The organism is Agromyces aurantiacus, assembly GCF_016907355.1.
Taxonomy (GTDB): domain Bacteria; phylum Actinomycetota; class Actinomycetes; order Actinomycetales; family Microbacteriaceae; genus Agromyces; species Agromyces aurantiacus.
On the sequence record NZ_JAFBBW010000001.1, the window covers coordinates 3778170 to 3832919 of the forward strand.

Sequence of the window (54750 nt, forward strand, 5' to 3'; positions counted from 1 at the left end):
CCGGCCACGGCGACCACGTGGCGCAGTTCCGCCGCCTCTTCTGGATCATGCTCGTCATCGCGATCCCGACGATCGGGTTCAGCACGATGTTCGCCGACCTCCTCGGCTACGAACTGCCCGACAACCCGATCGTGATGTGGATCCCGCCGGTGCTCGGCTCGGTCCTGTACTTCTGGGGCGGCTCGCCCTTCCTCACGGGCGCCTGGTCGGAGCTGAAGGCGCGCAAGCCCGGCATGATGCTCCTCATCGGCCTCGCGATCACGGTCGCGTACGTCGCCTCGCTGGGCGCGAGCCTCGGGTTCTTCCCGCACCACCTCGACTTCTGGTGGGAGCTCGCGCTCCTGATCGTCATCATGCTGCTCGGCCACTGGCTCGAGATGCGCTCGCTCGCGGCGACCTCCTCGGCGCTCGATGCGCTCGCGGCGCTGCTGCCCGACGAGGCCGAGCGCGTGACCGAGGCCCCGGACGGCACGACCACCGTCGTCACGGTCTCCCCGTCCGAGCTCGTCGTGGGCGACGTCGTGATCGTGCGGCCCGGCGGCCGCGTCCCGGCCGACGGCGACGTGATCGAGGGCACCGCGGCGATGGACGAATCGATGATCACGGGCGAGTCGACCACCGTGAGCCGCGGCCCCGGCGACCACGTGGTCGCCGGCACCGTCGCGACCGACACCGCGATCCGCGTGCGCGTCGGCGCCGTCGGCGACGACACCGCGCTCGCGGGCATCCAGCGGCTCGTCGCCGACGCGCAGGCCTCGAGCTCGCGCGCGCAGCGGCTCGCCGACCGCGCCGCGGGCTGGCTGTTCTGGTTCGCGCTCGGCGCCGCGGCGATCACCGCGGTCGCCTGGTGGGCCGTCGGCCTCCCCGACGAGGGCGTCATCCACACCGTGACCGTGCTCGTGATCGCCTGCCCCCACGCGCTCGGCCTCGCCATCCCGCTCGTCGTGCAGATCGCGACCGAGCGCGCGGCCAGGGGCGGCGTGCTCGTGACCGACCGGCTGGCACTCGAGACGATGCGCACCGTGCAGGCGGTCCTCTTCGACAAGACCGGCACGCTGACCAGGGGCGAGCCCGCGGTGACGGATGCCGCGGCCGCGGAGGGACACGACCTCGCCGAGGTGCTCGGGCTCGCGGCGTCGGCCGAGCACGACTCCGAGCACCCGCTCGCGAAGGCCATCGTCGCCGAGTCGGCGCGCCGCGGGATCGCGCTGCAGGCGGCATCCGGCTTCGAGGCCTCGCCCGCGGTCGGCGTGACGGCGACCGTCGGCGGACGCGAGGTGCACGTGGGCGGGCCGGGCCTGCTCGCGCGCGAGGGTCTCGCCGCGCTGCCCGCGTCGGCGGCCTGGGCCGAGCGCGGCTCGACCGTGCTGCATGTCGTCGTCGGCGGCGAGGTCGCGGGCGCGCTCGCGCTCGCCGACGAGATCCGGCCCGAGTCGCGCGAGGCGGTCGACGCGCTGCACGCCGCGGGCGTGCAGGTCGTGATGATCACCGGCGACGCCGAACCCGTCGCCCGAACGGTCGCGGCCGAGCTCGGGATCGACCGCGTGTTCGCCAACGTGCGCCCCGAGGACAAGTCGGCCAAGGTGCAGGAGCTCCAGCGCGAGGGCCTCTCGGTCGCGATGGTCGGCGACGGCGTCAACGACGCACCAGCGCTCGCGCAGGCCGACGTCGGCATCGCGATCGGTGCGGGCACGGATGTCGCGATCGCCTCGGCCGGCGTCATCCTCGCCTCGAGCGACCCGCGTTCGGTGCTCTCGGTGATCGAGCTGTCGAGGGCCTCCTACCGAAAGATGCAGCAGAACCTCTGGTGGGCCGCCGGGTACAACATGATCTCGGTGCCGCTCGCGGCGGGCGTGCTCGCCCCGATCGGGTTCGTCCTGCCGATGTCGGTCGGCGCGCTGCTCATGTCGCTGTCGACCATCATCGTCGCGGCGAACGCGCAGCTGCTGCGCCGCCTCGACCTCCGGCCCGAGGCGTCGGCGCGAGCGGTGCTCGAGCGGGCCTGACCCCGCGGCAGCTCGAGTGGGCGATCTTGGCGCTCCGCGGCGCGCGGAGACCGCCAGGATCGCCCACTCGAGGTGGGTGCGGTCGGTCGGGCGGCCGGCGTCAGCGCGCGGGCGCCGCGGGCACGGCGAGGGCGATGAGGTCGTTCACGTCGGAGAGGATCGCGTCGTGCGGGCCGCCCTCGAGTTCGGGGCGGCGCGCCGCGCCGCTCAGCACGCCGATCACCCACCCGGCGCCGGCCGCGCGGCCCGCCTCGAGCAGCGCGAGCGAGTCGCCCGCCACGAGCACCTGGCGCACGTCGAGGGTGCCGGTCGACTCCATGGCGTGGTGCACCGCGAAGGGCGCGGGCGGCGGGGCGAGCACCTCGTCGGCCGCGACGACGGCGTCGAACAGGACCGGCCCGGCCGCAGCCCCGGCCGACGCCGCCCAGCCCATCGCCGCGAGCGCACGCGCGACGTCGTGGGCCCCGCCCTCGCCGACCAGCGCGACCCGCACGCCCCGGCGGCGCAGCTCGGCGAGCGTCGCCGCGACGCCGCGCAGCGCGATCGGCGCGCTCGTGGCATCCGCCGCTCGTCGCACCACGGCGCCCTCGAACCCCAGTACGGCGAGGGTGATCATCGGGCGCTCCCGTCGACGGTGGGATCGGAACGGGTCAGCGGCGACCGCCGATCGACCTCGTTCTCGATCGTGAAGGTGGCCAGCTCGGGGCGGTAGCGGTCGTCGGCGTACGAGAGCGGGCGACGCGCGGCGTCGAACGCGATCCGGCGCTCGCGCAGCAGGGGGCTGCCCGACGCGACCTCGAGCGCCTCGGCGTCGAGCGGATTCGCCGCGACGGCGTCGATCGTGTGCCGCGCCCGCCGGAACTCGACGCCCCGCGCGATGAGGTGGGCGTGCAGCGAGCCGCGGTCGGCGTCGAGGTCGGCGAGCAGCGCGCCGACCTCCGGCGGGAACGACGTGCGCTCGACCATCGTTGGCACGTCGTCGAGCAGCCGGACGCGCACGACCTGCACGACCGCGGCGCCCTCGTCGAGGCCGAGCAGCCCGGCGACCGTCGACGGGGCGGGGCGGCTCGCGGCCTCGATCGTCCGTTGGCCGGGCACGCGCCCGATCGACCGGGCCCACTCGGTGAAGGACGAGAACGTCGAGAACGGCTGGGTCGGCACGACGCGGCCCACGACCGGGGCGCGACCCCGGCCGCCGACGATCACGCCCTCCTCGCGCAGCACCGAGAGGGCCCGGCGGATCGGGCCGCGGGACGTGCCGAACTCGCGGCACAGCGCGGCCTCGCTCGGCAGCCGCATGCCGGCGGCCCACTCGCCGCGGGCGACGCGCTCGCGCAGCACGCCGCTCACTCGCTCGTGCAGCGGGGCCTCGGTCGACATGCCTCGACCGTACGGACTCGCCGCCCGGCGGGGGTGGGCGCGACGCGACGTTCCGGTGAAGGTTCGGTGAACCCCGTGCGACGGGTCAGCCCGCGGGGGTCGGCTCGGCCGGCTCGGCCGCCGCGGCCGCCTCGCGCTCGGCCCGCTTGGCCGCCCGCTTCGCCTTGCGGCGCTCGCGGCCGCCCTCGACGAGGTCGTAGAGCGCCGGCAGCACGAGCAGCGTGAGCAGCGTCGACGAGAGCAGCCCGCCGATCACGACGAGCGCGAGCGGCTGCGAGATGAAGCCGCCGCTGCCCGTGATGCCGAGCGCGAGCGGCAGCAGCGCGAAGATCGTCGCGAGCGCGGTCATCAGGATGGGCCGGAGCCGTCGGGAGGCGCCGTGCATGAGCGCGTCGCGCACGCTCATGCCGCGGTCGCGGTACTGGTTCACGAGGTCGATGAGCACGATCGCATTCGTCACGACGATGCCCACGAGCATGAGCACGCCCACGAGCGAGGCGACGCCGAGCGGGATGCCGGTGATGACCTGCAGCAGGATGGCGCCGGTCGCCGCGAACGGCACCGAGACGAGCAGGAGCAGGGGCTGCAGCAGCGAGCGGAACGTCGCGACCATGACGACGTAGACGATGAGGATCGCCGCGAGCAGCGCGAGCCCCAGCTGCGAGAACGACTCCTGCTGGTCGGCCGTGACACCGCCGATCGACGCCGACGTGCCCGCCGGCAGGTCGACGCTCGCGACCGCCTGCTGCACCTGCCCGCTCGCCGTTCCGAGGTCATCGCCGGCCGGCGTCGCCGAGACCGTCGCGCTGCGCAGGCCCTTCACCGTGGTGATGGTGGCCGGGCCGTCGACCTGCTCGACCACGGCGAGCGTGTCGAGCCGGACCGGTCCGGTCGGGGTCGGCACCTCGAGCGCCTGCAGGGCCTCGACCGACGCGGGTGGCTCCTCCGAGGCGAGGTAGATCGTCAGCGTCTGCTCGTCGATCACGATCGAACCGGCCGCCTGCGGCTGCATGGCCGCGGAGACCACGCTCGCGAGCGCGACCTCGGAGTACCCGGCGTCGGCCGCCTTGGCGCGATCCACCTCGACGGCGATATAGGGGCGCGACTCCTCGAGGTTCGAGGTGACCTGGCTGAGCGAGTCGAGCCCGGAGAGCTCCTCGACCACGGCGTCGGTCGCGGCCCGCAGGTCCTCCGCGTTCGACGCGGTGATGTCGACCTCGATGTCGCTCGACGCGCCGAAGCCGCTCTGCGCCGACACCGTGACCTCGCCGACGTCCTCGAGGTCGGCGAGCTCCGAGCGGACCTCGGCCTGGAGGGCGTCCTGGTCGGCGTCCTCGTCGGTCGTCACGTTGTAGGTGACCGTGGAGCCGCTGCCGCCGAAGGCGGCGAGCGCGCCACCGCCCGTCGAGGTGCCGATCGAGGTCTGCACGGTCTCGACGCCGTCGACGCCCCGGATCGCCTCCTCGACGGGCAGCGACGCCTCGGCGAGGTACTCCAGGCTCGACGAGACGGGCAGCTCCTGGGTGACGCGGAACGTGTTCTGGCCGCTCGAGCCGAGGAAGTTGGTCTTCATGAGCGGCGCGAGCGCGACCGTGCCGGCGAGCACGAGCACCGCCACGATGATGGTGATCGCGGAGTGCCGCAGGGTCCAGCCGAGGATCGGGAGGAAGCCCTTCTGCAGCCGTGACGGGTGCTCGAGCTCGTCGACGCGCGGCGCGCCGGTGGTCGTGGCCGGCGCCGCGACGGCCGCGGGGGCCGCGCCACCGCGGGCGGCGGGCTCGGGCCGGAGCCCCGTGGCGCCGTCGGCGCCGCGCAGCTCGGGCGCGAGCCACACCTCGTCGACGAAGGCGGCCGCCGCCGCGGCATCCTGCTCGCTCTGCCCCTTGGCCGGCTTCGCGGGCTTGAGGAACCAGTACGCGAGCACGGGAACGATGGTGAGCGACACGAGCAACGAGGCGAGCAGCGCGATCGTGACCGTGAGCGAGAACGGACGGAACAGCTCGCCGGTCACGCCCTCGACGAGCGCGATCGGCAGGAAGACCGCGACCGTGGTGATGGTCGACGCCGTGATCGCGCCCGCGACCTCGCGCACGGCGTGCACGATCGTCGAGGCCTTGTCGACGCCCGCGACGAGGTGCCGCTTGATGTTCTCGATCACGACGATCGAGTCGTCGACGACGCGCCCGATCGAGATCGTCAGCGCGCCGAGCGTGAGGATGTTCAGCGTGTAGTCGGCCGCCTGCAGTCCGATGAACGTGATGAACACCGAGGTCGGGATCGAGATCGCTGTGACCAGCGTCGCGCGCACCGACATCAGGAACGCGAGGATGACGAGCACCGCGAACAGCAGGCCGAGCAGGCCCTCGACCGCGAGCGACTCGATCGACTTCTCGATGTAGGGCGCCTGGTCGAACACGACCGTGAACTCGGCGCCGGGGTTGGTCGTGTCGAGCGCGGACTGGAGGTCGGGCAGCGCGTCGCGCACCGCGTTCGAGACCTCGACCGTGTTCGCGGCGGGGAGCTTGGTGACCGAGATCGCGAGCGCCGGCTCGCCGTTCACACGCGAGATGCTCGTCTGCGGGTTCTCGGTGAGTTCGACCGAGGCCACGTCGCCGATCGTGAGCGCGACGGGCACCGCGACCGTGCCGACGTCGGTGCCGAGACCGGCCCCCGGCTGCGCGCCGGCGCCGGTCTCCGTGCCGGTGCCGGTCTCGGTGCCGGTGCCGGTCTCGGTGCCGGTGCCGGGCACGGCGGGGATCCCGCCCGTCTCGGTGCCGGGTGCCGGCTGCTGCTCGGTCGCGCCGAGCAGCGGCAGCGCGGCGATGTCGTCGACGCTGCCGAGCCGCGTGCCCGCCTGGACGGCGAAGGTGGAATCGCCCTCGGTGATCTCGCCGGCCGGGAGCAGCACGCCGTTCTGCTGGAGGGCGTCGCGGATCGCCTGGGCGGTCAGCCCGTAGGTCGCGAGCTGGGCGGGATCGGGCGTGATCACCACGCGGCGTCCGCGATCGCCGACGAGGGCGGCGTCGCGGACGCCGTCGATGTCGCGGATCTCGGGCAGCGTGGTGCGGGTCAGCTCGTCGGAGAGGGTCGACGGGTCGTCGGCGCCCGTGACGGCGACCGCGAGCACCGGGAGGTCGTCGAAGCTGAACGCGACGACCTGCGGCTCGACGTCCTCGGGGAGGTCGGGTGCGATGCGGTTGACCGCGGAGAGCAGCTTCTGCTCGGCGAAGGCCAGGTCGGTGCCGAACGTGAAGCTCGCGACGACGCGCGAGACGCCCGTCGAGCTCGTCGTCGAGGTCGACTCGAGCCCCGTGATGCCCTGGATCGCGGTTTCGATCGGCGTCGACACGTCGGTGTTCACGACATCGGGCGAGGCGCCCGGGTACGCCGTGATGATCGAGAGCTGCGGGAGCTGGATCGACGGCGCGAGCTCCTGCTTGAGCCCGTTCAGCGCGATGCCGCCGAAGATCGCGACCACGATCGTCACGAGCGCGATGAGGGCGCGATTGCGCATGCTGAGCTTCGCGAGCAGGGACATGGTGTCGATTCTCGCAGTGACGCGCACCGACCCGAGTCCTCCGAAAGTGTGAACATCCCGTCGAGGGGATGGATTCCAAACCGATTCCCCGATATGTTCCGAACCACGTGCGAAGGGGGTGAGCGGATGCGAGCGGCCGTGGCGGAACGCCGGATGCCCCTCGTCCGCGCTGCCCTCGTCGGCTCCGGCCTCGCGGCCGCGTGGGTCGTCGTCAGCCTCCTCGCCTCGCCATCGAGCGCCTCGGCCGAGGAGCGGCCCGACGGGCTGCTCGGCACGGTCGGCAGCGTCGTGGGCGTCGTCGACGGAACGCTCGACGCCGTCGTCGACGAGGTGGTCGAGCCCGTGGCCGAGGTCGTCGTCCCGTCCACCGCCGAGGTGGTCGAGGTCGTCGACGAGGCCGCTCCCGCACCCGCGCAGCCGGTCATCGATGCCGTGCCGGTGACCATCGACGAGGCGACGGATGCCGCGGGCGGCACGCTCGACGACGCCGACGGCACGCTCACCGGGGTCGTCTCCGAGCTCGGCTCGGCGGTCGCCGACCTCGCGGGCGGCGCGCCGGTGGGCGAGCTCGCCGACCCCGTCATCGACGGCCTCGACGGCCTCGTCGGCGGAGTGCCGGTCGTCGGCGCGATCCTCGGCGACGAGACCCTCGGCGGGCTCCTCGGTCCCGTGGTCGACCTCGCCGACGACACGCTCGGCGCCGTCGTCGGCCGGCTCGGACCGCTTCCGTCCGACGGCGTGCTGCCGTCGCTGCCCGATCTCGGCGTCGTGCCCGAGGTGCCCGGCTCGGTGGTCCCGGTCGACTGGGCCGGCCCGACTGGAGCCACGGCCGGCCCGGGCGATTCGACGTCAGGCGTCTCTCCGGCCGCGCCATCCGGGCTGCTCGTGCGCACTGGCACCGGACCCTCGCTCGACGGTCCGCCCGGCGCCGCGGATCCCGTCGGCACGCTCGTGCCGACCTCGCCCTCGCCCGCCGACGGCGCCCCGCTCGGCTCGGGCGCGCCCGCCGGCGGCTCCGCCTCGGCAGGCTCGGGCTCCGGGGCCGCCGGCGGCTCCGACGCGGCCTTCGCCGCCCATTCGCTCGACGCGCTCGCGTCGCTCGTGCTCGGTTCGGTCGACGACGCGCTGCCGTCGTCACCGGTCTTCGAGACCGACACCACCCCTGACTGACGGGTGCCGATCCGCCTGCGCGCAGGCGGAACACGGTCATCGCTCCCTGCCCGGGAGCGTCATCACCCATTCAGTCAGGAGTACACATCATGAAGCGATTCGCCACGAGGGCGCTGTACGCGACCCTCTTCACCGGGGGGCTCATGCTCCTCGGCGCCGGCGTCGCGCACGCCTCGGAGACGAGCGGCGACGACGGCCTCCTCTCGGGCTCGCAGCTCGGGATCGCGATCGAGCTGCCCGTGACGATCAGCGGCAACTCGCTGTCGGTCATCGGCGACTCGTCGTCGAGCGACGCGACCACCGAGGTCGCCACGACCGAGGTCGCCACCGGCGACCAGGGCGGTGCGGATGCCACCACCACCGGCGAGGACTCCATCCTCGGCGGCACACAGGGCATCGTCGACGTCGACGCCCCGATCACCATCAGCGGCGACGCCGTGTCGGTCATCGGCGACTCGTCGTCGAGCGACGCGACCACCGAGGTCGCCACCGGCGACCAGGGCGGTGCGGATGCCGCGACCACCGGCGAGGACTCGATCCTCGGCGGCACGCAGGGCATCGTCGACGTCGACGCCCCGATCACGATCAGCGGCAACGCCGTGTCGGTCATCGGCGACTCGTCGTCGAGCGACGCGACCACCGAGGTCGCCACCGGCGACCAGGACGGTGCGGATGCCTCCACCTCCGGCGAGGACTCGATCCTCGGCGGCACGCAGGGCATCGTCGACGTCGACGCCCCGATCACGATCAGCGGCAACGCCGTGTCGGTCATCGGCGACTCGTCGTCGAGCGACGCGACCACCGAGGTCGCCACCGGCGACCAGGGCGGTGCGGATGCCACCACCTCCGGCGAGGACTCCATCCTCGGCGGCACGCAGCTGCTCGGCGGCATCCAGGCACCGGTCACGATCGGCGGCAACGCCGTCTCGGTCATCGGCGACTCGACCAGCGAGGACGCGACCACGGTCGTGCACACGGGCTCCGGTGCCGGCGACGGCACCGACGCGTGGACCTCGGGCGAGGACTCCATCCTCGGCGGCACGCAGCTGCTCGGCGGCATCCAGGCCCCGATCACGATCGGCGGCAACGCCGTCTCGGTCATCGGCGACTCGACCAGCGAGGACGCGACCACGGTCGTGCACACGGGCTCCGGTGCCGGCAACGGCAACGGAGCGTGGACCTCGGGCGAGGACTCGATCCTCGGCGGCACGCAGATCCTGCCCGGCCTGTCGCTGCCCGTCACGATCGGCGGCAACGCCGTGTCGCTCATCGGCGACTCGACGACCGACGGCTCGACGACGGTCGTGGACCCCGTCGACCCGACCGACCCCGTCGACCCGACCGACCCGGTCGACCCGACCGACCCGGTCGACCCGACCGACCCGACCGACCCGGTCGACCCGTCGACGCCCGGCACCCCCGGTGACGGCGGCGCGGACTCCGGCTCGGACACCTCGACCGGCTCGTCGGTCGCCGCGTCGGCGCCGCTGACGTCGGCCGCGGGCGGGCTCGCCTCGACCGGCGTCGACGCGGGGTTCTGGCAGCGACTCGCGCTGTTCCTCCTCCTGACGGGCGGCCTGCTCGTCGGGGTCCGGCGGTTCGCACTGCGCCGCTGACCGGATGAGGGCCCGGCGCCGCCCTGCCGGCGCCGGGTCCCGTCCCAGGGCGGCCCGTGCCGCCCCACGATCCCCCCTGCCGCGTATCGGGTCGCGGCACGGGCCGGTCGCGCCCTCCTGGAGCGCGACCAGGCGGGGCGGTGGGTATCGGGTCCCACCGCCCCGCTCTCCCGTGTCCGCGCCGCGCCGGGTCAGAACAGGTCGGCCGCCGACCCGAGCCGGAGGAACACCGTCTCGCCCGTGGCATCCTTGAGCCCGTCGTTGTCGGTCACGGCGTACACGGCGCCGTCGGCCGCGATCGTGAGGCCCTCGAGCTTCTCCTGCGTCCAGCCGTTCGTGGCCCGCAGCGCGGGGAGCACGTCGACCGCGTCCGCCTTCTCGAGCACCGGGAGCTGGCCAAGCGCGCCCAAGCCCGTGACGCCCTCGACGCCGCCGAGCTCGACCGTGGTCACGCGCTTGACCGCCGCGGCCGGGCCGTTGAGCTTGTCGCGCTCGATGAGCGCGAGCGTGTCGGCGTCGACCGCCACGATCTCGGAGAGGCCGAGCCAGTCGCCCGCGACATCCGTCGACTCGAGCCGGTAGCCGAACCAGGTCCATGCGCCGGTGGCGACGTCGTACCGGCCGATGCGCGTCACGCCCTCGCCGTCGATCGGGCCGGTCGCCGCCGCCGGGTCGGTCCAGAGCGGCCGCTGGAGCGCGACGTACACGATCTCGGCGCCGGACTCGCCGGTGACGGCGGTGACGCCCTCGAGCCCCCACTTGCCGACGTGCGCGGTGATCTCGAACGGCAGCGACACGGACTGCACGATCGCGCCCGCGGCATCCGTTCGCACGAGCGCGTTGCCGGCGCCGGTCGATCCCTCGACGGCGAGCCAGTAGCCGCCCTGCGGGCGCGCGAACAGGCCCTCGATGTCGAGGCTCGCGGGCGAGCCGGCCTTCGTCACGACGAGTGCGTCGGTGATCCGTGCGGGCGTCGAGGCGACGTGGACCGTGTAGACGGTGCTCCGCTTGAGCGCCGAGTCGCTCGCCGCGTAGATCGTCGACGCGTCCACCGGGTCGGCGGACAGCGCGCCGAGCGCCTGCCAGCCGATGGCGCGCCCGTCGACCGAGTCGGCGACGATGCTCGGCCGGCCGGCCTCCCCGTCGCCGACGCCGTAGACGTTCACGCTCGCGCGCACGCCGGCCGACGCGTCATCCACCTCGCTCGACACCGCGAGCAGGTCGCGGCCCGGGATCGGCAGGATGCCCTCGGGGCCGTTCGTCGCGAAGAGCGTCTGGACGTACGCCGGCTCGGTCGGCTCGCTCAGGTCGTAGACGACCACGATGTTGCTGCGCTCGCTCGCGACGAACGCGTAGGGCGTCCCGCCGAACTCGGCGATCGCGAGCCCCTCGGGCTCGGGCCCCTTCTTCGCCGCGCGGTCGTCGTTGTAGACGCCGTGCGCGATCGCGAGCTGCTCGAAGGTGTTCCCGGCGTCCCAGACGGGCTCGCCGTTGGTGACGTCGAAGACCGACCAGCCGCGCGTGCCGCCGGCCAGGTCGCCCTCGTTCGCCGTCGCGACGTGGTGCGCGTCGACCCACGCGATCGCGTCGGGCTCGCGGGGCACGCTCGTCAGCGAGCCGGATGCGTCGATGACCTTGTCCTTGACCGTGTCGAAGCCCGCTGCGGTGACCGTGCCGGTCGAGAACGCGCCCGTGAGCGTGCGCGTGCGCACGTCGACGAGCGCGACGCCGTTGTTCTCCTGGAGGGTCACGGCGAGCGTGCCGTCCGGCCCGAACGCGACGTACTCGGGCTCGGGGTCGGTCGGCGCGAACACGCCCGCGGCGGTGAGGGTGCGCTGCGCGGCCGCGCTCGAGAACGAGACCGGCTGCGCCTTCCAGCTCGAGGGCTTGGCGGCCGTGAGCTTCACGACCTGCACGAAACCGCCGGGCGCCTGCGGCAGGCCGCCCTCGACGCCGTCGACCTCGAGTTCCTCGTCGCGCTGATTCTCGATCGCGATCGCGACGTACTTCCGGTCGGGCGAGACCGCGATCGAGTCGGGCTGGCCGCCGAGGTCGATGCTCGCGACGCGCTCGCGGTCGGAGAGGCGCAGCACGTCGAGTCGACCCTTCGGCGCGGTGAACGCGCCGCCGGTCTCGTCGATCACCACGAGCACGTGGTCGCCCACGATCGAGACCGACGTGGGCTGGTCGTCGGCGTGGCCGAGTTCGGCGAGGTCGACCGTGCCGAGCCCGACGGGATGCGACGGGTCCGAGAGGTCGAGGAAGCCGATGCGCTTGCCCGCCGCGTCGGTGTACACGAGCGTGCGCCCGTCCTCGCTCACGGCCGAGATCTCGGCGACGGTCTCGTCGGCCGGGTCGACGCCCGCGGGCACGTTCTGGAACACGGGGTAGGTGGCGAGGCGACTGAACGCGGCGACCGGGGCGGCGCTCGCGGACTCGGTCGCGCTGGCCGGCGCGACGGCCGTGCCGGCCAGCGCGGGTGCCGTGCCGAGTGCGCCGAGTGCGAGGGCGGATGCCGCGACCGCGGCGGCGCGGCGTGCGAGGAGAGCTCGCTGCATGGGATGGCTCCTGTCGGGTGGGGACGGGTCCCCGCCACAGTGCCCGGAGCGGTCGACGTCGCGGTGTCGCCCGGGTGAACTCCCGGCGTCTACGGCGTCGGGCGCCGCCCGGCGTGCGCCGCCGGCAGCACCACGCCGTCGATCAGCGACACGAGGTAGTCGGCGTCGATGGGACGGCGTTCGACGAGCTGGCGGTGCGCGATCATCGCGGGCGCGACCATCGCCAGCAGGTCGACGTCGACGTCGGCCGGGATCTCGCCGCGATCGACGGCGCGCTGGAGGAACAGCCGGTTGACGGCCACGCGCGGCTCGATGATCGCGGTGCGCACGGCGTCGGCCAGTTCGGGCGAGCTCGAGACCAGGCTGAACAGCCCGGCCATGACGCGGAGCTTCCGTTCGCCCTCCTCGACCGTGCGCGGGCGGATCATCGCGACGAGGTCGCCGCGCAGGCTGCCGGTGTCGGGCAGGTGCTCGGGCGCGAGCTCGTTCGCCTTGAGACACGCGACCGCGTCGACCACGAGGTCGGCCTTCGACGGCCAGCGCCGGTAGATGGTGGCCTTCCCGGCCTTGGCGCGCGCGGCGACCATGTCGATGGTCATGCCCTCGTAGCCGGTCTCGGCGAGCACCTCGACAGCCGCGTCGAGGATCTCGGGGTCGCGCGTGTGGTCGCGCTTGCGACCGAGGCGAGCGGATGCCGCGGGGGGCCCGTCGACGGACGGCTCCAGCTGCGTCATCCGGTCCTCCTGCTCGTCAACCTGCCCGGGTGTTGCAGCCATGTTACTTCAGGAACTGTTCATATCCGAAACTGTCAAGTCTCGTATAGAGTGGCCCGCATGCCACACGACCCCGCTCTCCTTCCACCACTTCCCGCCGCGCCATCCCGCCGCTGGTGGACGCTCGCCACCGTCGCCCTCGCCCAGCTCATGGTCGTGCTCGACGCCACCGTCGTGAACATCGCCCTTCCCGCCGCACAGGCCGACCTCGGCTTCACCGACGGCGAGCGCCAATGGGTCATCACCGCCTACTCGCTCGCGTTCGGCAGCCTGCTCCTGCTCGGCGGCCGCATCTCCGACCTCTGGGGTCGCAAGCGCACCTTCATCATCGGCCTCGTCGGCTTCGCCGCCGCGTCGGCCCTCGCGGGCGCCGCTCCCACGTTCGGCGTGCTCGTCGGCGGCCGGGCGCTGCAGGGCGCGTTCGGCGCGCTGCTCGCCCCGACGGCGCTCGCCGTGCTCACCACGACCTTCACGATCCCCAAGGAGCGCGCCCGCGCGTTCGGCGTCTTCGGCGCGATCGCGGGTGCCGGCGGCGCGATCGGCCTGCTGCTCGGCGGCGTGCTGACCGAGCAGCTCGACTGGCGCTGGAACCTCTACATCAACGTCGTGATCGCGGCGGTCGCCGTGGTCGGCGCCGCCGTGTTCGTGCCGCACCTCGAGCGCACCGGGCCGCGCCCGAAGCTCGACCTGCCCGGCACCATCCTCGTCTCGGGCGCGGTCTTCCTGCTCGTCTACGGGTTCTCGCACGCCGAGACCGACGGCTGGGACTCGCCGCTCACGTGGGGCATGCTCGCGGCCTCGGGCGTGCTGCTCATCGCGTTCGTGCTCTGGCAGCGACGCGCGGCGCACCCGCTGCTGCCGCTGTCGATCGTGCTCGACCGCAACCGCGGCGCGGCCTACGCCTCGGTGCTCATCGCGGGAGCCGGCATGTTCGGCATCTTCCTGTTCGTCACGTACTACCTGCAGACCTCGCTCGGCTACACGCCGATCCAGACCGGCCTCGCGTTCCTGCCGATGATCGCGATGCTCGTGCTCGCCGCACAGCTCTCGACCAACCTGTTCGTGCCGCGCTTCGGGCCGAAGATCATGGTGCCGATCGGCATGGTGCTCGCCGCGAGCGGGATGGTGCTGCTCACGCGTCTCGACCTCGACAGCGTGTACGCGGCCGACATCATGCCCGCGCTCATGGTGATCGGCTTCGGCATGGGCTCGATCATGCCCGCCGCGATGCAGACCGCCACGCTCGGCGTCGACCGCGCGTTCGCGGGTGTCGCCTCGGCGACCGTGAACACGAGCCAGCAGGTCGGCGGCTCGATCGGCACGGCCCTGCTGAACACGCTCGCGGCGACCGCGGCGACCGACTACGTGGCCGCCCACACGCCGCCGACCGAGCAGGTGCTCGCGGATGCCGCGATCCACAGCTACACGGTCGCGTACTGGTGGGGCGCGGCGTTCTTCGCCTTCGGCGCGGTGCTCGCGGCGCTCCTGTTCCGTCACCGGAACGAGCTCGCGCACCACGCCCCGCGCGAGGGCGAGGCGGCCGTGGCCGAGGAGCCCGTCGTCGCGCACTGACCGCACGATCCGGTCCGGACGCACCCGGATCCGCCGGCCGCCCCACGGCGGGCGGATCCGGGTGCGCCGGTCACACGACCGCGGCGAGCACGCTCTGGTCGGGCACGGGCGTGCGGGCGAGCGATCCCCACGCGCGGCGGAGCGCCCGGACCGCGGCATCCGTCGCCTCGGCCGAGTAGCAGATCGGCAGGCGCAGGAAGCGCTCGAACGCGCCGTCGATGCCGAACCGCGGGCCCGCCGCGACGAGGAGCCCCTGGGTGCGCGCGGCGAGCGCGAGCTGCGAGCTCACCGGGGCGCCGAGCCCGACCCACGTGACGATGCCGCCGTCGACGTGCGGCACGTGCCAGTCGGGGAAGGCGTCGGCGAGCAACCCCTCGAGGCGGTCCCGCCCGGCGCGGAGCTGCTCGCGGCGCAGGTCGAGGATGTCGTCCATGCGGCCGAGCAGCCGCGTCACGATGAGCTGCTCGAGGATCGGCGTGCCGAGGTCGCCCGGCGAGCGCACCGACAGCAGTCGCCGGATGAGCCCGCGGTCGGCGCGGATCCAGCCGACGCGCACGCCGCCCCACACGGTCTTGCCGACCGAACCGACCATGACGGCCGGCCCGTACGCCGCGAGCGGCTTCAGGTCGAAACCGCGGTCGATGTCGAGCTCGGCGGTGGTCTCGTCGGCGATGATCACGGTGCCCTGGCGCGCGGCGGCGTCGAGCACGCGCTCGCGCGCCTCGGCGCCCAGGGAGCGACCCGTGGGGTTGTGGAAGTCGGGCATGAGGTACGCGGCGACGGGATTGGCGTGCCCGATCGCACGGACCAGGTCGGCGGCCTCATCGGTCGCCCCGAACCCGTCAGGGCCGGCGTCGTCCGGCGCGGTCGCGACCGTCACGAGTCGCGCGCCGGCCCCGCGCAGCGCCTCGTAGGCGTGCGGGTAGGTCGGTGCCTCGATCAGCGCGCGGTCGCCGCGTCCGACGAGCGCGCGCGAGAGCAGGGCGATCGCGTGCTGCGCGCCGATGGTGACCATGATCTGCTCGGGGCTCGTGGGCAGACCGCGCGCGGTGTAGCGGTCGGCGATCGCGGCCCGCAGCTCGGGCGTGCCGATGGGGTCGAAGCCCGGGTCGCCGAGGTGCGCCGGCAGGTCGTCGACGGCCGCGCGCGCGACATCCGGAAGCCAGGGCAGCGCGGGCAGCGCCGCCTTGGAGAAGTCGATGTACTCGGCCGCGGGCGGGACGGGCAGGAGGGCCGGCGCCCCGGGCAGGCGCGCGACGCTGCCCGAGCCGCGCACGCTGTGCAGCAGCCGCTGGTCGCGCAGCTCGCGGTAGGCGGCGGTGACCGTGGTGCGGCTGAGTCCGAGCCGCTCGGCGAGGTCGCGCTCGGCGGGGAGGCGGGTGTCGACCGGGATGCGACCGTCCAGGACGAGCAGTCGGATGCGGTCGGCGAGCGCGCGGTAGGCGCTGCCGCCGTCGCCCCGCCACGCGCCGAGGAGGGTCTCGAGGGCGCGGGCACTGAGATTGGCTTCCATGGTGCGAGCCACTTTAGCGGGATTGGCTCTTTGCGAACAGGCCAATCGTCGGATTGGATTGCTGACATGGTCCGCCTCCGCCCCCTCCGCTCCGCCGATCCGGCGCCCGTCTTCGTGCGCCGGCTGGTGCAGCTGTTCGTCGGGCTGTACCTCTACGGCCTCGGCATCGCGCTCATCGTGCGCGGCGAGCTCGGCGTCGCCCCGTGGGACGTGCTCACGCAGGGCATCGCGAAGCAGACCGGGCTCGGCTTCGGCCTCATCACCGTCATCACGAGCGGCGTCGTGCTCCTCCTCTGGATCCCCATCCGGCAGAAGCCGGGGTTCGGCACCCTCATGAACGCGCTGCTGGTCGGCCCGTTCGCCGACCTGTCACTCTGGCTGATCCCGCCCGGGCTCGACCTGTGGGCCCGCGTCCTCATGCTGTTCGGCGGCATCCTCGTGCTGGCCGTCGCGACCGGCCTCTACATCGGCGCGCACTTCGGCCCGGGCCCGCGCGACGGCCTGATGACCGGCCTGCACCGCCGCACCGGCTGGAGGATCTGGATCGTCCGCACCGGGATCGAGCTCCTGGTGCTGGGCACCGGGTTCCTGCTCGGCGGCAACGTCGGCATCGGCACGCTCGCCTTCGCGCTGCTCATCGGCCCGCTGTGCGGCTGGACCATCCCGTTCTTCGCCGTGAAGCGGCGAGCGGATGCCGCGACGGCGCCCACCACGAACCGCGGCGGGGTGCCGGACCGGGACATCCCGCACCCCGCCACGGGAGCGGCGCCCGTCCAGGCCTGACCCCGCGCTCGGGACCGCCTCCGCTTCGAGCGAGCACGGATGCCGCGGGGCGCGCTCCCGCGGCATCCGCTACAGGTTCGCCTCCGCGAACGCGCGCAACGCGTCGCGGACGAACCTCGCTCCCGACTCGCCGCCGTAGTTGGCCGCGAATCGCTCGTCGGCCACGTACATCTCGCCGAGGCCGACGACGTACGCCTTCGCGTCGCCGCCGTGCTCGGCCGTAGGCGTGCCCGGGATCCCGGTCAGCCACTCGACGTGCCGGCGCGCGAGCGCCTGGGCCTCGTCGCCGCCGGGGTCGATGCCCCGCTCGGCCGCCGCGATCCAGTCGCGGCCGAGGCTCGCGGCGCGCTCCTTCCACGCCTGCCGCTCGTCGTCGGCCATGCCGCGCCACCAGGCGTCGCTGCGCGCGTACACGTCGCGACCCCAGCGCTGCTCGACCTCCTCGCGGTACTGCGTGTGGTCGAACCCGTCGAACATGTCCTTCGCCATGATCTCTCCACCTCCTTCCACTGCCTCGATGGTGCGTTCCACCGACGCGACCTGCCGCGCGAGCCGCGCCTGCTCCTGGCGGAGCCACGCGAGGTGCGCCTCGAGCGCGCGCGACTCGTCGCGCTGCCCGTCGAGCACCTCGGCGATGGCCGGCAATCCGAGGCCGAGCTCGCGCAGCAGCAGCACGCGCTGCAGCCGCACGAGCGCCGGCCGGTCGTAGTACCGGTAGCCGTTCGCGCCGACGCGGCTCGGCGCGAGCAGCCCGATGTCGTCGTAGTGACGCAGCGTGCGGCTCGTCGTGCCGGCGAGCTTCGCGATCTCCTGGATGGACCAGTCCATCGTCGGCCCCTCTCGTCGTGTCGGTTCGATTCGACTGTAGAAGTTGACGCAGCGTCAAAGTCAAGCGCCCGGTCGCATCGAGACCCACCAGGGGAGGCTTGTGCCATCCGCCAACGCGATATATCGTGAATGGCAGAACGCGATATATCGCGAAGCGGGCGCGGCGAACTCCGCTCGCCGACAACGAAGGAGCACACGCATGGCCATCGAGAAGTGGGTCGTCAACCCAGGAGAGACCCGGGTCATCGACCTCGAACTCGTCCGCAAGCTCAAGGTCAGCCTCATCGGCGGCAAGGTCGACGTCATCGCGCACGACGAGCCGGGGGCCCGCGTCGAGGTGTCGAGCGTCACCGGCAAGGACCTCATGATCAAGATCGACGGCGACTCGCTCGAGATCGACCACCCGCAGCTGCGCTGGGACAACTTCATCGAGGTGTTCAAGGGCTTCACCGGCAGCGCGAAGGCCGTCGTGTCGATCCTCGCGCCGCGGCACATCACCATGAAGCTCGGGGTCGTCTCGGGCGACGCGCTCGTCTCGGGCTTCGACGACGACGGCCGGTTCAGCTCCGTCTCCGGCGACCTCGTGATCGACAACCACGCCGGCGACATCGAGTGCTCGACCGTCTCGGGCGAGGTCTCGGTCGGCGACCACACGGGCCGGGTCACCGCCCACACCGTCTCGGGCGACGTCACCGTCACCGGCGAGGTCACCTCGTTCAACGCCGACACCGTCTCGGGCGACATGATCCTCGACGTGCGCGGCACGCCGAGCCGGGTCGACACGAACGCCGTGTCGGGCAACCTCACGCTGCGCTTCGACCCCGGCAGCGGCGCCCGCTACCGCGTGAACACCGTCAGCGGCAAGCTGCTGCTCGACGACACGCAGATCAAGGGCACGCTCGGCAAGGGCTTCGAGCGGGTCACGGGCGAGCTCGAGGGCGTCTGGCTCGACCTCGCGGCCAACAGCGTCTCCGGCGACATCTCGGTCATCCGGCGCCAGCGCGCCGGCACGGCACCCGACGCGGGCGAGGCCTCGGCATGACCCCGCCCGTCTTCGCCCACGGCAACCTGCGGCTCTACCTGCTCGCGCTGCTCGAGGAGCGGCCGCGCCACGGGTACGAGCTCATCCAGGCCCTGTCCGACCGGTTCGGCGGCACGTACTCGCCGAGCGCCGGCACCATCTACCCCCGGCTCGCCAAGCTCGAGGAGGAGGGGCTGGTGACCAAGCGCACCGACGGCCGCAAGTCGGTGTACGAGATCACCGACGCCGGTCGGGCCGAGCTCGAGTCGCGCCGACACGAGCTCGACGCGATCGAGGAGGACGTGACCGACTCGGTCCGCCGGCTCGCCGAGGGCGTGCGCGCCGAGGTCGACTCGGCGATGCGCACCCTGCGCGCCGAGCTCGCCAACGCCGCGCGCGAGGCGCGGAAGGCCGCGACGACCGAGCCCGCGACGCCGCAGCCGTCGGCCGAGTCGACGCGCGCGATGCACGAGGCCGACCTCGTGATCACCGAGTTCCGCCAGCAGCTGCGGCTCGAACTGCGCACCCAGGCCAACCGGGGCCGCGTGAGCGGCGACACCGTGTCGCTGCTCCGCTCGCGGCTCGCCGACGTGCGCAGCGAGGTGCTGCGCGAACTGGCCGAGCGCAGCTAGCAACCCCTGCCTCGACACGGATGCCGCCGGCCGATGTCGGCGGCATCCGCTTGTCTGGTGGCATGCCGGATGTCGCGTTGCGCCCGTGGTCCGACGGCGACCTCGACCTGCTCCGCCGGGCCAACGCGCCCGAGCTCATGGAGCAGCTCGGCGGGCCGGAGTCCGACGCGAAGGTGGTGGACCGGCACGAGCGCTACCTGCGCGGCCGCCGCGACGGCAGCTCGTGGATGTCGGCGATCGTCACCCCCGAGCATCCCGAGGGAGTCGGCACGATCGGCTTCTGGCCGCACGAGCACCACGGTCGCCCGGCCTTCGAGGCCGGCTGGACCGTGCTGGCCGAGCACCAGGGCCGGGGCATCGCCGGAGCCGCGCTGGGCCTGCTCGTCGACGAGGCGCGTCGCGTCGACCCGGCCCGTGCGCTGCTGGCGTTCCCGCGCGTCTCGAACGCGCCGTCCAACGCGATCTGCCGGCGGGCGGGGTTCCGGCTCGAGGGAGTCGAGGAGTTCGAGTACCCGACGGGCACGTGGCTCCCGTCGAACGTGTGGGTGCTCCCGCCCGAGCACGGCTCGACGGCGTAGCCTCGACGCGTGCTCCCCTATCTCGCCGTGTTCGCCGGCGGCCTCGTCGGCACCGGACTGCGGCTCGCGATGGACCTCGCACTCCCCCACCCCGACTCCGGGTTCCCGTGGTCCACCCTCATCGTCAACCTCCTCGGCACGTTCGCGCTCGGGTGGCTCGCGGGCGGGCTCTGGACCCGGCCGAGCGTGCCGACCTGGCTCAAGGCGGGCGTGGGCTCGGGCGTCGTCGGCTCGTTCACGACCCTCTCGGCGGTGATGGGCTCGGCAGCGATCCTCGGCCGCGAGGGCGAGGCGTGGCTCGCCGCCGCCTACCTCGGCGTCTCGATCGTGGGCGGCCTCGCCGCCGCGACCGCAGGCCTCAAGGTCGGCTCGTCGATCGCCCACCGCCCGATGCCCGTCGAGGTGACCGACGACGGGGCGACCCTGTGACGCCCCTCGCGGTCGCCGCGCTCCTCGTCGCCGGCGCGATCGGCGCGGTGATCCGGTACGCGCTGTCGCGCGCGTACCCGGTCCGCCCGGGGCACCTGCCCGGCGGCATCCTCATCGTCAACGTCGTGGGCTCCGGCGTCGCGGGCGCGGTCATCGGCTTCGCCGAGCGGGCCGCGCTCGCCGACGACCTGCGACTCGTGCTCGTCACCGGGTTCTGCGGGGGCTTGACCACCTTCAGCACCTGGTGCGTCGAGACGATCGAGCTCGCCGACGGCGGGCGCTGGCGCGCGGCGATCCTCAACGTCGTCGTGACCCTCGCGCTCGGTCTCGGAGCGGCCGTCGCCGGCTATCTGCTCGCCCGGTAACCGGCCGGTCCGGTCGCACCCGTGACGCGCCGGATCGGGTCGACTTGACTTCCGCATCCGCCGGAGTAGTGTCGTCCGCCGTGACTCATGAGGCGACCACGCCGCCGGCCGAGCTGAAATCCCCGAAGCACTGGATCATCGGGGACCCGCTTCCGACCGAGAAGCTCGAAGGCCAGCTGCTCCCCAAGAAGCTCGCCCTCCCCATCTTCGCGAGCGACCCGCTCTCCTCCGTGGCGTACGCGCCGCAGGAGCTGGTCATGATCCTCCTCGTCGGCGGGCTCGCCTTCCTCAGCTTCGCACCGTGGGTCGCGCTCGCGGTCGTCGTCCTGCTCGTGACCGTGGTGATGAGCTACCGCCAGCTCATCCGCGCCTACCCCTCCGGCGGCGGCGACTACGAGGTGGCGCACCGCAACCTCGGCGAGAAGGCCGGGCTCGTCGTCGCGTCGGCCCTGCTCGTCGACTACGTCATGACCGTCGTCGTCTCGGTCGCGTCGGGAGTGGACAACATCATCTCGGCGCTGCCCGAACTGGCGCCGTTCCGCGTCGAGCTCGCGGTCGTGTTCGTCATCATCCTCGCGGCGGTGAACCTGCGAGGCGTCAGCGAGTCCTCGAAGGCCTTCGCGGTGCCGACCTACCTCTTCATCGGCAGCGTCTTCGTGATGATCGTGGTCGGCCTCGTTCGCACCGCGCTCGGCGACGCGCCGGTCGCCGAGTCGGCGCAGTACGCCGTCGAGGCCGAGGAGCTCACGCAAGTCGCCGTCATCCTGCTCCTGCTGCGCTCCTTCGCGAGCGGATGCTCGGCGCTCACGGGCGTCGAGGCCATCTCGAACGGCGTGCCCGCCTTCCGCGCGCCGAAGATCCGCAACGCCCAGCGCACGCTCGTGGCGATGGGGGCCATCGCGATCACGCTCTTCGCGGGCCTCACCGCGCTCGCGCTCATCTCGAACGTGCACTACGCCGAGGACCCGTGCCACCTCATCGGCTGGGAGGCCTGTGCGACCGAGCCGCAGCTGAGCCTCATGGCGCAGGTCGCCGCGGCGACGTTCGGCGGGGACAGCGTGTTCTTCTACGTGATCCAGGCCGCGACCGCGCTGGTCCTGCTGCTCGCGGCCAACACCGCGTTCAACGGCTTCCCGCTCCTCGGCTCGGTGCTCGCGCGCGACAACTACGCGCCGAAGTCGCTCTCGACGCGCGGGGACCGCCTGATCTTCTCGAACGGCGTGCTCATCCTCTCCCTCGCCGCGACCGTGATCCTCGTGGTCTTCCAGGCGAACCTCACCGTGCTGATCCAGCTCTACATCATCGGCGTGTTCGTCTCGTTCACGCTCGGCCAGACGGGGATGGTGCGGCATTGGCTCCGCGAGCTGTCGCGCCTGCGTCATCCGTCGGGATCGAAGCGCCCGGGCGGGCGCGCCGCAATGGATGCCGAGACCGGAGCGAAGCCGCTGAGCGCCGGCGCGATGCGCCGCGCGCTCGTGATCAACGCCGTCGGGGCCGTCATGACCGCGGTCGTGCTGGTCGTCGTGACCGTCACGAAGTTCACGCACGGCGCGTGGATCGTGTTCGTGCTCATGCCGATCCTCTTCCTGCTCATGATGGGCGTCCACCGCTACTACCGCGACGTCGAGAAGGAGATCGAGCCCGACGCGACGACGACGTTCGGTTCGGAGGGCGACCACGCGATCGTGCTCGTCGGGCGCATGCAGAAGCCCGTGCTCAAGGCGCTCGACTACGCGATCGCGGCCAAGCACGATTCGCTCGAGGCCGTGCACGTCTCGCTCGACGAGGCCCAGACCAAGCAGCTCAAGAAGGACTGGGTCAGGCAGAACATCCACGTCAAGCTGCGGATCCTCTCGTCGCCCTACCGCGACCTGAGCTACCCGCTCATCCAGTACATCAAGCAGCACCGCGAGGAGCACGGCTCCGAGGTCATCACGGTGTACCTGCCCCAGTACATCGTCGGGCACTGGTGGGAGAGCCTGCTGCACAACCACAAGGCCCGGCGCATCCGCCAGAAGCTCATGCTCGTGCACGGCGTGACCGTCTCGCTCGTGCCGTGGCTGCTCGACTCGAGCGACCTCGTCTACGGCCGGCGGTCGCGACCGCTGCCCGGCCAGGACCGTCGCGGCGAACCGGTGCGCCCGGTACCGCGGCGGCCGCACCAGGACGCCGTGGGCGCGCGCCGGCGCTGACGCGGACGGCCCGGCGCCGGGCGGCCCGGTCGACGGAGCGCGCTCAGATCATCGCCATGATCTGGCGCGCGATCATCCGACCGGCGCGACTCGCCCCGATCGTGGAGGCCTGCGGTCCGTAGCCCGCGAGGAAGACCCGCGGGTCCTGCCACGCCGCACCCTGCCCGACCGCGATGCCGCCGGCCTTCTCGCGCAGTCGCAACGGGGCGAGATGCCGCAGCTCGGGCCGGAAGCCGGTCGCCCAGATGATCGCGTCGGCGCGAGCGGACGAGCCGTCGTTCCAGACGACGCGGTCGGCCTCGATGCGGTCGAACATCGGCCGCGCGTGGAGCAGCCCGCGCTCGATGCCGGCCGCGATGCGACGGCTCTTCGGCACGCCGGTGCCGCTCACGATCGAGGGCAGCGCGCGGCCGGCGCGCGCCGCCTCGTCCTGCCGCGACACCGCGGCCGAGGCGCCCTCGAGGTCGAGCTCCTGCCGGTCGAGCCAGTCGATCGGACGGCGCGAGACCCAGGTGAGGCCCGCCGCGACGGGCTCGAGCTCGAGCATGAACCCGATGGCCGACGTGCCGCCGCCCACGACGACGACGTGCTGGTCGCGGAAGTCCTCGGCGGAGACGAAGTCGGAGGTGTGCAGGTGGCGCCCGCGGAACTCGCTCATCCCGGGGTAGTACGGCACGAACGGCGAGCCCCACGTGCCGGTGGCGTTCACGAGGAACTGGGTGCGCAGCTCGCCGCGCGGCGCCGAGGGCGTCTCGGGCTCCTGGAAGGTCCGCCGCCGACGCGCGAAGAACCCGCGGGTCCGCAGCTCCTCGATCGGCTGCGGGCTGAGGTCCTCGTACTCGATGCGCAGGTCGACGCCGTCGTTCGAGACGCGCCGCACGTTGACGGGTCGGCGCACCCGCAGGTCGTAGTGCTCCTCGAACCGCCCGTAGTAGTCGGCGACGACCTCCTTGGCGGGAAGCGCGCGCTCGGCGGTCTCGAAGCTGAGGCCGAGCTCCCCCATGCCCGGCAGGTCGTTCACGCGATGCGCCGTGCCGAGGCGCAGCGACGACCAACGATGCTGCCACGCGCCACCCGGTCCGGGGGCGCGGTCGAGCATGACGAAGTCCTCGTCGGCGACGAGTTCGAAGCGCCGCAGGTAATAGGCGACGGACAGCCCCGCCTGTCCGGCGCCGATCACCGCGACCTTCACGCGGTCGGGGATCGGATCCACCCGTCTATCCCACCATGTCCGGAGGGGTCGCGTCGGCCGATCTGCGCCCTCCACAGCGCCTGCGCGGCAGCAGAGTCGAACCCATGGCGGTGGTAAACTACCAGCCGGGATTGTTCATATCAGAAAGAGCCGGGTGACGACCATCCCACCCGGCCAGACGTCGTAAGGGGGTCACGCATGGGGCGCGGCCGTCAGAAAGCCAAGCACACCAAGGTCGCGCGGGAGCTGAAGTACTTCAGCCCCGCGACCGACTACAGCGCGCTCGAGCGCGAGCTCACGGCTTCGCACCACGACCACGACGACGAGATGTCGAAGTGGGCCGAGTACGCCGACGACGAGTCCTACGTGCCCGACGACGGCAGCCACCGCTCCTGAGGCCCCCGGGCTCCGCGGCGAACCCCGAACGCGCCGCGATCAGCCCATCGACGCCGCCACGGCCAGCGCGTCCGCGCGCGCCGAGGTCGGCCAGAGCGCATCGCCCTTGTGGATGCGCAGGCTGACGATGCCGTGCAGCGCCGCCCAGGCGCGCATGGCGGTCGTCGTGGCATCCGCTTCGGAGCTGCCGTGCGCCTGCCGCAGGGCCGCGACCGCGGCGTCGATCACGATCCACCCCGGCTCGCTCGGCCCGACCGGGTTGCCGAGCCGATCGGCGCTCTCGAAGAGCAACTGGTACGCGCCGGGATTCGCGAGCCCCCACTCGACGTAGCCCGTGGCGATGTCGGCGAGCGAGACGGAGGGCACCGCCCCGCCGTCCGCCGCCTCGAGCCCGAGCACGGCCGCCACGAGCCGCCGGCTCTGCAGCTGCACGACGGCGGCGATGAGCTCCTGGGCCGACGCGAAGTGCAGGTAGACCGCGGATGGCGAGACGCCGGCGAGGCGGGCGACCTCGCGCAGCGACAGCGGGGGCGCCGACCGGGGCTCGACGAGCAGTGACTCGGCGGCCTCCAGCAGCGCGGTGCGCAGGTGCTCGCCTTCGCCGCGCGCCGAGCGCGGGCGTCGGGTCTCGCCGGGAAGTGCCATGGAACTCCTTGACTCGCGTCGCGGCTTGCTGTACACCTGTCAACATAGCAAAGTGCACAGGTGTTCACCTAGGAGGATCGCCATGACCCATGCCCCTCGACTCGCCCTCGTGACCGGCGCCAGCTCCGGACTCGGCGAGCTCATCGCCGAGCGGCTCGCCGAGCGCGGCGCCGACCTCGTGCTCGTCGCCCGCCGGCGCGACCGGCTCGACGCGCTCGCCGCCCGGCTGGCGGAGCGTCACGGCACGCGCAGCACGGTCATCGAGGCCGACCTCGCCCGGCCCGGTGCCGCCGCCGAGGTCTGGTCGCGACTCGAGGGCGCGACCCCCGACACGCTCGTGAACGCGGCGGGCTTCGCCACGCACGGCGCGTTCGCCGCGGAGCACCCCGACCGGATCCGCGACGAGGTCACGGTCAACGTGACCGCCCTGGTCGAGCTCACGCGCGCGGCGCTGCCGGCGATGCTCGCCGACGGCCACGGGGCGATCGTGAACATCGCGAGCACCGCGTCGTTCCAGCCCGTGCCCGGGATGGCGGTCTACGCCGCCACGAAGACGTTCGTGCGCGAGCTCACCGAGGCGATCGCCCACGAGGTGCGCGGCTCGGGCGTGAAGGTCATCGCGCTCTGCCCCGGTGCGACCCGGACCGAGTTCTTCGACGTGGTCGGCAATCCTGAGGCGGCTGTCGGCACGCCCGCCGAGCCCGCCGAGGTCGTCGATGCGCTGCTGCGCGCGCTCGACCGCGACCGCACGCCGAGCGTGCTGGTCACGGGGTTCGCGAACCGCCTCGGGGCCGCGCTCGCCCGGCTCGCGCCCAACCGGCTGCTCATGCCGATCGCGGCCCGGGCCGTCAGCTACGAGCCCGGATCGGCGACGGCGACGGCGCTGGCCGGTCGCCGCTGACCTCCGACCCGCGCACCATCCGCCGCAGGCCGAGTCCGGTCAGCAGCGCGACCGTGGCCGCCATCAGCACGCCGCCGACCGCGAACGACGCGAACACGAGCCACACCGGACTCGACTCGTCGATGAAGGGCGACGGCAGGAACGTGAACACGATGCCGACCAGCCACGCGCCCATGTTGAGCGGCACCCAGCGCCAAGCCCGCGGCACGCGCGCCTGCGCGAGCACGGGCCACTGCAGGAGCGGGATCGTCGCGAGCAGCGCGAGTCCGGCGCACGCTGCGACCGCCCAGGCCGCCGGCGAGGCCCAGTCGATCTCGACGCCCAGGTCGGCGAACGTCGGCAGGAGCATCCCGATCGACCAGGCGGCGGATGCCGCGACGGCCGTCGCGGCGACCCAGCGACCCACGGGCACCTCAGCGGCGGACCCGCGCAGGCCGAGCGACTGGCCGAGGCCGAGCAGGGCTCCCTCCCCCGCGCCGAAGATCACCAGCAGCGCCCACGTCGCCCACGCCTCGAGGCCGAGCGTCGCGGCGAGCGCGAACCCCGTCACCGGCACGAGGAAGCCGAGACTCTCGCCGAGCACGGTGAAACCGACCCAGCGCCCGAGGCGCGGCGCCTCCCTCGCCTGGTCCATCACCCCACCGTACGGTCGATCACCGAGGCGCGGCGGAGTCCAACGTCCCGTCCCGAGACTCCCGGGCCGCTTCCTCAGAGTGCCGCGCCGCGCGGCGAGAGCGAGCTCCAGGCGAGCAGGGCGAGCACCACTCGCGCGGCACCCAGGACCCACGGGATCGGCAGGTCGAACCCGATCCAGAACACCGCCTCGGCCGGCAGGAGCGCGAGGTTGAGGACGGCGCCGGCGCGGAACCCCTGCCAGAGGAGCCAGCCGGAGAAGGCGACGGCCGCGGCGACGAGGAGGAATCCCATGAGCAGCGCCGCGAACGCCCCGGGCTCGTAGCGAGCCGACCACCGGCCGCCGTACATCTCGAACATCCCGAAGAAGGTCGGCAGCCGCCCGGCAGTCCGCAAGTGGTACACGGCGATCGGAATGGTGGGGAGCCCGAAACCAGCAGCGTAGGCCCACGTGACGATCGCGTCGACTCGCGCCAGGTTCATGCCGCCCCGATTCCATCGCCCCTCGGCGTACGGGGGATGCTACTCCTCGGCGGGTGCGGCCGCGGCGCGCCAGCGTGCGGCCTCGTCGGCGAACCGCTCGAGCTCGGCGAGGGTTCCCTCGACCGTGATCGCGCGGAGCACGACCTCGTCGACGACGTCGTAGGCGGCGAGCGTCGCACCGCGGTCGATCGTCGCGTCGATCGGGCTCACGCCGAGGCGCGCGAAGTTCGCCGCGTACGACGAGTAGGAGCCGTACCGGTCGGCCTCGCGCTGCAGCGCCGCGCGGGCGGCGCCGTCGACGATCGTGCGCACGTAGAGCACGCCGCGCACCGACCCGGCGCGATCGCCGGCGTCGCGGTGCAGGTCCTCCATCGCATGCTGCGCGGCCGTCGGCGTGAGCCAGTTGAGCAGGACCGCGTCGGCCTTGCGAGCGGCGAGCCGGCGCATCCGCGGACCGAGCGCCCCCACCGCGAGCGCGGCGGTCGTGCGGGCGCGCAGGTCGGCGAGTCCGGCGGAGACGAGCTCGAGCGGATGGCGCGCCCCGCCCGACCCGATGCCGATCGTCGTGCGCCCGGCGGGCAGCCCGGAGAGGTCGAGCTTCTCGACGGGGCGCCGGTCGAGCGGGATCACCCCGGTCGCGAGCCCGAGGCGATCGGTGACCTCGGCGACCACCCGCAGGCCCGCAAGGGAGTCGCCGCCGGGCACGTCGTTCAGCCAGAGGCGGTCGAACCCGAGTCGCTCGAGGCGCGGTGCGAGGGCGCGGAGGGTCGCGTGGTCGGTCGTGCCGGGCAGTCCGATCGAGAGCGCGGCGCGCATGGTCAGCTCGCGTAGGACCCGACGAGGCGCACGGCGCCGCCGTCGACGCCCTTCGCGCCCTGCTCGAAGCCGGTGAGGTCGCGCTCGGCGGTCGAGACGGTGCCGACCTGCCACGCAGGCAGGCCGAGCGCGCCGAGCTCGGCGACGACGGAGGCCGCCGACGCGGGGTCGACCACGGCGAAGAAGCCGATGCCGAGGTTCCAGGTGCCCTCCGTCGACTCGATCGTCGTGCCGGCGAGGTCGTTGAGCACGCGGAACACGGGCTGCGGCGACCACGTGGCGCGGTCGACCTCGACCCACGAGCCGCGCGGCAGCACGCGCGCGAGGTTGGCGGCGATCCCGCCGCCCGTGACGTGGGAGAGCGAGTGCACGGCGCCGCCGAGCGTCTCGTGGCCGAGGAGCTGCACGAGCGGGCCCGAGTAGAGGCGCGTCGGCTCGAGGAGCGCCTCGCCCCACGTCGTGCCGAGGTCGGCCGCGGCATCCGTGTACCGCAGGTTCGCGTTCGACAGGATGTGCCGCACGAGCGAGAACCCGTTGGAGTGCAGGCCGCTCGACTCGATCGCGATGACGACATCGCCGTCGACGACCCGCTCGGCGCCGAGCGCTCGGTCGGCCTCGACGACGCCGACGGCGGCGCCCGCGACGTCGTAGTCGTCGACGCCCATGAGCCCCGGGTGCTCGGCGGTCTCGCCGCCGACGAGGGCCGTTCCGGTCTCGGCGCACGCGCGCGCGATGCCCGTGACGATCGCCGCGATGCGCGCGGGCACGACCTTGCCGCACGCGATGTAGTCGGTCATGAAGAGCGGCGTCGCGCCGACCACGACGATGTCGTCGACGACCATGCCGACCAGGTCCTGGCCGATCGTGTCGTGCACGTCGAGCGCCTGCGCGATCGCGATCTTGGTGCCGACGCCGTCGGTCGAGGTCGCGAGGAGCGGGCGGCGGTAGTCCTTCGCGAACGAGAGGTCGTAGAGGCCCGCGAACCCGCCGACCCCGCCGAGCACGTTGGGCCCGTGCGTCTTGGCGACCGCATCCTTCATGAGTTCGACGGCGAGGTCGCCGGCGGCGGTGTCGACTCCGGCCGCGGCGTAGGACGAGTTCGCGCTCACCCGACAAGGGTACCGGTGCGGGCGCGCGCCTCCGGGCCCGGTGACGGAGGGCGGCGATAGAATCCGACCATGCACGCGGGGGGCACGCCGTCGTGGGTGATTCGCGAGAACGCGAGCACCGCGGTGCTGCTCGCCCTCTACCTGCGCGAGGTGCTCGGCATCGCGTCGCCCACCGAACTCCCGCGACTGCGGGATGTGGGGCGCGTCGGCCCCGATGGCCCGCGCGACGTCGACGCGCACGACGCGCTCGAGAAGCAGTGGCGCGAGTGGTGGGCCATGACGGTCGAGCCCGAGACGCACCCGTCCTCCGTTCCGCTCGAGCTCGTCGACGAGTACGGCACCGCGGTCGCGCTGCCGGTCTCGGGTGCCGAGGCGCTCGCCGCCGCCATCCGGCCGCACGCCGAGGCGGCACTGGCCTGGGCCGAGTGGGCGCACGAGCGGTACCGCAGCGCGTCCGCCGCGAGGTCGGGCGACAGCTACCGCGCGTACGCGGGCAGCATCGCCGAGCACGAGCGCGAGGTCGGGCGGCGGGCGCACTCGTTCGAACTCAACGTCGAGGTGCTGCCGCTCGCCGCGTCGGGCGTCTGGTGGATCGGCGCGAAGACGGTCGCGGTGACCGACTCGCTGCGGGCGGATGCCGCGGCCTTCGACGATGCGATCCATCCGATCATCGCCGAGCTCGCCTGAGGGCGCGTGGCAGACTCGACCGCATGAGCATCTGGTTCGGCGAGCCCTCCCTCGAGTGGGCGAACTCCCGCAGCGAGCACGCGATGATCCGCACCCTCGGCATCGAGATGACCGAGCTGACGGATGACTCGCTGAAGGGCCGGATGCCCGTCGACCACCGCACCCGCCAGCCCGCCGGGGTGCTCCACGGCGGTGCCTCGGTCGCGCTCGCCGAGACGCTCGCGAGCTGGGGCGCCTCGTTCACGGTCGACCCCGAGCAGTTCTACTGCGTGGGCATGGAGATCAACGCGAACCACGTGCGTCCGATCGCGGACGGATGGGTCTACGGCGAGGCGCGCCCGATCACGCGAGGCCGCACGACGCAGGTGTGGGACATCCGCATCACCGACGAACAGGGCCGCCTCGTGTGCGTCTCGCGCTGCACGATGGCCGTGCTCGCGACGCCCTCGCAGTACTGACCGCGTCCCCCGCCTCAGGCGGGCGAGGCCCAGTCGGACGGCACGACGAAGCACCACTCGGCGAGCACCGTGAACGCCGCCGCCTGCAGCCGCCCCTGGTCGAGGCGGCGCCCGGGATCGAGGTCGACCACGATCACGCGATGCTCCGCGAGGTGGCCGTAGCGGCGCGGGTCGACCGCGAACCGGGGATTGCGCGCGCCGTACTCGGAGAACGCCGCTTCGACCTCATCGCGATGGTGCTCGAGGAGCTCGGCGGGCGAGAGTGCGGCCTCGACGCGTGGCGACATGCGCGCGGCGCCGATGCGGGAGCGCTCCACGCGTTCGGCGGGGGTCGTCGCGTGCTCCCCGGCCCGGCGACGCAGCTCGTGCCTGGTGCTCGCCAGGGCCAGCCGCTGGGCGGACTCGTCGAGCCCCTCGTCGAGCAGGCGCTCGCGCCACCCGGATCGCGAGCGGAATCGCATGTCCGGCGATCGAACCGGTGCCGGTGGAGGAGGAGTCAGCCTCGGCCGGGAGCCGGCGGATATCGTGGACGCGTGAAGCCGTTCGTCCTCCTCGCCACGCGGGCCGAGGACGTGCCCGCCGACGAGGAGTACGCGCTGTTCCTCCGCGGCACGGGCCTCGACGAGCGCGACCTCATCCGGATCCGGCTCGAGGCCGGACCCATGCCGGCGCTCGACCTCGACGCGCTGTCGGGCATCTTCGTCGGCGGCGGGCCGTTCAACGCCTCCGATCCACCCGAGCGGAAGTCGGCGGTGCAGCACCGGGTCGAGGCCGAGTTCGCGACCCTGCTCGACGAGGTGGTGGCGCGGGACTTCCCGTTCCTCGGCGCCTGCTACGGGGTCGGCACGGTCGGCGCCCACCAGGGCGCGGTGATCGACCGCACGTACGGCGAGCCCATCAGCGTCGTGCCCGTGACCCTGACCGACGACGGCGCGGCCGACCCGCTGCTCGCCGGGCTGCCGCGCACGTTCAACGCCTTCGTCGGCCACAAGGAGGCGATCAGCGGACTGCCGGGCTCGGCGACGCTCCTCGGCTCGTCACCCGGATGCCCCGTGCAGGCCTTCCGCGTCGGCTCGAACGTGTATGCCACGCAGTTCCATCCGGAGCTCGACCTCGAGGGCATCATCGTGCGCATCCACGCGTACGCGTCGCACGGCTACTTCGCGCCCGACGAGCTCGAGCTCACCCTCGCCGCGGTGCGCCGGGCCACGGTCTCGGAGCCGAGCCGGATGCTGCGCAGCTTCGTCGAGCTCCACGCGCGGTAGTCACCTGGCGCCGATCCGCACGGCGGGTCAGGCGATCGTCCCCACCGGCGCCCAGCCCAGCCGACGCTGCACCGCCGTGAGTCCCCGCGACGGAACCCCGGCATCGCCGACGCCGAAGATCTCGACCGCGAGCTCGACGAGGCCGCGAGCGCATGGCTCGACCGGGCTCGCGAGCAGCGCCTCGATCCGCGCCGCGACCGACGGATACGCCGAGTCGAATCGTCGCGTCGGGTCGAGCGAGTCGAGCCGGGCGCCGTGCTCGGGCGCCACGCGCGCAGCCACCGCCCGGGTGAGCGCCTCGACCGCGGCACCGCGCACGAGCGTGCTCGCGCTCAGTCGTTCGCCGCGCCGCGCACGGCCCACGCCGATGAGCGCCAGTGCGAGCACCAGTCCGAGGTCCCGGTCGGGGTCCGGCGGCACGGGAGCGGGTCTCGCCGCGAGCGTCGCCATCGTCTCGGCGACGCCGCCGCGATCGATGCGGACGTCGTACGCGTTCGCCGCCCACCCCTCGAGCTCGCCGAGGCTCGCGACGCCGTACTCCACGACGTGGCCGTCGTCGTAGACGACCTTCCCACCGCCGTGGTGCTCGCGCACCTCGACGGCGATCCGCTCCGGGTCCGGGAGCCAGGTCGCGGCCGGCCGAAACTCGTCCTGGCGGCCGTCGCGCGCGATGAGCGCGAGATCGTGGTCGGACCACTCGTCCACGCGATCGCGTTCGGCCGTCGATCCCATGCCCACGAGCCCGACGACCCCGTCGCGCTCGGCGACCGCCGACTCGGCCCGCGTGAGGAAGTCCTCGAACGCGGCGCGCTGGTCACTCATGCTCGCGCCTCGAACACGCCGCGGAGGGTCGGCCAGGCGGCGGCGCGCACGAAGACCGGGATGCGGTCGATCGGCACGTCGGCGCGCACGATCGCGTCGCCCGCGACCGGCTCGCCCGTCCACGCGTCGGCCCACTCGCCCGGCGGGAGCGCCGTCTCGTGCTCGGTCTCGCCCTCGGTCACGACCGGGGAGACGAAGAGGTCCCGACCCAGGAACCACTGCAGCGGGTGAGTCCACGCGGTCTCGAGCGACGGGTGGTCGAAGTACACCGGCCGCATGAGCGGCGCCGACGTGCGGACGCTCTCCGCGGCCTCGGCCGCGAGGTACGGCACGAGCCGCTCGCGCAGGTGCGCGAACGCCCGGAACACCGGGAGCACGCGGTCGTCGCCGGTCTGCTCGGCGAGGTTCCACGGCGTGCGGTCGCGCGACGGCCTCCGGTGGTGGTTGAACTCCGAGTGGTACTGCATGATCGGCACGAACGTCGACGCGGCCGTCGCGCGCAGGTACAGCTCGGCGCTCGGCAGGTCGCCCGAGAACCCCGCGAGGTCCCAGCCCCAGTAGAGGATGCCGCTCGCCGCCGCCGAGAGCCCGGCGAACATCGACCAGCGGAACGCGTCCCACGTCGAGTTCTCGTCGCCGGCCCAGAAGGCGCCATGCGCCTGCGATCCGGTGAAGCCGGCCCGGCTGAAGGTCACGGGCGCCTTGCCCGCCGAACGCAGCAGGTCGCCGTACGCCTTCGCGTACGCCACGGGGAAGCGGTTGTTGCCCTCGCCACCCCGCGTGCCGTCGAGGTACGCGAGCTCGCGACCCCAGGCGTGCTCGCCGCCGTCGGTCTTGAACCCGTCGATGCCGACCTCCTCGACGAGGTAGCGGCGCTTCTCGGTCCACCAGCGGGCCGCGCGCTCGTCGGTGAGGTCGGGCATCGTCGAGAGCGGGAACCACCAGCCGCGGTTGCGGTACGGACGCAGCCCGCCGCGCGCGTCGGGCTCGCGGATCAGCACACCCTCGCGTGCCGCGGCGAGCGCGTCGGCGCGCGCCTGACCGGTCGGGTGCGGACGCGCCTTCAGCAGCGGGATCTGCCAGAGGTGCACACGGATGTCGCGATCGTGCAGCTCGTCGACCATGCCCTTCGGGTCGGGCCACGCGCCATCCGCCGGGAAGTCGAAGTCGGCGAGCCGATGCGGCGCGCCGTCCTCGCTCACCTCGTAGCGCGCGTCGCGGAACGCGGTGAACGTGCGCTCGTCGCTCCACGCCTCGATCACGACCGAGCCGACGGGCACGTCGTGGTCGCGGTGCAGGTCCATCTGCCGCATGACCTCGGCCTGCGTGTTCCACTCGTTGCCGCTCGCCCAGAGCCGGAACACCCAGTCCGGCAGCTCCTCGGGGCGGCCGACCTCGGCGAGGAACGCGTCGAGCACCGCGGTCGGCGTGCCGTCGTAGCACGCGACCGTCACCGCGGGCTCGCCGGCCGCGGCATCCGTCTCGACCTCGACCACGATGCGGTCGGGCGAGCTCGCACCGACGTCGAACCACACGCGGCGCGACGTGCGCACGTGGAAGCCCCAGCCCTCGCCGCCCACGACGTGCGCGAACGGCATGGGCAGGTACGTCTTGCGTTCGGCGCCCTGGGACTTGTACTGCTCGAAGACGACCGAGTCGAGCTCGGTGCCGCGGTGGTCGAGCCGGTCGAAGCGCTCGCCGAACCCCGTGACGTGCTCGCCCGCGACGAGCGGGAGCGCGAAGCGCACGCGGCGCACGCGCGTGCCGTCGGTCAGCACCTGCACGCTGCCCGGGACGACCCGGCGCGCACCGTCGGTCGCGACCACGTCGTCGGATGCATCGGCCCATCCCGAGACGACCGCCTCGAATGCGCGCGTGCGCTGCAGGTCACCCCCGGCTGTGCGGCCCTCGAAGCGGTAGCGGATGGCGCTGCCCGCCTCCGGCGCCGGGACCTCCACGGCCCAGCCGCCCGCCCTCCGCGCGAGGCGCGCCTGCGCCGACGCGAGATGGCCGCCGTCGATGGTCTGCCCGCGCGAGGTGCTCGCGACCCGGGCGAGCGGATGCCGCTCCGTGCGGAGCGCGCCCGCGGCATCCGTGATCTCGACCTCGACCTGGACCGCCTCGACCTCGGGCGTCGCGCGGACGCCGAGCCGGAGCGGCTCGCCGGCGACGGGGTCGAGCGGCCAGCGCTGCTCGGTGTCGACCGAGTACGGGTGCCCGGAACCGAGCGGGCGGTGGCGGATCATCGGGCGGACTCCTCGGATGCGGCGCGGTCGGATGCAGTGCGGTCGGATGCGGTGCCGTCGAGTTCGACGGCGAGTCGGATGAACATGGCATGGCTCCAGAGCAGCGGGTCGGCCGACGGCCCCCAACGCTCGACCCACTCGTCGACGCGCGTCGGATCGAGCAGGTGACGCTCGACCTGCTCGGGCATCGAGCCGTCGGGCCCGGCGGTGGATGCGGCCCACTCGAGGAGCTCGAGCGCGCGTTCGCGTTCACCGGCGCGCGCGTGAGCGAGCCCCAGGAAGCAGGACAGCAACGGCCACTGGCCGCCGCCGAAGTAGGTGTCGCCGAGGTACCGGTGCACGCCGCCGTCGACCGCGAGGTCGCGCTCGATCGCGGCGATGGTCCCCCGGCCGAGCGGGGAGCCGGCCGGCACGACGTCCATGAGGCCGACGATCGCCGCGAGGCTCGCGTCCACCGCGGACGAGCCCACCCACTTGGCGAGGTGGCCATCGGTCGCGCCGCGCGCGAGCACGAACGCGACGATCTCGTCGGCCGTCGCCGCGGCGAGCGCCGCGCGTTCGTCGTCGAGCACCCCGAGACCGGCGGCGGCGCGCAGGCCCCCGGCGAGGCATCCGAGGCTCGAGACGTGCACGTGCTCGGCGTGCTCCTCCCACCAGTCGAAGCAGGGGCGGCTCCACGACGACGCGAGGTAGTCGACGCTGAGTGCGACGGCGCCGGCCCAGCGTGCGGGGTCGGTGCCGTGCCGGCGCACGTGCTCGCCGACCGCCCAGACCCACGTGCCGTAGCCGTCGAGCTGGAAGTCCCACCACTCGTCGTCTCCCGCGCGGCCGTCGAACGTGAAGCGCGTCGGCAGCATCGCCGAGTCGGGTACGGGCGCGCCCGCACGGGCTGCCGCGACGATCGCCTCGATGTCGGCGCGTCGCGCCTCGAGCACGCGCGCACACCAGTCGAAGAACCGCTCCGCCGAGTCGGCACGGCCGGCGCTCGACATCCCGTCGGCGATGAACGCGCCGTCGCGGAACCAGCTGTAGCCGGCGTACGCCGAGAACGTGGGGCTCGCGGGATAGGCGCCGCAGTCGTCCTGGAGCGAGGCGATGAGGTCGGCGCTCGAGGCCGCGAGCGCCGCGATCTCATGCCGGGCGGTGAGGGGAAGGGTCATCGTGCTGCTGCCTTCGTGGTGGTGGGATGGGCCGGGGCCGGGCGCGTTCGTGCGCACGGCCCCGGCGGGTGGGGGCGGGTCAGCCGCCGATCGCGGCGTTGATGCGCTGCTCGGCGGAGTCGAGCGCCTCCTGCACGGTCTTGCGGCCGGACTGCGCCTCGACGAGCTCCTCGGTCATGATGTCCTGCATCTCCTGCTGGCCCTCGGCGACGACCGGCGGCAGCGCGACCTGGTCGAGCGAGTCGAACACGGCCTGGCGGTTCTCGGGGTTCCCGAGCGTGAGGTAGCTCTCGAGCGCGGCCTCGTCGGAGGTGGCGGGCAGCTCCCAGCCGGCGTCGAGGCGGGTCTGCACCATCACGTCGCTCGAGGTGAGGAACTCGGCGAACTTCGCGGCGGCCTCCTGGTGCTCCGAACCGGCCGAGACGCCGACCGCGTTCGAGAACAGCGCGCTCGCCTGCTGGGTGTTGCCCGGCTCGACCGCGATGTCCCAGCCGAACGGGACATCGGCGAAGGCGCCGAACATCCAGATGCCGGTGTGCAGCATCGCGAGCTTGCCATCGGTGAAGAGCTTCGTGTCGAAGTCGGGCGTGCCCTGGCCGTCCTCGATGGTCGGCATGACCGTGCCGCTCTTGCCGACGAGCCACTCGGCGGCCTCGACGCCCTCGGGCGTGTTGAACGCGACCTCGGTGCCGTCCTCGTTCAGGAAGGATCCGCCGTTCTGCGCGAGCACCTTGTAGAACTCGTAGAAGCTCACGGGCTGGTGGTCGCCCCACACGCCCGCGCCCTGGTCGGTGAGCTGCTCGGCCGCGGCCTGTTCGTCGGCCCAGGTCCAGTCGGCGGTCGGGGTGTCGACGCCCGCCGCCTCGAAGAGGTCGCGGTTGTAGAAGAGCACGACGGTCGAGAACGAGCTCGGCAGCGCGTACTGCGTGCCATCCGCCTGGTACGCCTCGAGGACGCTCTCGCGGTAGACCGACGGGTCGGCGACGTCGAGTTCGGCGAGCACGCCGTTCGCCTGGTACTGGGCGAAGTTGGCGTACTCGATGTCGAACACGTCGGAGACCGTGCCGGCGGCGAGGTCGGTCTGCAGCGCCGTGCCGTAGTCGGCGTAGGGCAGCGTCGTGACCTCGACCGTGATGTCGGGGTTCTCCTCCTCGAACGCGTCGACGATCTTCTGGAGGTTCTCCTCGTTGCCGCCGTTCGAGATGAAGTTCGTGTAGGTGATGGTGACGGGGCCGTCGGCCTCGCCGGCCGAGTCGCCCGCGGCGCAGCCGGTCAGGGCGAGGGCGGTGGCGGCGACGATGCCGACGCCGGCCAGTGCGGTGGTCCTCATGGTGCGTATCTCCTTCGATAGGGGTGAGGCAGGGGTTGGTGAGGGGGTGTTCGGGACTCGGACCGGGCGGTCGCGGGCCTCACTTGAGGCCGGTGTTCGCGACCCCCTGGATGACGTACTTCTGGGCGAAGAGGTAGATGGCGAGCATCGGCAGGATGCTCACGACGGAGCCGGCCATGACGATGTCCCACTCGGTCGTGTACTGGCCCTGCAGGCCGGCGAGCGCGACCGGCAGCGTCTGCAGCTCGGGCGAACGCAGCACGACGAGGGGCCAGAGGAAGCTGTTCCAGCTGCCCATGAACGCGAACACCGAGAGGGTCGCGAGGGCCGGGCGGATGTTGGGCAGGATCACGGTCCAGAAGATCCGGAAGTGCCCCGCGCCGTCGAGCGCGGCCGCCTCGTCGAGCTCGAACGGCACCTGGTTCATGGCCTGCCGCAGCAGGAACACGCCGAACGCGGCCGCCAGTGTCGGCAGGAGCGCACCGAGGTAGGTGTCGACGAGCCCCCAGGCGCGCAGCTCGGCGAAGAGCGGCACGACGAGCACCTGCAGCGGGATCATCATCGTCGCGAGGTAGACGCCGAAGACGACGGTGCGTCCGCGGAACGGCAGTCGGCTGAACGCGTACGCGGCGGTCGCGCTCGTGAACAGCTGCGCGAGCGTGGTGATCGTCGCGAGCAGCAGGCTGTTGCCGACGACCCGCGCGAAGGGCAGGTCGGCGAACAGCCGCTGGTACGACTCGAGGCTCGGGTTCGCGGGCACGAGCGTGGGCGTCGAGCCGAGGCCGGTGCCGGGGCTCAGCGACGTGACGAGCGTCCAGTAGAACGGGAAGAACATCGCGAGCGCGCCGATCACCATCACGACGTGCAGCAGCACGCTCCTGGCCATCGCGCTTCGCGCCGCGGCGGTGCGGTGACGGATGCCGCGCGGCGGCGCCGTGGTCGGTGCGAGCATCGTCTCAGCCATAGTTCACCCACTTGCGCTGGCCGCGGATCTGGACGACCGTCACGGCGAGGATCACGATGAAGAGCAGCCAGGAGAGGGCGGATGCCTCGCCGGCGCGTCCGTAGCGGAAGGTCAGGTCGTAGATCTGCTGCACCACGACCTGCGTGGCTCCGCCGGGCCCGCCGCCGGTCATGGCGTAGACCTGGTCGAAGACCTGGAAGCCGTTGATGAGCGAGATCACGACCACGAAGAAGGTCGCGGGCGAGAGCAGCGGCAGCGTGACCGAGAACAGCCGCCGCCACCATCCGGCGCCGTCGACGCGCGCGGCGTCGATCAGCTCGGGGTCGATCGCCTGCAGGCCGGCGAGCAGGACGACCATGACGAAGCCGAGGTCCTTCCACGCCGACGCGAGGATGATCGACGGCATCGCCCACGCCGGGTCGGTCCACCATCCGGGGCCCTCGATGCCGAAGAACGCGAGCACGGTGTTGACGACGCCGTTCGAGGGGTTCAGCAGCCAGCGCCACACGAGCGCGACGACGATCCAGCTCGTGATGACGGGCAGGAAGTACACGCCGCGGAGGAGCGTGCGGCCCTTCAGCGCCGTGTTGAGCGCGAGCGCGATCGCGAGCCCGCCGACGTACACGAGCGGCAGGTAGCCGACGATGTAGTACAGCGTGTGCAGGAACACGTCGGCGGTCTCGGGGTCGGTGAGCAGGTTCGCGTAGTTCTCGAGGCCGACCCACTTCGCGGGCGCGAGCAGGTTCCACTCGGTGAGGCTGATCCACGCGGCGGCCACCATCGGGCCGAGCACGAACAGCGCGAGCGGCACGGCGCTCGGCAGCAGGAACGCGAGCACGGTGAGGGCGTAGCGGAGGCGTCGGGCGCGCCGGCCGCGCGTGCGGCGCGGGGTCGCGGCGGGGGTCTCCTCCAGTCCGCGGCCCGCGACCTCGGCGGCCGCGTCGCCGATGAGCGCGGTCATGGCCGCACCGCCTGTCCGACGATGCGCGCGCGGATGAGGCGGCCCTGGTCGCCGGCATCGCCCGCCGCGTCGAACGGGGTCGCGAGCACGAGCGCCGCGGCGCCCTGCGCCCAGCTCTCGTCCTGCCAGGTCTCGACCTCGACGGGGAGGCTCCGGCGGTGGCGCAGCAGGTGCGACCGGAAGGCGGGCTCGAACCCAGCCGACCAGAACGGCCAGGCGGCGGTGCCCTCGCCGAGCACCACGACGAACGCCGGGTCGATGGTGTGCACGACGCCCGCGAGCGTGCGGCCGAGGAGCCGCCCGGCCTCGCGGTAGATCGCCGCGGCACGCTCGTCGCCCGACTCGGCCGCGGCGAGCAGGACGCCGATGCCATCCTCGGCGCCGATGACCGACTCCTCGCGCGCCCGGCGGACGAGCGCGGACTCGCCGATGCTCGCCTCGAGGCAGCCGTGGTTGCCGCAGCTGCACCGCGGGCCGTCGTCGGAGATCGGGATGTGCCCGATCTCGCCCGCGCCGCCCGACGCGGCGCGCAGGACGCTGCCGTCGACGACGATGCCCGCGCCGATGCCGGTGCCGATCGTGACCACGAGGAAGTCGTCGTGCGAGCGCCCGAGACCGAAGAGGCGTTCGGCGACCGCGAGCGCGTTGACGTTGTTCTCGACGATCACGGGCAGGCCGATCGCGCGTCGCAGCGCGCCGCCGAGCTCGACGCCCGCCCAGCCGAGCTGCGCCGAGTCGACGACGCCGTTGCCGGGCCGGTCGACGCTGCCGGGCACGCCGACGCCGAGGCCGAGCAGCGTCGAACCGTCGCCCGCGTCGATGAAGTCGCGGATGCGCTCGACGAGCTCGGCGATGAACGTGCTGGAGGTCGCGTCGAACGGCACGCTCGCCGAGCGGACGACCTGCCCGTCGATGCCGACCTCGACGAACGCCACGTGGTCGGCCACGACCTTGATGCCGATCGCACGGCCGGCGGACGTGGCGAGGCCCAGCATGCGGCCGGGCCGCCCGCCGTTCGACGGTGCCTGCTCGAGCTCGACCACGAGGCCCTCGGCGAGGAGGTCCTTGACGAGCTGGGTGATGAGGGCGGGCGAGAGCGAGAGCGTGCGGGCGAGGTCGGCGCGCGAGGCGGGCCCGTTCGCCCCGAGCTGCGCCAGGATCGCCGAGCGGTTGACGTCGGTGCGCTTGCTGGAGTGGATCGCCATCGATACCTCTGGGTCGGCCGTGCGGGGTGGGTGGAGTAAATTTACGACTAAACAAAGTAGAAAAGCAAGTACTGCTTCGGACGACGTGCGCAGGCATGCGAAAGCGCCCCGCACCGGTGGTCGGTGCGGGGCGCCCCTCGTCGGAGATCAGCGGATCACGATGCCGCGGCCGTGGCGTACGTCTGCTGCGCCACCGTGCCGTAGTACGGCCCGAACATCACGTTCGGGATGTTGTTGTAGCCGAAGCTGTTCACCGAGTTCTGCGCTCCGGTGCCCATGAACCACGGGCCGCCCGACGACCCGCCCGTCATGTCGCACGGGATGCCCTGCGACTGCGTCTGGCCGTACGGGTCGGGGCTCGCGGTGCCCGAGCACGACTTCAGCGACTGGCCGTCGAACGGCGCCGCGGCCGGATAGCCGTACGCCGTGTACGAGAGGCCTCGGGCCTGGTTGAACGCGATCGCCGTGCCGCCCACGGTCGCCGACAGCGTCTTGCCGCCCAGGGTGCCCACCGTCGCGAATCCGGTGTCGTAGCTGATGTCGCCGCCCTTGGTCCACTGCGACGGCGCGGTGAGCGTGCGCGCCGCCCACTGCCCGTACGGCGCCGAGCCGTTCAGGTACGCGGGGACGAACACCCAGTTGGTGGCGTACTTGGCCTTCCCGCTGTGCACGCAGTGCGCCGCCGTGGCCACGACGCTGCCGTTCGCCGAGCTCACGGAGTTACCCGAGCATACGTAGTTGCGACCGCTGAGCGTGAAGAACACCTTGCCGATGTTCGGGATCGGCGAGACGCTCGCCGCCATCGGCTGGATCTCGCCGCCCTGCGTCGGCTTGCCGTACGTCACGGGCGCGCCGGCGGCGAGATCGGCGGCGGGCGTCGTCGCCGCCTTGCCGGCCAGGAGGGTGTCGGCCGGGATGGCCGACCGCATGCGCTCGGCGGTCCAGTACGACGCGGCCGCCGCCGCCTCGGCGGCGGGCACGGCGTGCTGGTCGATCCCCGGCGGAACGGACGGGGGTGCGGCGTTCGCCGCCGTCGGCATCGCGAGCAGGCCGCACGCGACGAGAGCCGCGCCGGTGAGGGCGGCGCGGAGCGAGGTGAGTCTCATGGACGGTTCGTCCTTTCATGACCAGCGGCCGGTCCCCCCAAGTCGGTCCCTGCGCCGCGTCCAACGGAATGCGGGAGAGCCTGACAGGTGGCCCCCGTTCGGGGGAGTCCTCGGGGGAGGATTCGTGGGAATCGACCAACATCCGCGCGGAACCGCAGACTTCGACATCGGACCGCCGGAGCGGGCTATGGTGAGGGGTTGCGCTCAGGTGAGCAGCCCCATCCGCTCAGCCGGCTCACACGCGCGCGTATGGGATGATGGAGCGTCCAGCTCGGACGCATCCCCACCCCCACGAGGAGCCATCGCTCGCATGTGCGGCATCGTCGGCATCGTCTCCACCGAGCCCGTCAACCAGCAGATCTACGACAGCCTGCTCCTCCTGCAGCACCGCGGTCAGGACTCGACCGGCATCGCCACCGCCGACGGTCCCGTCTTCCACATGCACAAGGCGCGCGGGCAGGTCCGCGAGGCGTTCCGCACGCGCGACATGCGATCGCTCCTCGGCACCATGGGCCTCGGCCACGTGCGCTACACGACCAAGGGGGCCGCCGAGCGCGAGGAGGAGGCCCAGCCCTTCTACGTGAACGCGCCGTACGGCATCATCCTCGTGCACAACGGCAACCTGACGAACACGCGCGAGCTCTCCGAGGACCTCTTCCGCATCGACCGGCGGCACGTGAACTCCACGAGCGACACCGAGATGCTGCTCAACGTGCTCGCCACCGAGCTGCAGGGCCAGATCACCGGCCTCGAGCTCGACCCCGACCAGGTCTTCCAGGCCGTCTCGCACGTGCACCAGCGCGTCGAGGGCTCCTACGCGGTCATCGCGCTCATCGCCGGGTACGGCCTGCTCGCCTTCCGCGACCCGTTCGGCATCCGGCCGCTCATCCTCGGCCGCCGCAGGACGCAGGCCGGCAAGGACGAGTGGATCGTGGCGTCCGAGTCGCTCGTGCTCGAGAACGGCGACTACGAGATCGTGCGCGACGTCGAGCCCGGCGAGGCGATCTTCATCACGCTCGACGGCGAGATGATCTCGCGACAGTGCGCCGAGAACCCGCGACTCGTGCCGTGCTCGTTCGAGTACGTCTACCTCGCCCGACCCGACTCGATCATGAACGGCATCTCGGTGTACGAGGCGCGCCTGCGCATGGGGAACCGGCTCGCGACGACCATCGAGACGCACATGGACAAGGGCGACATCGACGTGGTCATGCCGATCCCCGACTCCTCGCGGCCCGCCGCCATGCAGGTCGCGCAGAAGCTCGGCATCGAGTACCGCGAGGGCTTCTACAAGAACCGCTATGTCGGCCGCACGTTCATCATGCCCGGCCAGGCGCAGCGCAAGCGCTCGGTGCGCCAGAAGCTCAACGCGATGGGCACCGAGTTCAAGGGCAAGAACATCCTCATCGTCGACGACTCGATCGTGCGCGGCACGACCTCGAAGGAGATCGTCGAGATGGCGCGCGCCGCCGGCGCGAACAAGGTCACGTTCACCTCGGCCGCGCCGCCCGTCCGCTACCCGCACGTGTACGGCATCAACATGCCGAGCCGCCGCGAGCTCGTCGCGCACGGCCGCAAGATCCCCGAGATCGCGCGCGAGCTCGGCGCCGACCACATGATCTACCAGGAGGTCGCCGACCTCCAGGCCGCGATCACCGAGGGCACCGGCATCCGCGAACTCGACCTGTCGTGCTTCACGGGCGAGTACGTCACCGGCACGGTCACGCCCGAGTACCTCGACTGGGTCGAGCGGACCCAGCTGAGCTGACCGCTCCCCCGCAGCGAGTTCGCAGCCGGGCCACGGCATGCGCGCAGCGGACGCTCGGCGCGCGCTGCGATCATCCGGACATGAGCGAGACGACGGATGCCGCGCCATCCGCGGCGGGCACGACGGAGTTCCTCGGCGTGTACGACGCCGATGGCGGGCTGGCGGGGGAGGCGGCCTACCTGATCGGGCACCTGCTCGGCCGCGCGGAGTGCGCGCTGTGCGACATCACCCACACGTGGCGGCGCAAGCCCGAGTGGGACCGCATGGTCGGGCGGCTCGGCGTGCCGTTCCGGCTGGCGCACCGCAACGAGGTGTCGGATGCCGCGGCGCTGGCCGCGATCCAGGACGCTGGGTTGCCCGTCGTGCTCGCACGCGGGGCGACGGGCGCGTGGCATCCGGTGCTGCGCCGCGCCGACCTCGAGCGGGCCGAGGGCAGCGTGGCGGCGTTCGAGCGGATACTCGCCACCGCGCGAACCGCGTGAACCGGCGCCCCGCTCGCCGGTCGCGGCGCGAGGTCGCCGTGGTTCAGGAGGCGGGGTCGTCGTCGACGTAGTGCGTCGACTCGTGCTCGGCGACGGCCGAGCCGGCGCGCCGCGCGAGCGAGCGGTCGACGAGCAGCGCCACGACGCCGCCGAGGGCCGCGCCGAACGCCCCGCACCACAGCAGCAGGAACCCGAACACCTGCCCGCGGTCGAACTCGCCGTTCGCGGGGTAGAGGAACGTGAGCGCGAGCGCGACGATGGCGCCCAGGACGACGCCGAGGCCGATGAACGCGGGATAGCGCGGCGCGCGGCGCACCGTCACGGCATCACTGCTCAACTCGGTCTCGAGGCGCTCGCCGGCGTCGGGGTCGACGTCCATGTGCGCGATCGTGGGGTGCGGCGGCTCGGGCGTCGGCTCGACCGGCTCGACGGGCTCGACGGCGGCCTCCGGCCCGTCGGCCGCGTCGACGTCGGGCTCGTTCGGCTCGGGGCTCTTCGGCGCATCGCTCACACCGCCATTCTCCCCCATGCCGCCGATCGGTCCGCGGGCGCGGCTCAGTGCAGGCGCGACGCGTCGATGACCGGCACGACGCCTTCGAGGTCGGCGCGCTGGCCCGACGCGCGGACGCGGCCGCTCGCGCGCGCGTCGGCCCAGGCGAGCGACCCGGTCGCGAGCGCGAGCCAGGTCGCCGGGTCGGTCTCGACGACGTTGGGCGGCGTGCCGCGCGTGTGCCTCGGGCCCTCGATGCACTGCACCGCGGCATACGGCGGCACGCGCACCTCGACGGCGCCGCCCGGCGACTGCTCGGCGAGCAACTGCAGCGTGTACCGCACGGCGAGCGCGAGCGTCGTGCGGTCGACCGTGGGCGCCGATCCCTCGGCGCCGCCCACGCTCACCACCACGCCGACCGCCGCCCGGCCGAGGTCGTCTGCGATGCGCGCTCGTGCCATGCCTCCATCCTCGCGCACCCCGCCGACGCCCGTGCGTGCGGGCGTCACGGGCCGCGCCCGGCACCGGCCGCTCCGGTAGCCTGACGGGGTGAGAATCCTCGTCCTCGGTTCGGGCGCGCGCGAGCACGCCATCATCCTCGCCCTGCTCGACGAGGAGGCCGGCCACGAGATCATCGCCGCGCCGGGGAACGCCGGCATCGCGGCATCCCCCACCTCGTCGGCCCGCGGCAGCGTTGAGACCATCGCGCTCGACCCGACCGACCCGGTGGTCGTCGCCGACTACGCGATGGACAACGACGTCGAGCTCGTCGTGATCGGTCCGGAGGCCCCGCTCGTCGCGGGTGTCGCCGACGCGCTGCGCACGCGCGGCATCGCCACGTTCGGCCCCGGGAAGGCGGCCGCGCAGCTCGAGGGCTCCAAGACGTTCGCCAAGCGCATCATGGAGACCGCGGGCGTGCCCACCGGTCGTGCCAGCCTCGTCGACTCGCTGCCCCAGGTCGTCGCGACGCTCGACGAGTTCGGCTCCCCCTACGTGGTCAAGGCCGACGGCCTCGCCGCGGGCAAGGGCGTGCTCGTCACCGACGACCGCGAGGCCGCGCTCGCGCACGCCGCGCACTACCTGCAGCAGGGGCCCGTGCTGATCGAGGAGTTCCTCGACGGCCAGGAGGTCTCGCTGTTCCTGCTCTCCGACGGCGCGAACGTGCTGCCGCTCTCACCCGCGCAGGACTACAAGCGCCTGCGCGACCACGACGAGGGGCCGAACACGGGCGGCATGGGCGCCTACTCGCCGCTGCCGTGGCTCGACGAGCGCTTCGGCAGCGAGCGGGCGTTCGTCGACGAGGTCATCGAGACGATCGCCCTGCCCACCATCCGCCAGCTCGACGAGGAGCAGACGCCGTTCATCGGGCTGCTGTACGCCGGGCTCATCCTCACGAGCCGCGGCATCCGCGTCATCGAGTTCAACGCGCGCTTCGGCGACCCCGAGACGCAGGTCGTCCTGCCGCGCCTCGCGACCCCGCTCTCGGGTCTGCTGTACGCGGCGGCCACGGGTCGCCTTGCCGAGCACGGCCGTCCCGAGTTCCGCTCCGACGCGGCCGTGACCGTCGTGCTCGCGAGCGAGGGCTACCCGGAGTCGCCCGAGACGGGCCGGCGCCTCGACGGGCTCGACGCCGCGGCATCCGTGCCCGGGGTGCACCTCGCGCACGCCGCCACCGCGTTCGGCCCGACCGCCGACGACGCCGAGCCGCACCTCGTCGCGACCGGCGGTCGCGTGCTCAACGTGGTCGCCCTCGGCGACGACTTCGCCGAGGCGCGCCGCCGCGCCTACGAGGCGCTCGGGCACCTGCGGCTCGAGGGCGGCCAGTACCGCACCGACATCGCCGCGCGCGTCGCGGATTGAGCTCGGCACGTCGCGCTCGGCCGAGCCGCGGCATCCGTGAGGAGAAGGAGACGGGCATGACCCACGTGAGCGATCTCGCCGGATGGACCCTCGTCTACTCGGGGAAGGTGCGCGACCTCTACGTGCCGACCGCGCTGATGACCGACGACGACACCTGGACCGGCGACCCCCTCAGCCTGTCGCCGGTCGTCCTGGTCGTCGCGAGCGACCGCGTGAGCGCGTTCGACCAGGTGCTCGAGCCCGAGATCCCGGGCAAGGGGGCACTGCTCACCTCGCTCACCCGGTGGTGGTTCGACCGGCTGCCCGAGGTGCCCAACCACCTCGCCTACGCCGAGGACGACCGGTACCACGACCTGCCGGGCATCCCCGAGCGCGTCGCCGACCGCGCGATGCTGTGCCGCACCCTCGACATGTTCCCGATCGAGTGCGTGGTGCGCGGGTACCTCACGGGCAGCGGGTACAAGGAGTACGTGGCGACCGGCGCCATCGGCGGCATCCGCCTGCCCGAGGGGCTCGCCGACGGCGACCGGCTGCCCGAGCCCATCTACACGCCGGCGTGGAAGGCGCCGCTCGGCCAGCACGACGAGAACATCACGTACGAGCGCACGATCGAGCTCGTCGGCGAGACCGTCGCCGAGCAGTTGCGGGCCATCTCGCTCGAGGTCTTCGCGCACGCCTCGGAACTCGCCGAGGAACGAGGACTCATCCTCGCCGACACGAAGTTCGAGTTCGGCGCCGACCGCGAGCTCGGCATCGTGACCCTCGCCGACGAGGTGCTGACGAGCGACTCGAGCCGCTACTGGGACCTCGAGGCGTACCTCACCGGAGCCACGCCCGAGGTGCGGATGGCGAGCTTCGACAAGCAGATCGTGCGCGACTGGCTCGCCGCGAACTGGGACCAGTCGACGCAGGCGGAACCGCCGACGCTTCCCGCCGAGATCGTCGAGCAGACGTCCGAGCGGTACCGCGCGCTGGTGGAACGGCTGACGCTCGGACTCTGAGCCCGAGGACTCGGAGCCCCTGGACTCCGAGTCCTCGGGCCGTCTCCGGCGCCGCCCTCAGGACGAGATCGCGCGGGCGACCGATTCGCCGCCCTCCGCGATCGCCTTCTCGAGCGCCTCGTAGTCCTCGCGGTCGATCGCCTTGTCGATCTTGCGCTGCGCCTTCTCGAGCGCCGCGTCGATGCGATCGAGGTACCGGTCGTCGATGACCGCCACGATGGCCGACGACCCGCGGGGCAGCGACGCCTCGAGTTCGACGCCCATCTTCTTCTCGTCGTGCCGCTCCGCGAGCTTGCCCGCGACCGCGCCCACGCCCGCGCCGATCGCGGTCGCCGCGAGCAGCGGTGGTGCGAAGAGCCCGAGGACGAGCCCGGCACCGCCGCCGATCAGCGCCCCGCTCTTGACCTGCCCGGTCCCGCGCTCGTCGACCGTGACCTTGCCGTCGTCGTCGCGGTGTACCACGACCGAGGAGACGACTTCGAGGTCGACCTCCTTCGCGGCTTCCAGGCGCCGGTAGTCGTCCGCCGCCGATGCCGCGTCGTCGTAGGTCGCGACGTACAGCAGCAGGTTGTCCATCCCCATGGTGGTTCCCCTCCCTCACGGCAGCGCGAACGCGATGCCGGTGGGGCCGACCATAGATCGCGGGTCTGCGGCGGCAGGGGCCCTTCGTCCCGCGAGCGACTCAGTCGGCCGGGCGTTTCTGGTGCGACATGTCGTGGAACTCGCCGAAGTCGAGCGCCGCGCCCGGAAGCTGCGACACGTCGGGGCGAGCGCGCAGGCCGTCGAGGATGACGGCGAGCTGCCGCCGCCAGAACGGCAGGTAGGCGCCGCCGTACTGCCCGAGCGAGCCGAGCATGTCGACGAGCACGCTGAGGTCGACCACCGTCACGTCGGGTCGCAGCGACCCCTCGGCCTGAGCGCGCTCGACGATGGCGTCGGCGGCATCCTGGAGTTCGGTGCCCGGCCGGTGCTCGGGATCGAGCTCGGCGACGCGACGCATGACCGCGGGCAGGTACGGGCGCTCGATCAGCCATTCGGAGAGGCGCTCGAGCCACAGCTCGATGGCGCGCCATCCGGTCTCGGCCGTCCTGATCTCGGCGGTGAACGCCCGCAGCTCGTCGACTCCGTCGTCGTAGAGCTCGCGGATCAGCGCGTCGCGTGTCGGGAAGTGCCGGTAGACGGTGCCCGCGCCCACGGCCGCCCGGGTCGCGAGTTCGTCGAGCGGAGCGCCGATTCCGCGCTCGGCGAAGAGACGCTTCGCCTCGACGAGGAGGCGTTCGTGATTCCGCCGCGCATCGCGGCGCGGCGACGCGATCGAGCCCACGGCACCAATCTACGCCCGGCCGGGGCTTCATTGCGGCGCGCGCCCGCGCGCGCCGCGCGACGCGACGGATTCGAGTCGATCCGCACGGTCGGGTATCATCCGGAAAGGATCCTCCGCTTACCCGAGCCGGAGGCGTCCGGCCCTCTCGGGGAGAGGGGGGCGGTGCGGCGGGCGAACATCGTGCGACTGGGGGCGATGGGGGGCGCCCGCCGCGCCCCATCCTCACCTGGAGCCGCGCCTCGCCTCGACCCTCGGCCTACTCGAGCGTTTCGATCCGCACCTCGACGTCGGCGCCGGGTTCGATGCCCTCGGCGACCCGCACCGCCTTCTTGAGCGGCAGCGCGTACCGCTCGCCGCCGGGGAAGATGGACGTGCGCCAGGTGGTCCGCCCGATGGTCGCCTCGACCCGGACCGACCCGAAGCCGCGCGGCATCCGCGGGCGATCCCGGATGTCGGCCGACTCCTCCTCGGGCACGTCGACGAAGTACCAGGAGTCCGTCGCGCGCTCGTCCCACCGGTACACGCGGCTGCGGAACCGATACCTCTCCACCATGCCCGCGAACCTACCCGCAACCGGCGACACCGCGCGGCCGCCGTCCGGGGTTCCGGACACGACGACGGTGGGGACCCCTGACGAGGTCGTGCGCGCGCTGGCTAGGCTGACCGCGTGACATCCGACGACGAAGCGGGCGAGGCCACCCGGCAGCGGCGGAGCGACGAGGTCGAGGCGAACACCCGACGCATCGAGTCATCCGTCGTCACCGACTTCAGCGACCGCATGAGCTACGGCGGCTACCTCGACCTCGACACGCTGCTCTCGGCGCAGCGCCCGATCTCACGGCCCGAGCACCACGACGAGCTGCTGTTCATCATCCAGCACCAGACCACCGAGCTCTGGCTGAAGCTCGTGCTGCACGAGCTCGAGACGGCGTGCGAGCTGATGCGCGCCGACGACCTGGCGCCGGCGCTGAAGTGCATCGCGCGCGTCAAGCACATCCAGAAGACGCTCACCGAGCAGTGGTCGGTGCTCGCGACGCTCACGCCGAGCGAGTACGCGCAGTTCCGCGGCGTGCTCGGCAACGCGAGCGGGTTCCAGTCGTACCAGTACCGCGCGGTCGAGTTCGTGCTCGGCAACAAGAACGCCAAGATGCTGCAGGTCTTCGACGCCGACCCCGCGGCGGCGGCGATCGTGCGTCGCGCGCTCGAGGCGCCGAGCCTCTACGACGAGTTCCTGCGGCTGCTCGCGCGGGCGGGCTACGAGATCCCCGGCGAGGTGCTCGAGCGCGACGTGACCCGCGCCTGGACCTTCCATCCCGAGCTCGTCCCGGTGTTCACGCGCATCTACGCCGACCCCGAGCACAACTGGGCCGCCTACGAGACCTGCGAGGAGCTCGTCGACCTCGAGGACAACTTCCAGCTCTGGCGGTTCCGGCACCTGAAGACCGTCGAGCGGATCATCGGCTCGAAGACCGGCACGGGAGGCTCGAGCGGCGCGCCGTTCCTGCGGCGCGCGCTGGAGCTGACGTTCTTCCCCGAGCTGTACGCCGTGCGGACGGAGATCCCCGGGTGAGCGGCATGCGCGAGGCGCGAGCGGTGCGCGGGGGTCGTTCTGCGACGGCGCCCGGCGAAGAAGGCGGTGCGGATGTCGCGAACTGACCCCGTCGAGGCGGGGCACGGCCTCGGGCCGCTCGCGCGCCGCGTCCGGCGCTCGCTCAACGGCGACCACCCGGGCGAGGTGGGCACCATGCTCCCCCCGCTCGTCGACCACCATGTGCACCTGCAGCTGAGCCGCGCGGATGACGCGGTCGCCGGCGGCATCGCCGCGGTCGTCGACCTCGGCGCCGACCCGGGCGCGATCGCGACGATCGCGCGCACCGAGGGGCTCCCCCGCGTGCGCTACGCGGGGGCATTCCTCACCGCGCCCGGCGGCTACCCGTCCGACCGGCCGTGGCGGCCCGATGGCAGCGTGCGCGAGCTGCCGTCCGTCGACGGGGGCGCGACCGACGAGCAGGCGCGCGAACTGGCGCACCACGCCCTCGCCGGCCCGGTCGAGGCCGCCGTCGACGAGCAGCGCGCGTTCGGGGCATCCGTCGTCAAGGTGGCGCTCAACTCGGTCGCCGGCACGGTGTTCGACCGGCCCACGCTCGACGCGGTGGTCGCGGCGGCGCGGGCCCGCGGCCTCCCCGTCGCCGCGCACGCCGAAGGCGCGGGGATGGCGCAGCTCGCGATCGACGCCGGTGTCGACGTGCTCGTGCACGCGCCCTTCACCGAGCGCCTCGACGACGCCCTCATCGCGCGTGCCGCGGCCGCCGGGCAGGCCTGGATCTCGACGCTCGCAATCCACGTGCGCGACGACGCGGCCGTCGCCGAGACGGCGATCGAGAACGTCCGGCGCTTCCACGCGGCCGGCGGGCGTGTGCTCTACGGCACCGACCTCGGGAACGGCGACCTCGTACCGGGCGTGAACCCCGACGAGGTCGCCGCGCTCGTGCGGGCCGGCCTCGCGGCATCCGACGTCATCGCCGCCCTCGCCGACCCTTGGCCCGACGCCTCCCCGGCGTGGACCGACGCGGGCGTGGCCACGTTCGTGCCCGGGCCGCCGCCCGACGCCGACCGCCTCACCGACCCGGACACGGTCGCGGCGTGGCTCGCGGCCGCCCGCATCCTGCCCGCCGAGGAACTGGAGCCCTGCTGACCATGGATCCCCTGTTCGCCTACGCCCGCCGGATGGACCGTGCCGACGGTCTCGCGCACTACCGCAAGCGCTTCGTCGGCGCCGACACCGACCTCGTCTACTTCGACGGCAACTCGCTCGGCCGTCCGCCGGCCTCGGCGATCGACCGCGTCGCCGACTTCATGCGGGAGGAATGGGGGCGCCGCCTCATCCGCGGATGGGACGAGTCCTGGCTGCGGCTGCCGTACGAGATCGGCGACCAGATCGGGCGTGCCGTCATCGAGGCGAAGGCCGGCCAGACCGTGATCGGCGACTCGACCACGGTGCTCATCTACAAGCTCGCACGCGCCGCCGTCGACGCGCAGCTCGCGCGCGACCCGCAGCGTCGCGAGATCGTCGTCGACCGCGACAACTTCCCCACCGACCGGTACGTGCTCGAGGGCATCGCGAACGAGACCGGATGCCACCTCCGCTGGATCGACGTCGACCTCACGCGAGGCGTCACCTCGGAGCAGCTCGCCGAGGCCGTCGGCCCGAAGACGGCGCTCGTCGTGCTCAACCACGTGTCGTACCGCTCGGCGTACCTCGCCGATGCGCAGGAGCTCACGCGCATCGCGCACGACGCCGGCGCGCTCGTGCTGTGGGACCTCTGCCACTCGGCGGGATCGGTGCCCGTGCACGCCGACCGGTGGGAGTTCGACCTGGCCGTCGGCTGCACCTACAAGTACCTCAACGGCGGCCCCGGCTCGCCCGCGTTCGCCTACGTGCGCGACGACCTGCACGCCGTGCTGCGGCAGCCGATCCAGGGGTGGTTCGGCACGGCCGACCTGTTCGCCATGGGCCCCGAGTACGTGCCCGCGCGCAGCATCCGCCGGTTCGTCAGCGGCACGTCGCCGATCTCGGCCATGATCGCGATGCGGGAGACGCTCGCGATGATCGAGGAGGCCGGCATGCCGGCCGTGCGGGCGAAGTCGGTCGCGCTCACCGCGTTCGCGATCGACGTGGCCGACGAGTGGCTCGGGCCGCTCGGCGTGACGCTCGGCACGCCACGCGACCCCGAGGAGCGCGGCGGCCACGTGATCCTCCAGCACGAGGCGATGCGCGAGGTCACGGCGCGGCTGTGGCAGCGCGACGTGATTCCCGACTACCGCGACGTGGGCGGCCTGCGCGTGGGGCTCGCCCCGCTGTCGACGAGCTTCGAGGAGGTCTACCGCGGGTTGGATGCCACGCGGCAGGTGCTGCGCGAGGTGCTCGCCGAGCGCGCCGGGCTCGCCTGAGGCGCCGGGCTCGCCTCACTCGTCGGCCTCGCCTGACTCGTCGGCCTCGCCTGACGGCTGCCGGGTCCCGGGTTCCTGCGGGTGCACCCTCACGAAGGCGGGACTCGGGGAGTCGAGGTGCACGCCGAGTCTCGCCGGGCTCGCCTGACGGCTGCCGCGTCCCGGGTTCCTGCGGGTGCACCCACCGAAAGGCGGGACTCGGGGAGTCGAGGTGCACGCCGAGTCTCGCCGGGCTCGCCTGACGGCTGCCGCGTCCCGGGTTCCTGCGGGTGCACCCTCCCAAAGGCGGGACTCGCAGACCGAGCACCAGCTCGAGTCCCCGAGTCCCCGAGTCCCGGGTTCCTGCGGGTGCACCCTCCCAATGGCGGGACTCGGGGAGTCGAGGTGCACGCCGAGTCTCGCCGGCCTCGCCTGACGGCCGCCGAGTCCCGGGTTCCTGCGGGTGCACCCTCCCAACGGCGGGACTCGGGGAGTCGAGGTGCACGCCGAGTCTCGCCGGCCTCGCCTGACGGCCACCGAGTCCCGGGTTCCTGCGGGTGCACCCTCCCAAAGGCGGGACTCGGGGGAAGGGATGGGCGGATGGGGGAGGGCGGGACGACCCTCCGCGGCGTGCGCTCGGTCGCTCCTAGGCAGCACCGGGCGGGCTGTCAACGCCCTCGACGGCGCACCCCGGCCGGGTGAGACTTCGAAGGTACGCGACGCCCTCGGCTCGAGGGCGCGCCGCGAACCGGAGGAGACGAGCATGAGCGACGAGAACACGATCCGAACCCACGCCGCGACGTCCACGGGCAGCGAGGGCAACGGCACGTCCGGCAACGGCACGTCCGGCACGGGCACATCCGGCGGCGCCGCGACCATGCCGCCGACCGCACCGGTCGGCGCCGAGTCGGTCGGCACCGGATCCACCACCACCTCCACCAGGACCGGCGGCCGGCGGAGCGCTCCCGCCGGACCGGGCGAGGAGATCGACTCGGGCGACCGCGAGGCGGTCGACTCGGTCGGCGCCACGACTGAATCGCCGGTCGGCAAGATCGCCGGCGCCGCCGCCGATGCGGCGAAGCAGGCCGGCGCGAAGCTCAAGGAGGCCGCGCAGCAGGCCGACCTCGACGAGTTCGCCGATCAGGCCAAGCGCGTCACGAGCGACTGGACGCAGCGGATCAGGGACGAGTACGAGCGGCGCCCGGGCGTCGTGATCGGCGTGGCCGTCGGCGCCGCCGTGCTGCTCGGCGCGATCGTCCGCGGGCTCGGCCGACGCAGATGAGCGGGTCGTGCCCGGCACCCCGGTCCGCGTAGCATGGCGGCAGCACGCGATGCCCGATGGAAGGACGGTTCCATGACGGATGCGACGAACCAGCCGAGCCCGGCCGGCGGCGAGCTCGACGACCGGGTCGAGCAGGCCATCGGCGAGGCGAAGGCCGCCGCCGACCGGGCCTCGCAGGAGGCCGCCGGCACGCTCGACGCGATGAAGGATGCCGCGCAGGATGCCGCCGAGCGCGGCGCCGCGGCCGTCTCCGATGCGGCGACCCAGGCGAGGGCCGTGGCCGAGGATGCGCTCGACGACGCCGAGGACCTGCTCGAGGACGCCGCCGAGTGGGTCGAGGAGAAGTACCGCGAGAACCCGGTGCTCGTCGTCGTCCTGGCGGCGGCCGCGGGCGTCGCGGTCCTCGTCGGCATCGGCGCGCTCGTGCGCGCGGCGTTCCGCCGGTAGCGCTGCCGCGGCGGCGCGGTCGCAGCGGCGCGGTCACAGCGGCGCGGTCACAGCGGCGCGGTCGCAGCGGCAGCGGCAGCGGGCCAGCGAGCGTCCGCGCCCGCCGGGGCTCGCGCCCGTCGCGCCTACGCGGTGACGCCCGAGAGCCGCCGGCGCGATCGGGCGATCATGGCGTTCACGAGGTGCGGATGCACCATCCGTACCGGGATCATGAACAGCCGCCCGCGCCATCCCTTCATGCGCACGGCGGTCACCACTCGCACGATGCCGTGCGCCTCGTCGACGCCGACGGCCACGCGGAGGTCGAGGTGGCGGTCGTCGACGGCGAGCAGCGCCTCCTCGCCGCGCACGCACCGCACCCGGAACCGGTCGGCGGGGTGGGCGGCGATGCCGACGAGCGGGCCGATCGCCTGTCGGAGCACGATCGCGATGGCGAGCCAGCGCGGGAGCGACCGCATCGAGAAGAGGCTGCGCGCCCAGGCGGCGGGGTCGGCGGTGGCGTGCGCGGGCAGCACGCCGACGGCGACGTCGGCGTAGTCGGGATCTCGGATCTCCTCCAACGCCATGGACCAGAACGCGGGCGGGTGCATCACTTCTCCATACGGGGGCGTATGGAGACTATACGGTACCGTACAGTCATGGCAAGGGTGACCGCGGAGGAGTGGATCGAAGCCGCCTACGAGCGCTTCAGCGCGCAGGGCCTCGCCGCCGTGCGGGTGGAGGCGGTCGCGCGCGACCTCGGCGCGACGAAGGGTTCCTTCTACTGGCACTTCGCCGACCGCGCCGAGCTCGTCGCCGCGGTCATGCGGCGATGGGAGCAGCTCGAGACCGAT

The 54750-nt window shown here is 72.9% G+C and carries 54 protein-coding genes (2 of these 54 running past the window's edge); 26 read left to right on the forward strand and 28 right to left on the reverse strand.

The features are described from left to right. Window positions 1-2006: the 3' portion of a heavy metal translocating P-type ATPase gene (locus tag JOD46_RS17840; protein ID WP_372432728.1), read on the forward strand. Its footprint begins 325 nt before the window's first position; the window shows 2006 of its 2331 coding nt (coding positions 326-2331); its start codon lies beyond the left edge, outside the window; the stop codon is at window positions 2004-2006. Window positions 2007-2106: 100 nt separating this feature from the next. Here JOD46_RS17840 and JOD46_RS17845 read toward each other — a convergent pair whose 3' ends face one another. From JOD46_RS17845 to JOD46_RS17855, 3 genes are all read right to left on the reverse strand, one after another. Continuing rightward, entirely contained in the window at window positions 2107-2622 is a 516-nt protein-coding gene (locus JOD46_RS17845) for an HAD family hydrolase (protein WP_204395800.1), read from the reverse strand. Continuing rightward, window positions 2619-3386, reverse strand: coding sequence for a GntR family transcriptional regulator (locus tag JOD46_RS17850; RefSeq protein WP_204395802.1), 768 nt, complete (start codon window positions 3384-3386; stop codon window positions 2619-2621). Before JOD46_RS17850 ends, JOD46_RS17845 begins: the two co-directional genes overlap by 4 nt. A gap of 85 nt (window positions 3387-3471) precedes the next feature. Beyond that, a complete protein-coding gene (locus tag JOD46_RS17855) occupies window positions 3472-6924 on the reverse strand; it encodes an efflux RND transporter permease subunit (protein ID WP_204395804.1) in 3453 nt (1150 codons plus the stop codon). 153 nt (window positions 6925-7077) lie between these two features. Here JOD46_RS17855 and JOD46_RS17860 point away from each other — a divergent pair, with 153 nt between their 5' ends. Continuing rightward, the gene (locus JOD46_RS17860) at window positions 7078-8094 is read left to right on the forward strand and encodes a hypothetical protein (RefSeq protein WP_204395806.1); all 1017 of its coding nucleotides are present in this window, start codon (window positions 7078-7080) and stop codon (window positions 8092-8094) included. A gap of 89 nt (window positions 8095-8183) precedes the next feature. After that, a complete protein-coding gene (locus JOD46_RS17865; protein ID WP_204395815.1) occupies window positions 8184-9710 on the forward strand; it encodes a beta strand repeat-containing protein in 1527 nt (508 codons plus the stop codon). Between the two features lie 191 nt (window positions 9711-9901). Here the strand turns inward: JOD46_RS17865 and JOD46_RS17870 are convergent, their stop codons facing one another. Together JOD46_RS17870 and JOD46_RS17875 are read right to left on the reverse strand one after the other, a co-directional pair. After that, entirely contained in the window at window positions 9902-12268 is a 2367-nt protein-coding gene (locus tag JOD46_RS17870) for an esterase-like activity of phytase family protein (RefSeq protein ID WP_204395817.1), read from the reverse strand. Between the two features lie 89 nt (window positions 12269-12357). After that, window positions 12358-13002, reverse strand: a complete 645-nt coding sequence (locus JOD46_RS17875) for a TetR/AcrR family transcriptional regulator (protein ID WP_204395819.1) — start codon at window positions 13000-13002, stop codon at window positions 12358-12360. 99 nt (window positions 13003-13101) lie between these two features. Here JOD46_RS17875 and JOD46_RS17880 point away from each other — a divergent pair, with 99 nt between their 5' ends. Then, entirely contained in the window at window positions 13102-14613 is a 1512-nt protein-coding gene (locus tag JOD46_RS17880) for an MFS transporter (RefSeq protein ID WP_204395821.1), read from the forward strand. A gap of 70 nt (window positions 14614-14683) precedes the next feature. Here JOD46_RS17880 and yczR read toward each other — a convergent pair whose 3' ends face one another. Next, window positions 14684-16126 (reverse strand): MocR-like transcription factor YczR, encoded by a 1443-nt coding sequence (yczR, locus tag JOD46_RS17885; protein WP_204395822.1) that lies wholly within the window; start codon window positions 16124-16126, stop codon window positions 14684-14686. A 66-nt stretch (window positions 16127-16192) separates the two neighbouring features. Between yczR and yczE the strand changes: the two genes are divergently transcribed. After that, the gene (gene yczE, locus JOD46_RS17890) at window positions 16193-16909 is read left to right on the forward strand and encodes a membrane protein YczE (RefSeq protein WP_239562881.1); all 717 of its coding nucleotides are present in this window, start codon (window positions 16193-16195) and stop codon (window positions 16907-16909) included. 69 nt (window positions 16910-16978) lie between these two features. Here the strand turns inward: yczE and JOD46_RS17895 are convergent, their stop codons facing one another. Beyond that, window positions 16979-17737 carry a MerR family transcriptional regulator gene (locus JOD46_RS17895; RefSeq protein ID WP_204395825.1) on the reverse strand — a complete coding sequence of 253 codons (759 nt, stop codon included), beginning with the start codon at window positions 17735-17737 and terminating at the stop codon, window positions 16979-16981. A gap of 199 nt (window positions 17738-17936) precedes the next feature. On the opposite strand from JOD46_RS17895, the gene JOD46_RS17900 reads away from it, so the two are divergent. From JOD46_RS17900 to JOD46_RS17925, 6 genes are all read left to right on the forward strand, one after another. Next, on the forward strand, window positions 17937-18779 hold the full coding sequence (locus JOD46_RS17900; protein ID WP_204395827.1) for a DUF4097 family beta strand repeat-containing protein: 843 nt from the start codon (window positions 17937-17939) through the stop codon (window positions 18777-18779). Further along, window positions 18776-19390, forward strand: coding sequence for a PadR family transcriptional regulator (locus JOD46_RS17905; RefSeq protein ID WP_204395828.1), 615 nt, complete (start codon window positions 18776-18778; stop codon window positions 19388-19390). The genes JOD46_RS17900 and JOD46_RS17905 overlap by 4 nt, the downstream gene beginning before the upstream one ends. Before the next feature lie 20 nt (window positions 19391-19410). Next, window positions 19411-19968 carry a GNAT family N-acetyltransferase gene (locus JOD46_RS17910; protein WP_204395830.1) on the forward strand — a complete coding sequence of 186 codons (558 nt, stop codon included), beginning with the start codon at window positions 19411-19413 and terminating at the stop codon, window positions 19966-19968. 9 nt (window positions 19969-19977) lie between these two features. After that, the gene (locus JOD46_RS17915; RefSeq protein ID WP_307835089.1) at window positions 19978-20397 is read left to right on the forward strand and encodes a fluoride efflux transporter FluC; all 420 of its coding nucleotides are present in this window, start codon (window positions 19978-19980) and stop codon (window positions 20395-20397) included. Beyond that, entirely contained in the window at window positions 20394-20762 is a 369-nt protein-coding gene (crcB, locus tag JOD46_RS17920; protein WP_204395838.1) for a fluoride efflux transporter CrcB, read from the forward strand. Before JOD46_RS17915 ends, crcB begins: the two co-directional genes overlap by 4 nt. Window positions 20763-20842: 80 nt before the next feature. Continuing rightward, window positions 20843-22954, forward strand: a complete 2112-nt coding sequence (locus tag JOD46_RS17925; protein WP_307835090.1) for an APC family permease — start codon at window positions 20843-20845, stop codon at window positions 22952-22954. A 43-nt stretch (window positions 22955-22997) separates the two neighbouring features. Here the strand turns inward: JOD46_RS17925 and JOD46_RS17930 are convergent, their stop codons facing one another. After that, the gene (locus tag JOD46_RS17930) at window positions 22998-24167 is read right to left on the reverse strand and encodes an FAD-dependent oxidoreductase (RefSeq protein ID WP_307835091.1); all 1170 of its coding nucleotides are present in this window, start codon (window positions 24165-24167) and stop codon (window positions 22998-23000) included. Between the two features lie 177 nt (window positions 24168-24344). Between JOD46_RS17930 and JOD46_RS17935 the strand changes: the two genes are divergently transcribed. Continuing rightward, entirely contained in the window at window positions 24345-24542 is a 198-nt protein-coding gene (locus JOD46_RS17935; RefSeq protein ID WP_204395840.1) for a DUF3073 domain-containing protein, read from the forward strand. 39 nt (window positions 24543-24581) lie between these two features. On the opposite strand, the gene JOD46_RS17940 is transcribed toward JOD46_RS17935, so the two are convergent. Continuing rightward, window positions 24582-25187: a TetR/AcrR family transcriptional regulator gene (locus tag JOD46_RS17940; protein ID WP_204395841.1), complete on the reverse strand. Its 606-nt coding sequence runs from the start codon at window positions 25185-25187 to the stop codon at window positions 24582-24584. An 82-nt stretch (window positions 25188-25269) separates the two neighbouring features. Here JOD46_RS17940 and JOD46_RS17945 point away from each other — a divergent pair, with 82 nt between their 5' ends. Continuing rightward, the gene (locus tag JOD46_RS17945) at window positions 25270-26088 is read left to right on the forward strand and encodes an SDR family NAD(P)-dependent oxidoreductase (protein ID WP_204395843.1); all 819 of its coding nucleotides are present in this window, start codon (window positions 25270-25272) and stop codon (window positions 26086-26088) included. On the opposite strand, the gene JOD46_RS17950 is transcribed toward JOD46_RS17945, so the two are convergent. From JOD46_RS17950 to purM, 4 genes are all read right to left on the reverse strand, one after another. Continuing rightward, window positions 26036-26722 (reverse strand): hypothetical protein, encoded by a 687-nt coding sequence (locus JOD46_RS17950; RefSeq protein ID WP_204395845.1) that lies wholly within the window; start codon window positions 26720-26722, stop codon window positions 26036-26038. The two genes, JOD46_RS17945 and JOD46_RS17950, sit on opposite strands and share 53 nt — an antisense overlap. A 74-nt stretch (window positions 26723-26796) precedes the next feature. After that, entirely contained in the window at window positions 26797-27204 is a 408-nt protein-coding gene (locus tag JOD46_RS17955; RefSeq protein ID WP_204395846.1) for a hypothetical protein, read from the reverse strand. Window positions 27205-27243: 39 nt separating this feature from the next. Next, window positions 27244-28020, reverse strand: coding sequence for an LLM class flavin-dependent oxidoreductase (locus JOD46_RS17960; RefSeq protein WP_204395847.1), 777 nt, complete (start codon window positions 28018-28020; stop codon window positions 27244-27246). A gap of 2 nt (window positions 28021-28022) precedes the next feature. Beyond that, entirely contained in the window at window positions 28023-29129 is a 1107-nt protein-coding gene (purM, locus tag JOD46_RS17965; RefSeq protein WP_204395849.1) for a phosphoribosylformylglycinamidine cyclo-ligase, read from the reverse strand. Window positions 29130-29198: 69 nt separating this feature from the next. Between purM and JOD46_RS17970 the strand changes: the two genes are divergently transcribed. Then, on the forward strand, window positions 29199-29816 hold the full coding sequence (locus JOD46_RS17970; protein WP_204395850.1) for a zinc-binding alcohol dehydrogenase: 618 nt from the start codon (window positions 29199-29201) through the stop codon (window positions 29814-29816). A gap of 23 nt (window positions 29817-29839) precedes the next feature. Next, window positions 29840-30274 carry a hotdog fold thioesterase gene (locus JOD46_RS17975; protein WP_204395852.1) on the forward strand — a complete coding sequence of 145 codons (435 nt, stop codon included), beginning with the start codon at window positions 29840-29842 and terminating at the stop codon, window positions 30272-30274. 14 nt (window positions 30275-30288) lie between these two features. On the opposite strand, the gene JOD46_RS17980 is transcribed toward JOD46_RS17975, so the two are convergent. Further along, on the reverse strand, window positions 30289-30735 hold the full coding sequence (locus JOD46_RS17980) for a hypothetical protein (RefSeq protein WP_204395853.1): 447 nt from the start codon (window positions 30733-30735) through the stop codon (window positions 30289-30291). A 72-nt stretch (window positions 30736-30807) separates the two neighbouring features. On the opposite strand from JOD46_RS17980, the gene JOD46_RS17985 reads away from it, so the two are divergent. Continuing rightward, window positions 30808-31539: a glutamine amidotransferase gene (locus tag JOD46_RS17985; RefSeq protein ID WP_204395854.1), complete on the forward strand. Its 732-nt coding sequence runs from the start codon at window positions 30808-30810 to the stop codon at window positions 31537-31539. Between the two features lie 27 nt (window positions 31540-31566). On the opposite strand, the gene JOD46_RS17990 is transcribed toward JOD46_RS17985, so the two are convergent. The 8 genes from JOD46_RS17990 to JOD46_RS18025 all read right to left on the reverse strand — a co-directional run bounded on the left by JOD46_RS17990 (window position 31567) and on the right by JOD46_RS18025 (window position 41333). Further along, window positions 31567-32361 (reverse strand): hypothetical protein, encoded by a 795-nt coding sequence (locus tag JOD46_RS17990; RefSeq protein ID WP_204395856.1) that lies wholly within the window; start codon window positions 32359-32361, stop codon window positions 31567-31569. Beyond that, entirely contained in the window at window positions 32358-34607 is a 2250-nt protein-coding gene (locus tag JOD46_RS17995) for a glycoside hydrolase family 31 protein (RefSeq protein ID WP_204395857.1), read from the reverse strand. The genes JOD46_RS17990 and JOD46_RS17995 overlap by 4 nt, the downstream gene beginning before the upstream one ends. After that, the gene (locus JOD46_RS18000) at window positions 34604-35767 is read right to left on the reverse strand and encodes a glycoside hydrolase family 15 protein (RefSeq protein WP_204395858.1); all 1164 of its coding nucleotides are present in this window, start codon (window positions 35765-35767) and stop codon (window positions 34604-34606) included. Before JOD46_RS18000 ends, JOD46_RS17995 begins: the two co-directional genes overlap by 4 nt. Window positions 35768-35846: 79 nt before the next feature. Continuing rightward, entirely contained in the window at window positions 35847-37097 is a 1251-nt protein-coding gene (locus tag JOD46_RS18005; RefSeq protein WP_204395859.1) for an ABC transporter substrate-binding protein, read from the reverse strand. A gap of 79 nt (window positions 37098-37176) precedes the next feature. Continuing rightward, window positions 37177-38061, reverse strand: a complete 885-nt coding sequence (locus tag JOD46_RS18010; RefSeq protein WP_204395860.1) for a carbohydrate ABC transporter permease — start codon at window positions 38059-38061, stop codon at window positions 37177-37179. Then, window positions 38054-39022 (reverse strand): carbohydrate ABC transporter permease, encoded by a 969-nt coding sequence (locus tag JOD46_RS18015; RefSeq protein ID WP_204395861.1) that lies wholly within the window; start codon window positions 39020-39022, stop codon window positions 38054-38056. The genes JOD46_RS18010 and JOD46_RS18015 overlap by 8 nt, the downstream gene beginning before the upstream one ends. Beyond that, window positions 39019-40227: an ROK family transcriptional regulator gene (locus JOD46_RS18020; RefSeq protein ID WP_204395862.1), complete on the reverse strand. Its 1209-nt coding sequence runs from the start codon at window positions 40225-40227 to the stop codon at window positions 39019-39021. The genes JOD46_RS18015 and JOD46_RS18020 overlap by 4 nt, the downstream gene beginning before the upstream one ends. 155 nt (window positions 40228-40382) lie before the next feature. Then, window positions 40383-41333 (reverse strand): trypsin-like serine peptidase, encoded by a 951-nt coding sequence (locus JOD46_RS18025; RefSeq protein WP_204395863.1) that lies wholly within the window; start codon window positions 41331-41333, stop codon window positions 40383-40385. Between the two features lie 310 nt (window positions 41334-41643). On the opposite strand from JOD46_RS18025, the gene purF reads away from it, so the two are divergent. Together purF and JOD46_RS18035 are read left to right on the forward strand one after the other, a co-directional pair. Continuing rightward, complete coding sequence (gene purF, locus JOD46_RS18030; RefSeq protein ID WP_204395864.1) at window positions 41644-43101, forward strand: amidophosphoribosyltransferase; 1458 nt, start codon at window positions 41644-41646, stop codon at window positions 43099-43101. Between the two features lie 80 nt (window positions 43102-43181). After that, window positions 43182-43583 (forward strand): hypothetical protein, encoded by a 402-nt coding sequence (locus tag JOD46_RS18035; RefSeq protein WP_204395866.1) that lies wholly within the window; start codon window positions 43182-43184, stop codon window positions 43581-43583. Between the two features lie 43 nt (window positions 43584-43626). Here the strand turns inward: JOD46_RS18035 and JOD46_RS18040 are convergent, their stop codons facing one another. Then, window positions 43627-44094: a hypothetical protein gene (locus tag JOD46_RS18040; RefSeq protein WP_204395868.1), complete on the reverse strand. Its 468-nt coding sequence runs from the start codon at window positions 44092-44094 to the stop codon at window positions 43627-43629. 44 nt (window positions 44095-44138) lie between these two features. Next, a complete protein-coding gene (locus tag JOD46_RS18045) occupies window positions 44139-44534 on the reverse strand; it encodes a sterol carrier family protein (protein WP_204395870.1) in 396 nt (131 codons plus the stop codon). An 88-nt stretch (window positions 44535-44622) separates the two neighbouring features. Here JOD46_RS18045 and purD point away from each other — a divergent pair, with 88 nt between their 5' ends. Together purD and JOD46_RS18055 are read left to right on the forward strand one after the other, a co-directional pair. Then, window positions 44623-45933: a phosphoribosylamine--glycine ligase gene (gene purD, locus JOD46_RS18050; RefSeq protein ID WP_204395872.1), complete on the forward strand. Its 1311-nt coding sequence runs from the start codon at window positions 44623-44625 to the stop codon at window positions 45931-45933. Between the two features lie 56 nt (window positions 45934-45989). Continuing rightward, on the forward strand, window positions 45990-46934 hold the full coding sequence (locus tag JOD46_RS18055) for a phosphoribosylaminoimidazolesuccinocarboxamide synthase (RefSeq protein WP_204395880.1): 945 nt from the start codon (window positions 45990-45992) through the stop codon (window positions 46932-46934). Window positions 46935-46991: 57 nt separating this feature from the next. Here JOD46_RS18055 and JOD46_RS18060 read toward each other — a convergent pair whose 3' ends face one another. The 3 genes from JOD46_RS18060 to JOD46_RS18070 all read right to left on the reverse strand — a co-directional run bounded on the left by JOD46_RS18060 (window position 46992) and on the right by JOD46_RS18070 (window position 48811). Next, the gene (locus JOD46_RS18060) at window positions 46992-47516 is read right to left on the reverse strand and encodes a DUF1269 domain-containing protein (protein ID WP_204395882.1); all 525 of its coding nucleotides are present in this window, start codon (window positions 47514-47516) and stop codon (window positions 46992-46994) included. A gap of 100 nt (window positions 47517-47616) precedes the next feature. After that, entirely contained in the window at window positions 47617-48258 is a 642-nt protein-coding gene (locus JOD46_RS18065; RefSeq protein WP_204395884.1) for a TetR/AcrR family transcriptional regulator, read from the reverse strand. Between the two features lie 256 nt (window positions 48259-48514). Continuing rightward, complete coding sequence (locus JOD46_RS18070; protein ID WP_204395886.1) at window positions 48515-48811, reverse strand: DUF1905 domain-containing protein; 297 nt, start codon at window positions 48809-48811, stop codon at window positions 48515-48517. A gap of 114 nt (window positions 48812-48925) precedes the next feature. Between JOD46_RS18070 and kynA the strand changes: the two genes are divergently transcribed. The 5 genes from kynA (at window position 48926) to JOD46_RS18095 (ending at window position 53917) form a co-directional block, all read left to right on the forward strand. Next, complete coding sequence (gene kynA, locus JOD46_RS18075; protein ID WP_204395894.1) at window positions 48926-49828, forward strand: tryptophan 2,3-dioxygenase; 903 nt, start codon at window positions 48926-48928, stop codon at window positions 49826-49828. Window positions 49829-49900: 72 nt separating this feature from the next. Then, window positions 49901-50953, forward strand: coding sequence for an amidohydrolase family protein (locus tag JOD46_RS18080; RefSeq protein WP_204395902.1), 1053 nt, complete (start codon window positions 49901-49903; stop codon window positions 50951-50953). Between the two features lie 2 nt (window positions 50954-50955). Next, window positions 50956-52209 (forward strand): kynureninase, encoded by a 1254-nt coding sequence (locus tag JOD46_RS18085; RefSeq protein WP_204395904.1) that lies wholly within the window; start codon window positions 50956-50958, stop codon window positions 52207-52209. A 742-nt stretch (window positions 52210-52951) separates the two neighbouring features. Then, window positions 52952-53470 carry a hypothetical protein gene (locus JOD46_RS18090; protein WP_204395906.1) on the forward strand — a complete coding sequence of 173 codons (519 nt, stop codon included), beginning with the start codon at window positions 52952-52954 and terminating at the stop codon, window positions 53468-53470. Window positions 53471-53542: 72 nt separating this feature from the next. Continuing rightward, the gene (locus JOD46_RS18095; protein WP_204395908.1) at window positions 53543-53917 is read left to right on the forward strand and encodes a hypothetical protein; all 375 of its coding nucleotides are present in this window, start codon (window positions 53543-53545) and stop codon (window positions 53915-53917) included. A 125-nt stretch (window positions 53918-54042) separates the two neighbouring features. Here JOD46_RS18095 and JOD46_RS18100 read toward each other — a convergent pair whose 3' ends face one another. Next, the gene (locus JOD46_RS18100; protein ID WP_204395909.1) at window positions 54043-54507 is read right to left on the reverse strand and encodes a DUF2867 domain-containing protein; all 465 of its coding nucleotides are present in this window, start codon (window positions 54505-54507) and stop codon (window positions 54043-54045) included. A 48-nt stretch (window positions 54508-54555) separates the two neighbouring features. Here JOD46_RS18100 and JOD46_RS18105 point away from each other — a divergent pair, with 48 nt between their 5' ends. Next, window positions 54556-54750 carry the start of a TetR/AcrR family transcriptional regulator gene (locus tag JOD46_RS18105; protein WP_204395911.1) on the forward strand. It continues 366 nt past the right edge of the window, so the window shows 195 of its 561 coding nt (coding positions 1-195); it begins with the start codon at window positions 54556-54558; its stop codon lies off the right edge, out of view.

Excerpts from the sequence above, each read along its gene's own strand:
- JOD46_RS17880 (WP_204395821.1), top strand. The coding sequence starts at position 13,102 with ATGCCACACGACCCCGCTCTCCTTCCACCACTTCCCGCCGCGCCATCC.
- JOD46_RS17995 (WP_204395857.1), bottom strand. The coding sequence starts at position 34,607 with ATGATCCGCCACCGCCCGCTCGGTTCCGGGCACCCGTACTCGGTCGAC.
- JOD46_RS18035 (WP_204395866.1), top strand. The coding sequence starts at position 43,182 with ATGAGCGAGACGACGGATGCCGCGCCATCCGCGGCGGGCACGACGGAG.
- JOD46_RS17845 (WP_204395800.1), bottom strand. The coding sequence starts at position 2,622 with ATGATCACCCTCGCCGTACTGGGGTTCGAGGGCGCCGTGGTGCGACGA.
- JOD46_RS17910 (WP_204395830.1), top strand. The coding sequence starts at position 19,411 with ATGCCGCCGGCCGATGTCGGCGGCATCCGCTTGTCTGGTGGCATGCCG.
- JOD46_RS17970 (WP_204395850.1), top strand. The coding sequence starts at position 29,199 with ATGCACGCGGGGGGCACGCCGTCGTGGGTGATTCGCGAGAACGCGAGC.
- JOD46_RS17855 (WP_204395804.1), bottom strand. The coding sequence starts at position 6,924 with ATGTCCCTGCTCGCGAAGCTCAGCATGCGCAATCGCGCCCTCATCGCG.
- JOD46_RS18020 (WP_204395862.1), bottom strand. The coding sequence starts at position 40,227 with ATGGCGATCCACTCCAGCAAGCGCACCGACGTCAACCGCTCGGCGATC.
- JOD46_RS17960 (WP_204395847.1), bottom strand. The coding sequence starts at position 28,020 with ATGCGCGCCGCGCTCTCGATCGGACTGCCCGGCACGACCGACCACGCG.
- JOD46_RS18100 (WP_204395909.1), bottom strand. The coding sequence starts at position 54,507 with ATGCACCCGCCCGCGTTCTGGTCCATGGCGTTGGAGGAGATCCGAGAT.
- JOD46_RS17950 (WP_204395845.1), bottom strand. The coding sequence starts at position 26,722 with ATGGACCAGGCGAGGGAGGCGCCGCGCCTCGGGCGCTGGGTCGGTTTC.
- JOD46_RS18010 (WP_204395860.1), bottom strand. The coding sequence starts at position 38,061 with ATGGCTGAGACGATGCTCGCACCGACCACGGCGCCGCCGCGCGGCATC.
- JOD46_RS18060 (WP_204395882.1), bottom strand. The coding sequence starts at position 47,516 with ATGGGGATGGACAACCTGCTGCTGTACGTCGCGACCTACGACGACGCG.
- JOD46_RS18015 (WP_204395861.1), bottom strand. The coding sequence starts at position 39,022 with ATGACCGCGCTCATCGGCGACGCGGCCGCCGAGGTCGCGGGCCGCGGA.
- yczR (WP_204395822.1), bottom strand. The coding sequence starts at position 16,126 with ATGGAAGCCAATCTCAGTGCCCGCGCCCTCGAGACCCTCCTCGGCGCG.
- JOD46_RS18080 (WP_204395902.1), top strand. The coding sequence starts at position 49,901 with ATGTCGCGAACTGACCCCGTCGAGGCGGGGCACGGCCTCGGGCCGCTC.
- JOD46_RS18005 (WP_204395859.1), bottom strand. The coding sequence starts at position 37,097 with ATGAGGACCACCGCACTGGCCGGCGTCGGCATCGTCGCCGCCACCGCC.
- JOD46_RS17895 (WP_204395825.1), bottom strand. The coding sequence starts at position 17,737 with ATGGACTGGTCCATCCAGGAGATCGCGAAGCTCGCCGGCACGACGAGC.
- JOD46_RS17935 (WP_204395840.1), top strand. The coding sequence starts at position 24,345 with ATGGGGCGCGGCCGTCAGAAAGCCAAGCACACCAAGGTCGCGCGGGAG.
- JOD46_RS18070 (WP_204395886.1), bottom strand. The coding sequence starts at position 48,811 with ATGGTGGAGAGGTATCGGTTCCGCAGCCGCGTGTACCGGTGGGACGAG.
- JOD46_RS18025 (WP_204395863.1), bottom strand. The coding sequence starts at position 41,333 with ATGAGACTCACCTCGCTCCGCGCCGCCCTCACCGGCGCGGCTCTCGTC.
- JOD46_RS17850 (WP_204395802.1), bottom strand. The coding sequence starts at position 3,386 with ATGTCGACCGAGGCCCCGCTGCACGAGCGAGTGAGCGGCGTGCTGCGC.
- JOD46_RS17980 (WP_204395853.1), bottom strand. The coding sequence starts at position 30,735 with ATGCGATTCCGCTCGCGATCCGGGTGGCGCGAGCGCCTGCTCGACGAG.
- JOD46_RS17875 (WP_204395819.1), bottom strand. The coding sequence starts at position 13,002 with ATGACGCAGCTGGAGCCGTCCGTCGACGGGCCCCCCGCGGCATCCGCT.
- JOD46_RS18085 (WP_204395904.1), top strand. The coding sequence starts at position 50,956 with ATGGATCCCCTGTTCGCCTACGCCCGCCGGATGGACCGTGCCGACGGT.
- JOD46_RS17865 (WP_204395815.1), top strand. The coding sequence starts at position 8,184 with ATGAAGCGATTCGCCACGAGGGCGCTGTACGCGACCCTCTTCACCGGG.
- JOD46_RS17870 (WP_204395817.1), bottom strand. The coding sequence starts at position 12,268 with ATGCAGCGAGCTCTCCTCGCACGCCGCGCCGCCGCGGTCGCGGCATCC.
- JOD46_RS17860 (WP_204395806.1), top strand. The coding sequence starts at position 7,078 with ATGCCCCTCGTCCGCGCTGCCCTCGTCGGCTCCGGCCTCGCGGCCGCG.
- JOD46_RS18090 (WP_204395906.1), top strand. The coding sequence starts at position 52,952 with ATGAGCGACGAGAACACGATCCGAACCCACGCCGCGACGTCCACGGGC.
- yczE (WP_239562881.1), top strand. The coding sequence starts at position 16,193 with ATGGTCCGCCTCCGCCCCCTCCGCTCCGCCGATCCGGCGCCCGTCTTC.
- JOD46_RS17900 (WP_204395827.1), top strand. The coding sequence starts at position 17,937 with ATGGCCATCGAGAAGTGGGTCGTCAACCCAGGAGAGACCCGGGTCATC.
- JOD46_RS18045 (WP_204395870.1), bottom strand. The coding sequence starts at position 44,534 with ATGGCACGAGCGCGCATCGCAGACGACCTCGGCCGGGCGGCGGTCGGC.
- JOD46_RS18000 (WP_204395858.1), bottom strand. The coding sequence starts at position 35,767 with ATGACCCTTCCCCTCACCGCCCGGCATGAGATCGCGGCGCTCGCGGCC.
- JOD46_RS17990 (WP_204395856.1), bottom strand. The coding sequence starts at position 32,361 with ATGAGTGACCAGCGCGCCGCGTTCGAGGACTTCCTCACGCGGGCCGAG.
- JOD46_RS18095 (WP_204395908.1), top strand. The coding sequence starts at position 53,543 with ATGACGGATGCGACGAACCAGCCGAGCCCGGCCGGCGGCGAGCTCGAC.
- JOD46_RS17975 (WP_204395852.1), top strand. The coding sequence starts at position 29,840 with ATGAGCATCTGGTTCGGCGAGCCCTCCCTCGAGTGGGCGAACTCCCGC.
- JOD46_RS17940 (WP_204395841.1), bottom strand. The coding sequence starts at position 25,187 with ATGGCACTTCCCGGCGAGACCCGACGCCCGCGCTCGGCGCGCGGCGAA.
- JOD46_RS17955 (WP_204395846.1), bottom strand. The coding sequence starts at position 27,204 with ATGAACCTGGCGCGAGTCGACGCGATCGTCACGTGGGCCTACGCTGCT.
- JOD46_RS17945 (WP_204395843.1), top strand. The coding sequence starts at position 25,270 with ATGACCCATGCCCCTCGACTCGCCCTCGTGACCGGCGCCAGCTCCGGA.
- JOD46_RS18055 (WP_204395880.1), top strand. The coding sequence starts at position 45,990 with ATGACCCACGTGAGCGATCTCGCCGGATGGACCCTCGTCTACTCGGGG.
- JOD46_RS17905 (WP_204395828.1), top strand. The coding sequence starts at position 18,776 with ATGACCCCGCCCGTCTTCGCCCACGGCAACCTGCGGCTCTACCTGCTC.
- purF (WP_204395864.1), top strand. The coding sequence starts at position 41,644 with ATGTGCGGCATCGTCGGCATCGTCTCCACCGAGCCCGTCAACCAGCAG.